The following is a 57671-nucleotide window of genomic DNA, read 5'->3' on the forward strand; positions in this document are numbered from 1 at the left end:
GAACACAAGTCAGCCGGAGAGTGGGAGCCGACCGCATACGGTAATTACGCCTGAACTATTCATGATGGTTCGCCTGCGTTTCTGTTCATACGATTGACGACGGGATGTTGAATTTTTCAGGAGCAACTAATTAATCGACCGTTGGATCAGCATCAACCTCATGCCCCTTTCAATGCCAAGTCAACTGACTTCTGCCTGACTCAATGTACATTGTTTCTGGTATTTATCTTTCATTTGCTGAGGCGTTGAATTGATGCACTTAAAAGATCCACACATAGGGGCCGTATCGCGCAAACCAGTCTTCGATCGAATTATCCCTGACTGCAGACAGAACTACACGACAGGTACGGTCACAGGCGTACCCAGGCGAGCGAATAGGTTGAGCAAAGCCAAACGAACATGCAGTTCCAGCACCCGACACTCGAAGCAGCTTTCTATCAGCAGTTCTCCCAACTGCTCGAGGCAGCGCATCGTGGTCTCGATCAAGCTGCGCCGGTGCCCGCCACGCCAGCACTTCCAAAACCCCCGCCACGCAGCCACCACCGTGGTGCGAACCTGGACGCTCCGGTTGTTAAGCCCCCAGGCATATACGTTCTTGCGCGTCGGAATCAGCGCCATCGCACCGCACTGGGCGATGGCCGCGTAACAAGCTCACGTGTCGTAGGCATCGCCCGCGCCGACGCTGGCAATCGCCCCCTCCGGAGGAAGCGGCTTGAGCAATGCGAGCAGCATGGGCGCGTCGCGTATGGAGTTGTAGTTGAATTCGAACGCGAGTATTTTCGTAGACTATCGGCCTCGGACGAGGGTTTGAGAAAAAATTCAAACGCCTCACACATTACTGAATATCTGAATCACTTCTGCGAGTTCTCACGATGTCAAAAATTCCTAGCTTATGGTTTCGTGTACTCATGGGATTGGCGTCAATATCGTTCGCATCCGCTATGTCAGCCCTGATGATCAGCATACTTATCAATAAAATTAATTTGTCAATATATTTTGGACTATTAATAATAGTCACAATCATACAAGGGGCAAGTGCAATGCTATTGATTCCAATATGCATTTACTTTGTCATTAAACTTAAGAGTGGGCGATTTAGCACATTCGGTTCATTCTGGATCGCCTCCGTCCTTCCGATGATCATAATTTTATGGTCCACAGAACTCAAAGGCGACCTCCACATGCCGCAAAAATATCTTTTCAGCATGATATTTGGCGCACTAATTGCGGCGGCCCTTCAATGTCAACTGTATTTTAGGCAAAGATACTACGGAGCCAAGGAAATTGACTAACAGGAAATTGCAACTTATAGGGGTAACCTTCTTTCTGTGCACCTGCACAATCTTCACAAGTGCATTTGCGGAAGCAAGTTGTAAGACAGAGATTGTCTTCTCCGCTTTCGGTGCCTTTCAAGAGGTGCAACCAGATACATTCGAATTTCGCCCCACCAATATCATAAGGTGGAGTGAACGCTTCTACGGATGGATCATAAAGATGAAAGGCGAAGATAAGCCAATTCAAATTTCTGAGCGCCTATTCCATTCCGCAAATATGGAGAAAGATTCACCCTGGTCAGAGATAAAGCAACAAAATCCTACAAGACAAGAAACTCCGCTAATTGGAATTCTGACCGAGCGCCGACAGATGGATATCGACGACAGCCCCGGAAATTACAAACTAGAAGTCGAACTAAACAACTGCGCAATCGTTACATTTAACTATTCGATCATTAAATAGAAGCAGCAAACAAAAGGAGACAAAACACCCACAAAGCAGCTAATCGCACACACCCATCTCCTGCGCCGAGAATTGGTAGCAGTATATAGTTTTCTCTTTGAGGATAAAAATGGGAACAATCATGAATGGTGGCAAAATCGTAATCGGCAACAACGCTGGTTCGAATATAACCATCGATACTTCGAATAGGTCAGTTACATTCAACAACGCGGGCAGTGCAAGCGTCACATATGACCTTTCAAAAAGTATGACGACGGGCTCATTTAATCTTGGTGTGGTGAACTACACCTTAAATTCGAGCGGTACCGGAACGATGAGTTTTAGTGCCGGTCTTGCCAGTGGAAATATCGCGTTCAATACGAGCGGTACGATTACAGCAGGGCAGATTGCCTATGGCGAGCCCGTAGCAGGTGGATACACCGGAGCAAAGTTCTCCTTCAGTCGCCAAAGCGATGGAACTTATATAGGTAACGGGGGCGCAGGCGTCAGTTGGCCCTCATGGATGGGCTCCGTCGGTACAAATCTGAATGGCAAGACCTGGCAAACTACGGGGAACTTTAATTTGAGTGTCACGGATCCCTGCACATTACTAGGGGGAGCGGCAGGAAACGCCTGTAAAGCCTTGTCAGACGCCGCGCAGAACGGAGGAGTCGCACCTGCAGAGGCCAAACAAATGAAAGAGCTGGAAGTATTTGCTCCGTCGAATGAGAATAGCGTTATTGATGATGCAACATTTGCCGCTGCTTCGAACATTACGGAGTCGGTCAACACCAGTCCATACGTAAGTTTCTCGGGAATGAGCAGTTATGGATATTATGACGAAGGATATATGTGTGCCGTGTAATTTTCTAAATTGATTCACCAGCACCCACAATATAAAAGGAGGGTGCTATTTGGAAGTAGATCAAGCTGTGAAAAATGCAGGCATAAATCCAAATCTGGACTGGGGGCTTCTCTCAATTGTCCACGTCGCGCGCCACCACGAAATATCAACAGACATTACCACACTGCGCCAGAGCACGCCGCATAACGGAGGGCGCTTCTCAAAAGAGGAGCTAACGCTCGCCGCTCGCTCAGTTGGTTTAAAAGCAAAGATTGTTCGACTGACCAAGTCGCGCTTAGCCGACTTACCTTTGCCGGCACTTGTAATAGCAAATGACGGCATGCATCAAATACTTGTAAGCCGGCACAACGAACTTACGACTTTAGCCCCACCGTATACCGCAAGCGGCCGAGTCTCTGAGCCAGACTTACTAAGGATAAGCAGCGGTCATGCCATCATATTCAGCTCCCAAGCGTCGCTCATCGGTGAAGCGAAAAAATTCGACATAACCTGGTTTATACCGTCTATTGTTAAATATAGACGCATACTGTCGGAGGTGTTGGTCACATCTTTTGTACTGCAACTCTTTGGACTGGTATCCCCCATGATGATGCAGGTCATCATGGACAAAGTCTTAGTGAATCACGCGGCAAATACGCTGAAAATCATCTCAATCGCATTGCTGGTTTCGGCTATTTTCGAAGTACTTTTGACTGGCTTCAGAAACTATCTTTTCACACATACGACGAATCGCATAGACGTAGAACTGGGCTCCAAGTTATTTAAGCACTTAGTAGAACTTCCAGTGCGGTATTTTTCTACTCGACGCGTCGGAGATACCGTTGCTCGCGTGAAAGAACTAGAGTCAATCAGAAATTTTCTGACAGGACAAGCACTGACAGCAACAATTGATATTGTATTTTCTGTAGTATTCCTGGCGGTGATGTGTAGTTATTCTACAAAACTCACGCTTGTGGTTCTGCTATCGATGCCCGTCTACTTGATCATATCGCTCGGAATAATTCCGATATTACGAACAAGGCTCCAGCAAAAATTTTTCGCTGGAGCGAATCAGCAAGCCTTTCTTGTTGAAACGGTGTCCGGTGCCGAGACAGTAAAGTCGATGGCGATGGAGCCTCAGTTTCAATATCGATGGAATAAATTGCTTGCGCAGTATGTTAATACTAGCTTTCGCGTGGCGAACTTTGCAAATCTTGGTCAACAATCCATTCAGCTTGTCGGCAAGATTTCAGCTGTTCTTATATTGTACATTGGCGCATCTGAAATTTTTGAGGCAAGGCTGACCATTGGGCAGTTGGTTGCATTTAATATGCTATCGCAGTATATAACCATGCCAATATTACGATTAGCAGGCCTTTGGCAAGAATTCCAGCAAGTAGGAATTTCAATAGACAGGATGGCTGATCTTCTAAACACAAAGACCGAACGACACAAGAGCACCCATACAGCGCCAATGCAAAGTGGGGCCGTGAGCTTTGTGAATGTTTCCTTTAGGTACTCTGATGACAGACCAAACGTTTTGAGCGATATAAGCCTAGAGATTCCAACAGCGACAGTCTTGGGCATCGTCGGCAAGTCCGGATCGGGGAAGAGCACGTTGACAAAGATTCTGCAAAAGTTTTACCGCCCCGATTCCGGAAAAGTATTTGTCGATGGCACAGATCTCTCGTTGATAGATCCAGGGTGGCTTCGATCAAATGTAGGAGTTGTTCTCCAGGAGAATAAATTATTCAACTGCTCGATTCGAGAGAATATAGCAATCGCAAACGTGGGAATGGAGTTCGAGCGAATTGTTAAGGCCTCATCGCTTGCAGGGGCACATGAATTTATTAAAGATTTGCCTGAAGGATACGAAACAATATTGGCCGAAAATGGGGCCAATCTATCGGGCGGACAAAGACAGCGTATCGCAATCGCTAGAGCGCTTGTTAGCGACCCAAAGCTTCTAATATTTGATGAGGCAACAAGTGCGCTCGACTTCGAATCCGAAAGCATTATTCATGCAAATATGGAAGCCATTTCTCAAGGGCGAACCGTAATAATCATTGCGCACCGCTTATCAGCCGTTAGAAATTGCGACAACATAATAGTCCTTGACGAGGGAAGGATAATTGACCAGGGGAATCACGATGAAATGATTCTACGACCCGGGAAATACAGGGATATGCGAGAACATCAAGTCTCTTACTAAGAAATCAATCATGGGATTACTGTTTCGATGTTCAATTTTTGTCGAGCGCATCAAAGATATTGTCAGTCTATCGCGCCGAAATATTGCTGAAACAAATAAGCTCGATTCATCTACAGATCTTGACTTCCTTCCAGCCCACCTAGCGCTACTAGAGCGTCCGGCCAACCCGGCCGCGCGTATATTGGCATCACTAATTGCAGCTATAGCTATTTGCGCAGTATTGGCCAGTTTTTTAGGAAAATTAGACGTTATTGCAATTTGCAACGGAAAACTAGTTCCCACTGGACGAACCAAAGAGATTCAATCTGCGACGTCTGGAGTTATCCGTGCGATCAACGTGGTTGAAGGTCAATATGTTAAAGCAGATGATGTTCTCGTTTTTCTAAATGACTCGAATGTATCGGCGGACACAATTCGTATTCAAGAGAATTTACTAAATTCCCAACTGGCAGTATTTCGAGCAAATGCGATGCTCTCGATGATGTCCGGGGGCAAGATAGTATTAGATAGGATGCGCTTTCCGAGCAATGTATCAGAGGATGAATACAAAGCAACGTTACAACTTATTAGGAATCAATACCAAGAATATATTTCAAAACTTCAATCGCTCAAGAATGATTCGGACGTTAAAAGGCATGAACTCAAGACGCTAATAGTCCAAGAAGAGAAACTTCAGCAAACAATTCCGCTGCTAGAGACGCAGTTTCTAATCGTGCAGGACATGCAACTAAAGCAATATGCCAGCACCCTTGAAATGTTAGACAAGAAACAGAATTTCATTTCCGCAAGAAGTGAGCTGGAGGTAATAAGGAGTCGCGAAGGTGAACTTCAAGATGCGCTAAAGAAAACAGACATCGAGGCCGAGCAACTGCAATTCCAGCTTCGAAAAGAGCTCTATGACAGCTTGTCTAAGGCGCAGCACGACGAGATAGCGATAAAAGCTGAGCTAAGTAAATTGGCAATTCGAAAGTCACAAACCGAGATCAAAGCACCAATTTCTGGAATGGTACAACAGATATCCGCGAATACTATTGGCGGAACACTGTATGCTGGACAAGTGGTAATGCGAATAGTACCCAACGAATCTTTGGAAGCCGAAGTATTCGTGGAAAATAAGGATGTTGGTTTTCTTAACGTTGGCCAACAAGCCAAAGTCAAGTTGGAACCCTACCCATTTACGAGATATGGGTATTTGACAGGAATAGTGAAATCTATCTCCGCAGACAGCGTTGCCGACAAGAAGAATGGGCGTGGATTTCTAGTACGCATCCCACTCAATCAAACCAACATTCAGTATCGCGGAACAGCATTGAAGCTAAGTGCTGGCATGAACGTGACGGCTGAAATATTAACTGGCAAGCGCACCGTTGCATCATATTTCTTAGATCCGCTTTCCGACGGAGTGGGAGCTAGCTTTGGAGAAAGATAGGCATTTGCATCCATATCGCCGCTCATACACGAAGTGGATACACCTCCTGGCCGGCATTTTGGTCTTGGCATTTGCTACTACTTCATCTGCCCAATCCCGAGACAACGAGCTGCGCCGGGTGCAGGAAAGATCGCAAGTTGGTGTCGATTGTGACGTTGAGACTGGAGGCTCAATAGATCTATTTAAGGCCCTTCGCCTTAGCTTGTGTCGCAATGGTGTCTTAGCCGGCAAGAAGGCCGCAATTGACTCAGCGTTGAGCGAACTAGAGTTGTCCAAGGCTGAGGCCTATCCAATCCTCAAAGCATCGGCGCAGTACAACGATGGCAAGCGATGGACGGAAATTTCCGACATCCCGGAGTTCAGCAATATTCATAAAACGAACGGACCTGGCATGTCCGTCAATCTTTCCTGGACGGCATACGATTTCGGTCATCAAAAGGCCGGACAGAAAGCAGCGGCCGCGAAATTAGATGGTAGCCGTTTCGACTATCAGTCCGCATTGCTATCAAATTTCAAAAAGCTTTCCGGCGACTATTTTAAGCTATACAGCGAGATTCTCGCGACAGATTATTTGCGCGAACTCGTTTCCCTTGCTGAAAGTACGTTGAAGATGGCCACATCTCGTTCGAAGGCGGGCACAGCTACTTTAGTCGAAAAAATTGCCGCCGAGGCCGGATTAATTCGTGCAAAAAGTACATTCGACTCAGCGAATCTTAGTGTCCGATTTTCTCGCAGTAGATTAGCGTCAAGTCTTGGAATAGGCGCAGATTTCAAGCTAGCTACAAATCTTCAAAGTCTCCTTTCCGAAGGGGATATCGATAGATTTCTCTTGCAATTTGGCCCGGAAAATGAAGTATATCGTCACCCGGACTACCTAAGCGCAAAAAGCGCAACTGAGGCTGCGAGAGCGCGATATGAACAAATTCGCTCCGAAGCATATCCCACCGTGGCCGTTAACTCTGCGTTGAATTATAACGGACAGCCGATAACTTCAAATCCGGGCTCTCCCCCGCTCTCTGGGAAAATATACGAATGGAGCGTCCAACTACAAATATCAGTTCCTATATTTGACAGAGGTGAGAATGCGCGGCTGTCGAAGGCCCTCGCGGAGTTGAACAAGGCGATGGCGGCCGAGGACGAAGTCAAACAGGCTCTGATAGAAGCCGCTGTTTCCGCCGCCGAAGACCTTAGAGAGGCCGCTCATGAGAAGAGTGTTAGCTCGCAAATGCTTGAGCAAATGAAGAAATCACTCGAAGCGGCAGAAGAGCGGTATCGCAACGGCCTTGGCAGTGTAAGCGAGTTCAATACCGCCCAAGATGCCTATATATCGGCAGCGCGTCAGATGGTTAACAGTCAAGCAAACTTGCCTGATAAGTATATGAAATACTGTTTGCAAATTGGATATCTGCCGGCGGATCTCTAGCACCTTAACGAATAAAAACAGCAAATGAAAGAGCTAATTACGGCAAGGCGGCTATTTGATGAGTTCAACTTCGGCCTGAACGTCAACTTTGCGGATTCAATGCTGGGCTGCTTTTTTGAAATTCATTGTGATAATACAAATTGGAACTCAATCGCTCTTCAACCATATCTATCACTTATCGAAGCTCTACTGAGTCGCGACGATCTGCAAGTTTTCTTCGATAAATTCGGTCGCCGGGCGGGCCATGCGATTTGTTCCGAACTAGATGATGCTGCTCACAACGACATTTTGGAAAATCGGAGATTTCCAGTCACTCCGGAATCATTCAGGCGCCCCGGAAAGCTATGGTGCCTTGATTTTCAGGCAAATCACGGCCTGTTTCTAGAAATAATTGCGAATTCTATTCAAATATTTGCAAACTCGGCGACGGAAGTTCGCTACATAAGAGACAAAGGTCGGCTTAACTCTGTAAGGTCTTACAATAAAAATAAGTTAATCCTGTTAAAAAGAAAAGTTGAGCGCCGCACAAGTTTGCTACCGCCAATTGATTTATTTCGAGACGCTCATCCATTTCAAAAAGAGATTGAGAGTAAATTCCTCACATACACATTCTCTGGGCGACTTTTGAAATTCTTATCCCAGAATAAATTTCATTCAATTCTAAGCATAGCCACCATTAGTGAACGAATCAAATATTCAATTGCGCTTGGTCAATTTAAAATTTATTTAAATGAACAAAACGAAATAGTTGGCTATTTGAGTTGGATGTGGGGAGATAAAACTACTGATGAGGCGAATAATTTTCGTCGACCCACGCATTTGCATGACTGGAACGACGGCCGTACCTTTTTCGTGGCCGATGTTGTAAGCAGATTGGAATGGCAGCATCAAGTTTTTGATGATCTGGCTCACAATTTATTTCCGGAAATCAATGAGATCGGCTTTCTTCCCCTAGAAGGGTCAAATACTTGGCAAGTTTATTCAAGAGACCGAGAGCAAGATCTAAGGGAGATAAACAGGTTTATCCAGGTCGTCGAAAACTGGTAGATGGATCCTTGACATGAATCCAATAGACGGGATGTTAAGTTCTGAGCTTTCGAGTGAATTTTTTTCCGAAAGCATGGGGCACTTAGCAGTAAGACTCACTCACCTTCCGAACGCTCGCGTGCTGTGGATCAATCCACGGTATTCAAAAATAGATCCCACACCAGCTTCACGGTTGGCACCGAATGAGTATGTCGACCACATAAAGGAAACGTGTGCGAAAAGAATTTTCCATGCATTTTCCGAAAATATTGCAAGCCGCTCTAGTGTCGGAATCGCGGACAGGTACGGCGGATCAGGAATTGGAAACAATGGCGGCAGTGGTCGAGCATGCGTTATTGACGGCTACTCAATTAAGGGCATTGGTCGTACGCCACTGGTTGGAAATTCTAAAAGCACAACGCACATTTCTGGTGATTTTTTCCTTGAAGAATGCATTCGCGAAACAATCTTCGGGGAGCTAGTCGATGCGGAGTTCCCCTATGGAGCAATTCCAACGCTGGCAATTTTGGACACGGGCCAAGTCGAATTTTGGGATGCTGGTCGCCGCCGTGTTTTCGAACGCAGATCGCTGATGGTTCGGCCAAGCTTCTTGCGACCCGCGCACTTTATGCGAGCCCCAATGTTCCTGAGCATGAATCCATGCGAGGGGTCACTAGACTCTCAACGCGTAAAACTAATGCTCAAGAAGCTGAGCTTATTAAACGGGCCTGAAGCCGGTCTGGGCTTGGTTCGAAGTTTGGCAAATCGCTGGGCGAAGCAACTGGCCTATGCATATATTCACAGAATTAGTCTTGGAGGGCCGAGTCCATCTAATATCTCAATTTCTGGGCAAATGGTCGACTTTGGAGGCGCCTCGGCACTACGAAGTTTAGCCCAAATATGCACGCAATTGGATATTCCCGCCACGGGCCAGGAAATATTTAGAATGCTTCAAGAAGTGCGTGTGCTTGTTACTTTCGTTTGCAAGAACACGAGCAACTCAAAGGGCGAAAGCGGCATTTCTGAAGAAATATTCAAAGAGGCTCATGGCAATTATTTTCACACCATCTCTATTGAATTGCTTCGTCTATGCGGACTAACAGGACATCAGGCTGAGAAGGCGCTGGCATCCCAAAATAGCAACTCGATTGCACGTTCGATAAATATTCTAATATCGCATTACAGAACCGAACATGTTGCAATGTTTGGGGGAGAGGTAGGAAAACTGTCGTTCGATCTGATCAGAATCTGGGACGAAACACCTCCATGGCATTTGAGCCCGCTCAAAGCTGACATTCTGAAAATGGGGCAACTATTTCCAGCGAGTATTGACTATCCATTGATTTGGAAGCAACGTTGTCGTTGGCGCTGCAAAGACAGAGCACGACTTGACAGAGATTCATTGAGATGGCGTATTTATGACAGCCTTGAAGATCTGTATCAAAAGGACATGCTCAACCAAGACGGCGTGACTTCGTTAATTCAGAATGAGGTTCTTGCGGCGCGCGTAGATAGCAAGATTGATTTTGATGCGCAGTCGATCGTCGGGTTTAGGATTAGCGATGGAGATAGTTTCGTTCAACTGGTGAACATGTATACCGACAGCCAGACGGAAGTGCTAGAGCGCCATTCAAAGTCTTACATCACAGTCGCAAATCCGCTCGATTAGCTACAAGCATGCGAGAGCGCTGCACTGGAAGATTGACCAGCTTCGCCGGCAATTCGAACAGTTGAGAGCAGTCGAGAAATACCAGTATCGCAAGACGAGGATATAGGGGAATCGAGTTGTCAAAGCTATTTTTTTTGACTGAGAGGAAAGCCGCTGTAAGAGGAGAGGCGGCCGTCATGTATCAAGTCGAGCGTCGCTTGCAGTCAGGGCATCCCCGCCGAGATGTCGTCAAGTCCAACTCTGATTTTTATTATACAAATTTTTCTGTATAAATGTGATTGAACAAAATAACCCGATTAGCGCATCTGAAAATCCAGTTTGTGGCGCCTACGACTAGCCCGTCCTACTTTCTGTAAATTTACCATATTCGTCGAAAATTCACTGTCTCGCGCAGCTCATTTGCCGTCTCTTGCACATCTGACAAAACTGCTGAATATTTGACAACACACAAAACTGGAGCACACATTGATTCGCCCCGATGTTGTTAGAAAATATCGCTTTAGAGCAATATGTTACCTTTCATGCACAATGGTACTTTGGATTACGGCATTCACACTAGCAATCAAATTCACCCCAGCGAATAGTCTGGTTGTCACTTCAATTGCCGCGTTATGTTTGTTGGTTACTGGTTTTAACTACGCAGGTGCTTTTACCACCCTCTGTGCGGCCACCTTATTCAGAAACGAGGCTACACGATTCAATCTTGAGGCTGACATTTCTAGTCCGCGAAAGACAATTGTTGTAATTCCCTGCCTGCTTTCTTCAAACCGCGTGATTGATTCGCTACTTCAGTCGCTTCTAGATCACTACAACTCCTCTAAATCCGATGTAGCGGCGTTCATATTGCTGGCTGACTTCGCTGATGCTAAAAGGATGGATGAGGGAATTTTGAATTTGGATGCCGCCCTCTTAGAGCGAGCTATGCATGGCATTGACAAGCTGAATCAAGAATATTGCAATGTTTTTGGTATTTTGGTTAGACAGCGGATCTGGGCGCCGGCCGAATCTGCATGGATGGGTCGTGAACGAAAAAGAGGGAAGCTAGAGGCGCTCAATAAATTCCTGGTCGACTCGGCAGAATGCGAATTTGACATTGTCAAATGCGATCTGACACTCCTTGCAAACGTCGACTATGTTCTTACACTTGATGCAGATACGGTCCTCCCTGAAGGCGTCGCCAAGGGGCTCATATCAACCGCTGCGCTGCCCTCAAACTCTGAGTACACCATCATTCAACCAGGTGTAAGAAGGTGCCTTAATGAGCCAAAAAGTGTTTACCAGTGGCTAACAACATCGCCATTCCCTCCATTGAGCATATTGCAAGGAATCTTTGGTCACAGTAAGTTTGTTGGAAAGGGGCTCTACAAGGTTCGCGACTTCAATGCGCGGACGGAAAATGTTTTTCCGAGCAACTGGATACTTAGTCATGACGTATTGGAGAGCATTCATGTGCGCGTTTTGACAATCGACGAATCATGCATACTCGAATCCAATCCGGAATCTTTTGAGGAAGCGTGCGTGCGCCTGCACAGATGGTATCGAGGTGATTGGCAGAATATTCCGTGGAGTCTACCTTCGAGCATTCGCTATTCAATAAGAGAATTCAAATCACTTAGAAGATTTCGTGTGGGATTCGTTGGCGCATGGACGATTTTTGACTTGATAATGCGATCTATTCATGCTCCGTTCTTAATGATCCTCATATGGATTTCTTGCCTGTGTAAAGGGGGCAAGACATTCCTTTTGATCGTCTTGGCGCTGGAATTTTTGCTCGCTTTCATCACTTTTTTATCAAAATACTTGCGCGGCGAAGAGGAAGCTTGGCATAGCAGAACATTTTGCGTACTTTTGGGGGCTACTTTTTTTCTGATGGCCCTCCCGGCTCACGTTGTGATGGCTGTCGATGCCGCAACGCGTTCGTTTTGGCGAATGTTTATAAGTGGACGTTTTCGGTTGCAGTGGAAGGCAATGGCTGAATTTAAGATTGAGAAATCCACCCAGAGGTATCATTTTTGGACATTTACTCCTGCCCTGATTTTTGGATTAGCATTAACTCTTGCATCTCTATTTAAGCACTTTATTCCGGGCGCACTCATTGGAGTTTTATGGCTGATTTTTCCATTCTTGACCTCGCTTCTGGAAAAAATCAGAGTTGCTCCGCACTTGCAGGGCAACTACCCTAGAAAATATTGATCCGATAGTATGCGCAAACACGCATCTTTTAATAGCTCGTCGTTTTTCTGCCGTATCAGAGCTTGATACGGACGACTGTAGCGCTCAACCGTCAAGGATAAGGGAGCTTGGTAGAAATGGCGAAATTGATGCTACTCGTCGCGTTCAAGAAAAATTCCCTCAACAGGGTGAACGACGATTGGGTAAGTCGCCACTTTACGAACGCCGGGTACCGCTAGGGGTCTGAAGTGCTCAAAGGCTCCTCAGGCGTCTTCAAGCGCCCGCGACATGCCGCGGACGGTCGGCCGAGCTAATAATCGCTTAAGTTCTAGCGAGCGAGTGCGAGAGCTGGCACGACGGGCACAGCGAATACAGGTGCGGCAAGGCCCTCGAAGCCCGGACGGAGCACCGCTCGCAGTGAGCCCGCGGACGTTGTAGCTGGTTCGCACGGCACAGCGTGCGACGGTATCGCCTGTGACACCCTGCGGCCAGTAGCCAGTCGAACGTGCCGTGATGCGGCAATCAGTTTTCGCTCGCCAAGGAGATGTCAGCAGCATCTAGCGATCTACGCCAACCACCCAAGGGCAAACCCTCCCCCGCTTTCACCATCCACGAAAGCTGCTTGGCAAACACCGTCATTCCGCCGCGGCGGCCCGACTTCCAGAATGGCCGCACAGAACGGACATTACGGAGACAAGACCATGGCCATCTCGATATCCGCCGGCAGTGCCGGCGCTGCTGCTGCATCCGCCGACGAACAGAGCGTCGTCCGCAAGGTCGCCTGGCGGATCATGCCGCTGATCATGGTGTGCTACCTGTTTGCGTTCTTCGACCGCATCAACATCAGCTTCGCCAAGTTCGCGCTGCAGAGCGACCTGCACCTCAGCGATACCGCCTACGGCCTCGGCGCTGGCCTGTTCTCGCTGGGCTACGTGCTGCTGGAAGTGCCGTCGAACATGATGCTCTACAAGGTCGGCGCGCGGCGCTGGATCACGCGGATCATGGTGTCCTGGGGCATCGCCACGGCGCTGATGGTGTTCGTCAACACCGACTGGCAGTTCTACTTGCTGCGCTTCATCATCGGCGCGATGGAAGCGGGTTTCGCGCCGGGCGTGCTGTACTACCTGACGCTGTGGTTCCCCGCTGCGCACCGCGGGCGCATCACCTCGATGCTGTTCCTCGCCTCGGCCTTCGCCGGCCTGTTCGGCGCGCCGACGGCGGGCCTGGTGCTCAAGCACATGGACGGCCTGATGGGCATGGCCGGCTGGCACTGGCTGTTCCTGGTCGGCGGCCTGCCCTGTATCGCGCTGGGTGGCCTGGTATACGGCCTGCTGAAGGACCGCATCCAGGATGCGCAGTGGCTGACGCCGGCGGAGCAGCAGTTGCTGTCCAGCCGCATCGCCGAGCAAAACCGCCACATCGGCAACCACTCGCTGCTGGGCGCGCTGAAGTCGCCGGGCTTCCTGATGCTGGGCCTGATCTACTTCCTGATCCAGATCGCTTCCTACGGCCTGAACTTCTGGGCGCCGCACCTGATCCGCGCCTCCGGCGCCACCGACCCGACAGTGATCGGCCTGCTGACCGCCGTGCCCTATCTGTGCGGCGCGATCACGATGGTCGTCGTCGGTCGCATGTCGGACGCCAGCGGCCAGCGCAGCCGCTTCGTCGCGGCGCTGATCGGGCTGGCCGCGGTGGGCTTCGTCGTCGCCGGCGTGTTCGACAAGAGCACGGTGATGGTGGTGCTGGCGCTGGCCGTGATGGGTACCGGCGTGGTCGCCTCGATCCCCGCCTTCTGGGCGCTGCCGCCCAAGCTGGTGACCGGCGCCGCGGCGGCCGGTGGCATCGCGCTGATCAACACGCTGGGTCAGTTGGGCGGCATCGTCAGCCCGGTGATGGTGGGCCGCATCAAGGATCTGAGCGGCAGCACGACGCCTGCGCTCTACGTGATCGCCGCGCTGAGCCTGCTGTGCGCCGCTATCCTGATGTGGGCCCTGCCCGCCGGCCTGAAGCATCGCGAAACCCGTTGATTCCGGAGAGACACACACCATGAGCAGTACCACGCCCGCCGCGCTGCAAGGCCTGCGCGTGATCGAGATGGGCCAGCTGATCGCCGGCCCCTTCGCCGGCAAGACGCTGGCCGAGTTCGGCGCCGAGGTGATCAAGATCGAGGCCCCCGGCGCCGGCGACCCGCTGCGCAACTGGCGGCTGATCCAGGACGGCACCTCCGTCTGGTGGCAGGTGCAGTCGCGCAACAAGCGCTCGATCGCGCTGGACCTGCGCCACCCCGAGGGCCAGGACATCGCCCGCAAGCTGATTCAGGAAGCGGACGTGCTGATCGAGAACTTCCGCCCCGGCACGCTGGAAGGCTGGGGCATGGACTACGAGACGCTGTCGGCCCTCAATCCCGGCCTGATCATGCTGCGCATCTCCGGCTACGGCCAGACCGGTCCCTACCGCGACCTGCCCGGCTTCGGCGCGATCGGCGAGGCCATGGGTGGCCTGCGCCAGCTCACCGGCGAGCCCGGCCGCGTGCCGGTGCGCTGCGGCATCTCGATCGGCGACACGCTGGCCGCGCTGCACGGCACGATCGGCATCCTGACGGCGCTGTACCACCGCAAGGTCAACGGCGGCCGGGGCCAGGTGATCGACGTGGCGCTGAACGAGGCGGTGCTCAACGTAATGGAGAGCCTGATCCCCGAGTACAGCGCCTTCGGTGCGGTACGCGAGGCGGCCGGCAGCGCACTGCCGGGCATCGCGCCGTCGAACGCCTACCGCTGCACCGACGGCTTCGTGCTGATCGCCGGCAACGGCGACAGCATCTTCAAGCGCCTGATGCAGACGATCGGCCGGGAAGACCTGGGCAACGATCCCGCGCTGGCCGACAACGCCGGCCGCGTGGCCCGCGTCGCCGAGATCGATGCGGCCATCGAGGCCTGGACCCTGGAGCAGCCGGTCGAGCGGGTGCTCGCGCGGCTGGGCGAGGCCCGCGTGCCGGCCGGCAAGGTCTACACCGCCAAGGACATCGCCGAGGACCCGCACTACCGCGCCCGCGACATGATCCTCAAGCAGCAGACCCGCGACGGCCACGAGCTCGAAGTGCCCGGCATCGTGCCCAAGCTGATGGGCACGCCGGGCGGCATCCGCTCCTCCGCGCCGGGCCTGGGCGACGACACCGATGCGGTGCTGGCCGAGGCTGGTTTCTCGGCGCTGGAAATCGCGGCGCTGCGCGCCAGCAAGGTGGTGGCATGAGCAACGGCACCGTGAGCCTTTGGAACGGCGAAGGCCGCCGCATCCACATCCAGGAAGTCGGCACCCGCGACGGGCTGCAGGCCGAGGAGGCCTTCGTGCCGACCGAGGACAAGATCGCGCTGGTCGATGCGCTGTCGGCCACGGGCCTGGCGAAGATCGAGGTCACCTCCTTCGTGTCGCCGAAGGCGATCCCCGCGCTGCGCGACGGCGAGCAGGTGATGCGCGAGATCACCCGCGTGCCGGGCGTCGTCTACAGCGCGCTGGTGCCCAATATCCGCGGCGCCGAGCGCGCGATCGATGCCAACACCGACGAGTTCAACCTCGTGATGTCGGCCAGCGAGAGCCACAACCTGTCCAACCTGCGGATGACGCGGGCGCAGTCGTTCGCGGCGCTGTCCGAGGTGAGCGCGCTCGCGCGGCAGGCCGGCGCGGCGGTGAACGTTTCGCTGTCCTGCGTGTTCGGTTGCCCGATGGAAGGCGACGTGCCGGAGGCGACCGTGCTCGACTGGTGCGCCCGCTACATCGAGGAACTGGGCGCCGGCGGCGTCACGCTATGCGACACCACCGGCATGGCCTTCCCCACACAGGTCGCCGCGCTGACACGCGCCTTCCGCGCGCGCTGGCCGCAGACGGAGCTGACCCTGCACTTCCACAACACCCGCGGCCTGGGCCTGGCCAATGTGATGGCCGCCATCGATGCCGGGGCCGACCGCTTCGACGCCTCGCTGGGCGGCATCGGCGGCTGCCCCTACGCGCCGGGCGCCAGCGGCAATGTCTGCACCGAGGAGATCGTCCACGCGCTGGCGCTGATGGGCTACGACTGCGGCGTGGACCTGGAGCGGCTCGTGAGCGCGGCGAAGCGACTGCCGCCGCTGCTCGGCCACGACATCCCGAGCCAGATCGTCAAGGCCGGCCGCCGGCTGGACCTGCATCCGCGGCCGGCCGACTTCGAGGCGATCCGCGAACGCGCGCTGGGACGGGCCTGAGCCTGACTTACCAGCTGACCTCACGCTCCGGCGTGGCGCTGATCTTGTGGATGCTCAGGTCCGCGCCGTCGAACTCCTCTTCCTGGCTCAGGCGCAGGCCGAGCGTGCGCTTGAGCAGGCCGTAGACAACGAAGCCGCTGGCCAGTGCCCAGAGCACGCCGGCCAAGGTGCCGATCAACTGGGCCGAGAAGCTGACGCCGCCCAGGCCGCCCAGCGCCTTGGTGCCGAAGATGCCGGCGGCTATGCCGCCCCAGGTGCCGCACAGGCCGTGCAGCGGCCAGACGCCCAGCACGTCGTCGATCTTCCAGCGGTTCTGCGTCAGCGTGAACATGAAGACGAAGATCGCCGCGGCGATGCCGCCCACCACCAGCGCGCCGATCGGGTGCATCAGGTCGGAGCCCGCGCACACGGCCACCAGGCCGGCCAGCGGCCCGTTGTGGACGAAGCCCGGATCGTTGCGGCCGGCCACCAGCGCCACCAAGGTGCCGCCGACCATGGCCATCAGCGAGTTGACGGCCACCAGGCCCGAGATCTTCTCCAGCGACTGCGCGCTCATCACGTTAAAGCCGAACCAGCCCACGCAGAGCACCCAGGCCCCCAGCGCCAGGAAGGGAATGCTCGACGGTGGATGGGCCGACATGCCGCCGTCCTTGCGATAGCGGTTGGCACGGGCGCCGAGCAGGAACACGGCCGGCAGCGCGATCCAGCCGCCGACCGCATGGACCACCACGCTGCCGGCGAAATCGTGGAACTCCGCGCCGGTCCTCGCGGCCAGCCAGTCCTGCAAGCCGAAGTGCCGGTTCCAGGCGATGCCTTCGAAGAACGGATACACGAAACCCACGATCACGGCGGTGGCCAACAGCTGCGGCCAGAACTTGGCGCGCTCGGCGATGCCGCCCGAGATGATGGCCGGGATCGCCGCGGCGAAGGTCAGCAGGAAGAAGAAGCGCACCAGTTCGTAGCCGCCCTTCTGCGCCAGCTGGTCGGCACCGACCATGAAGTGCGTGCCGTAGGCGACCGCATAGCCCACGATGAAGTACGCCACCGTCGACACGGAGAAGTCCACCAGGATCTTGACCAGTGCATTGACCTGGTTCTTGCGACGGACCGTGCCCAGCTCAAGAAAGGCGAAGCCCGCGTGCATGGCGAGCACCATCATGGCGCCCAGCAGAATGAACAGGACGTCTGCGCCCTGCTTCAGTGCATCAAAACCCATTACGACCCCAAAAATTGCTTAAGTTGGTGCATGACAAGACCCCAACAGGGGTCGCACCAAGTTACAGCAACATGTGGGCCAAATTGGGGCTCCAGGTGGATGGATGCACTCGATCGGTGATTTCGCCCTGCGGGCTCAGGGCGTGTGCTCGTGCGGCGGGCCCATGCTGCGCGCGCAGAACTGCTCGACGTTGGCGAGCGCCGTGTCGCAGTAGACGTTGATCCGCTCCCGGCTGTGGGCCCCCTCGTCGGCGAAGGCTTTCATCTGGCGATGGAAGTCCTGCCTGTAGGCGGCCGAGGCCCGGATCTCCGCGGCCAGCTTGGTGTCGACCTTGCCGCAGGCGCGCACCGGATCGAGGCGGCGCTGGAATTCGCTGCGGCGGCCCGGCTCGTTCTTCGAGCAGATCGCCACATCGGTGTCGAAGCTGGCGAAGCCGTGGGCGGTCGGCGTGTAGTTGACGGCTTGTACCGCTCCCGCGGCCGATAAAAGCGCTACGGCGAAGAGGACAACCCTCACGCGAGCCGACGCAGGGTGTCGTCCGAGGCCGAGCGCTTCACTTGCAGCTTCATGAACACCAGCTCCTCCGTCGACGACGAAGGCACCGGCACGAAGCCGAGCTTGGCGTACATCCGGACCGCATCGGTGTTGTCGCGGTAGGCCCGCAGGGTCACGGTGCCGGCGCCGGTGTCCTTGACCGCGGCCGCCACCAGCAACTGGCCGAGCTGCTTGCCGAGGCCCGTGCCGCGCAGCTTCGGCGAGACAATGATGCGGCCCAGGTGCACCTGCCCCGGCGTGGCCTCCCAGTACTGGCCGAAACCGCAGGCGCCGCCGTAGTCCTTGTCGACCATCGTCATATTGACGGCGCCACTGCCCGGCACCGCCAGGTCCTGGGCCAGGCGCTCGCCCTTCAAGGGGAAATGCAGGCGGGGGCCAGCCCAGCGCTGGCAGGCGGTGGCGTCGGCCACCCAGGAGGCAATGAGCGGGTAATCGGCGGGCTCGGAAGGGCGAAGCGAGGCGGTCATGACGGTTCCTACTACGAATTCGTGAACTGTCGATGAATCTACTCCAGTGCGCGGGCCTTCCGGCAGCGGCACTGACCCTGAAGTGGGTGTAAGCAACACCCGCGAAATCGTGTCAGGCCAGGCCGGCCTTCTCCAGCGCGCTGAGGATGTCCGCCGCCTTGTCCTTCAACTGCTCTTCCTTGGCCAGCTTGGTCAGCGCCTTCAGCGAATCGGCCTTGTCGCCGCGCAGCATCGAGGCGATAGCCGTCTCGAGCAAGTCCTTGTCCTTGATGCCCAGCCTCTTGCTGTCCGCGCTGGCGTTCCTGGCTGCGATCTTCTTGATCTCGGGCTCGTTCTGCTGCTCGACCCAGGTCTTGAAGGACACGTCGTCGACGATCTTCGGCCGGATATTGGTCTTCAGCAGCGATTCGCACTCGTCGTCGATCTTGCCGACGGCCTTCTTCGCCTTGCTCTTGTCCTCGGCCTTGATCGCGTCGGCCAGTTCCTTCTGGAGCGAGGAGGCGATGTTGACGTCGTTGTCCTTGACGAACTTCGTGTACAGGTGCTCGGGGTCGCGATTCTTCTCGTTCAGGTAGCTGAACTGCTCTTTCGCCAGGCCCTTGGTCAGCGCCTTGTTGACGGCATTGAACAGGGTGTTGTCCTTCTTGATCTCGGCGAAGCTCATCTTGGACACTTCGGTCGCGTACACGGCCACGGTCTTGATCGGCATGTGGGTCCCCTTGTTGTGTCAGCCGATGCTAGCCGTTATGCCGTGCGCTGCCCATCGGGGTTGCGCACCGGTCCTCAGCTCAGCCCCGCCAACTGGCTCACCAACGCCGCATCCGCCACGCCGGTGGCCACCAGGCCTTGCGCGGTCTGGAAGTCCCGCACCAGCTGGCTGGAGGTCTTGCCGAACACGCCGTCGGCGACGACGGCCATGCCCTGGTCGGACAGGCCCAGCTGCAGCAGGCGCACGTCCAGGCCGCGGGCCATCGGGCTGACCAGCGCCAGCGAGCGCGTGCCCGGCTGCGGGCCGTCGTAGCAGCCGGCCGGCGTGGCCTGCAGGGCCGTCAGGTCGATCTCGTTGCCGCGCACGACGAAGGGCAGCGGCAGGCCCCACAGGTCCTGGGCAATCAGCCGCTCGAAGGCTTCCATCCGGTAGACCGTCTTGCGCAGCAGCGCATTGGCGTTCGTGGCCAGCCACTGCTTGCGCTGCGCCACATAGGCCGTCACCCACGCACGCTCGCCCGCCTGGGCGGGCTGGCCCTGGGCTGCAATCGTGAGGTCGCGGATGCGCGCCCAGGAGCCGTGCACCCAGCTGTCGTAGACGACGGCCGTGCCCAGCGCGGTGGTCAGCCCCAGCTTCTCCGCCGCGCGGGCGGCGGGCTGCCAGTAGGTCTCGTCGAAGAAGCTGTCCTGCGTGTCGCGCATCACCGGATCGTCGGCACAGGCGCGCAGCAGGTTCTGCAGCTTGGTTTCCGTGTCCAGCGCCAGGTCGCGCTGCTCCACGCGCGGCAGCCAGGGACTGAGCCGCGCGCCGAAGCGCGCGCCGGCATTGCCGCAGTACGCCGTCAGCAGCGTGTTGAGGTTGCCAGAGCCCAGCGTTGTCTGCGAACGGCCGTAGGTCAGGTGGCCGGTATCGCCGCTCAGCACCGTCACGCTGCCGTAGTCGCCGCGCACGCTGCCGGTCTCGAAGATGTTGACGATCGCCTGGGCGGCGCGGACCTGGGTGGGGGTGAGGCTCATGGAGTGGAATGTCGCGGCGATCATTCGCCGCGACATCCACAAGCTTGACTACCGGGCGAGCACGGGCGCCAGGGCCTGGCCCGAATGGCTGCCCGAGGCCACCACCTGCTCCGGCGTACCGGCCACGACGACACGGCCGCCGGCGGTGCCGCCTTCGGGGCCCAGGTCGATCACCCAGTCGGCCTCGGCGATCACGTCGAGGTCGTGCTCAATGACGACGACCGAGTGGCCGCCGGCCACCAGCCGGTGCAGCACGCGGATCAGGCGTTCGACGTCGGCCATGTGCAGGCCCACGGTCGGCTCGTCCAGCACGTAGAGCGTGTGAGGCGCCTTCTGGCCGCGGCGGGTCACGTCGTCGCGCACCTTGACCAGTTCGCTGACGAGCTTGATCCGCTGTGCCTCGCCGCCCGAGAGCGTGGGGCTCGGCTGGCCCAGGGTCAGGTAGCCCAGGCCCACGTCCTGCAGCAGCTTCAGCGGATGCGCGATCGAGGGCATCGAGGCGAAGAACTCGACGGCCTCGTCCACCTCCATCTGCAGCACGTCGCCGATGCTCTTGCCGCGCCAGGTGACGCCCAGGGTTTCCGGGTTGAAGCGCGCGCCGTGGCACTGGTCGCAAGGCACCTTGACGTCGGGCAGGAAGCTCATTTCGATCGTCCGCATGCCCTGCCCCTCGCAGGCCGGGCAGCGACCCTCGCCGGTGTTGAAGCTGAAGCGGTTGGACGCGTAGCCGCGCGCCTTGGCCTCCAGCGTCTCGGCGAACAGCTTGCGGATCGCGTCCCAGAAGCCGATGTAGGTGGCCGGGCAGGAACGCGGCGTCTTGCCGATCGGCGTCTGGTCGACCTCCAGCACGCGGTCCACCTGCTCGTGGCCCTCGATGCCGGCGCAGCCGATCCAGCGCGAGGGCGCCTTGCGCAGCGGCACGGCCACCGCCATGTTCGCCAGCAGCACGTCGCGCGCCAGGGTGCTCTTGCCGGAGCCGGAAACGCCGGTGACGGCGACGAGCCGGTGCAGCGGCACGTCGATCGTCACGTGCTGCAGGTTGTGCAGAGTCGCGTCGCTGACGCGCAGCTTCGGCGCGTCGCGCAACATCTCGCGGCGCTCCTGCAGCGGGTGGACCAGCGGCTTGGCCAGGAAGCGGCCGGTAACCGATGCGGCCACGGCGGCAAGCTCGGCCGCCGTGCCCTGCGCGACCACCGCGCCACCGCGCTTGCCGGCGCCGGGACCGATGTCGATGATGTGGTCGGCACGGCGGATCGTGTCCTCGTCATGCTCGACGACGACCAGCGTGTTGCCCTTGTCGCCCAAGGTGCCGAGCGCCTTCAAGAGGATCTGGTTGTCGCGCGGATGCAGGCCGATCGTCGGCTCGTCCAGCACGTAGCAGACGCCCTGCAGATTGCTGCCCAGCTGCGCCGCCAGGCGGATGCGCTGCGCCTCGCCGCCGGACAGCGTGGGCGCCGCTCGGTCCAGCGTCAGGTAGCCGAGGCCCACTTCCTCGAGGAATTCAAGTCGGCCCTGGATCTCGGTGACGACGTCGCGGGCGATGTCGGCGTCGCGCCCGACGAGGTCCAGCGCGTCGACCCACTCGCGCGCCTGCTTGACGCTCCAGCCGGCTACGGTGCTGATCGCCTGCGCCTCGAAGGTCACGGCGCAGGCGGCGGGGTTCAGCCGCGCGCCGTGGCATGCGGGACAGGGCTGGTCCGCCAGGCCCTCGATCTCGGCCTCCTCGGCCGGGAAGCTCTGTTCGCGGCCCTTGTTGTCCTTCTCGGTGACGGAATCGTCCAACGCCTTGCGCTGCTCGCGGGTCAGCGCCAGGCCCGTGCCGACGCAGTGCGTGCACCAGCCGTGCTTGGAGTTGTACGAGAACATGCGCGGATCCAGCTCCGGGTAGCTGGTGCCGCAGGTCGGGCAGGCGCGCTTGGTCGAGAAGACCTTGGTGCTGCCGATGCCAGCGGTCGAGCGGCCGGCGCTGATGGCGGCCTGCAGCTCGTCCAGCGGCGACAGCAGGTGCAACACACCCTTGCCCAGGTCCAGGGCCTTGGCGAGCAGCTCGCGCAGCTCGGTCTCGTTCTCCGGCTGGATCATCAGGTCGCCGACCGGCAGCTCCAGCGTGTGCTCCTTGAAGCGGTCCAGCCGCGGCCAGGGCGTCGTCGGCAGGAACTCGCCATCCACGCGCAGGTGCGTGTGGCCGCGCGCCTTGGCCCACTTGGCGAGGTCGGTGTAGAGGCCCTTGCGGTTGACGACCAGCGGTGCGAGCAGGCCGACGTGCTTGCCGCGGTAGTCGCGCAGCAGCTGCGCGGCGATCGACTCGACGCTCTGCGGCCGCACCGGCGTGCCGTCGTTGACGCAGTGCTGCACGCCCAGCTTCACGTAGAGCAGGCGCAGGAAGTGCCAGACCTCGGTGGTCGTCGCCACCGTGCTCTTGCGGCCGCCGCGCGACAGGCGCTGCTCGATGGCCACCGTCGGCGGGATGCCCCACACCGCGTCGACCTCGGGCCGGCCCGCCGGCTGCACGATCGAACGCGCATACGCATTCAGCGATTCGAGATAGCGGCGCTGGCCCTCGTTGAACAGGATGTCGAAGGCCAGCGTGCTCTTGCCGGAGCCGGAGACGCCGGTGATCACGTTGAACTTGCCGCGCGGGATCGCCACGTCCACCGACTTCAGGTTGTGCTCGCGTGCATTGACGATGCGGATCGCGTCGTCGTTCGCCTTGCGTCTGGCGCGGACGATGCTCTGCAGCGGCCGGCCCTCCTCCACCGCCAGCGCCGGCCGGTCCATGTGCAGCGCGTACTCGCGCAGCGCCTGGGCGGTGTGCGATGTCGGGTGCTTCGTCACCTCCTCGGGCGTGCCCTGGCAGACCAGTTCGCCGCCGTCCTCGCCGCCCTCCGGGCCGAGGTCGACCAGCCAGTCGGCGGCGCGGATCACGTCGAGGTTGTGCTCGATCAGGATCAGCGAATGCCCGGCTGAGAGCAGCTTTCGCATCGCCCGCATCAGCTTGGCGATGTCGTCGAAGTGCAGGCCTGTGGTCGGCTCGTCGAACAGGAACAGCGTGCCCTTCTTCGCCAGCGCCTGGCGGGGCTTGGATGCCGCTTCGGCCAGGAAGCCGGCCAGCTTCAGACGCTGCGCCTCGCCGCCCGACAAGGTCGGCACCGGCTGGCCCAGCTTGATGTATTCGAGGCCCACGTCGACGATGGGCTGCAGTTTGGCGACGACCTCGCGGTCGTTGGCAAACAGAGCAACGGCTTCGCTAACGGTCAATTCAAGCGCATCCGAAACGCTGATCTCCCGCGTGCCGCGGTGCAGCTTCACATCCAGCATCTCGGCGCGGAAGCGCTTGCCGTCGCAGTCCGGGCAGCGTAGGTAGACGTCGCTGAGGAACTGCATCTCCACGTGCTCGAAGCCCGAGCCGCCGCAGGTCGGGCAGCGGCCGTCACCGGCGTTGAAGCTGAACATGCCGGCCGTGTAGCTGCGCTCCTTGGCCATCGGCGTGTCGGCGAAGAGCTTGCGGATCTCGTCCCAGGCGCCGACGTAGGACGCCGGGTTCGAGCGCGCCGTCTTGCCGATCGGCGACTGGTCGACGAAGACCGCGTCGGCCAGCCAGTCGGCGCCGAGCAGGCGGTCGTGCACGCCGGGCGCCTCGGTCTGCTGGCCGAAATGGCGGGCCAGCGCGGGGTAGAGCACGTCCTGCATCAAGGTGCTCTTGCCCGAGCCGGAGACGCCGGTGACGACGACCATGCGCTGCAGCGGGAACTCGACCGAGACGTTCTTCAGGTTGTTCGCGCGCACGCCTTCCAGGATCAGCTTGGGCGTGCTGCCGTCGACCAGGCGCTTGAGCCCCATGCCCACGTGCTTGCGCGCGCCGAGGTAGGCGCCGGTCAAGGTGTCCGCCGCGCGGATCGACTCGGGCGTGCCGTCGAACACGATGGCGCCGCCCTTCTCGCCCGGGCCCGGGCCCATGTCGATCAGCCGGTCAGCGGCCAGCATCACGGCCGGATCGTGCTCGACGACGACCAGCGTGTTTCCGGCATCGCGCAGGCGGTGCATGGCCTGGACGATGCGGCCCATGTCGCGCGGGTGCAGGCCGATGCTGGGCTCGTCCAGCACGAACAGGGTGTTCACCAGCGAGGTGCCCAGCGCCGTCGTCAAGTTGATCCGCTGCACCTCGCCACCGCTGAGCGTGCGGCTCTGCCGGTCGAGCGTCAGGTAGCCGATGCCGACGTCGCAGAGGTACTTCAGCCGGTTGCGGATCTCGTCAAGCAGCAGCTTCAGCGCCTCGTCCAGCATCGTGCTGGGCAGCTGCAGCTCGTCCGCGAAGCGCCGCAGGCGGTGGATCGGCAGCTGCATCATGTCGTGCAAGCAGAGGCCGGGCAGCGCTTCGAGCTGATCGCGGCTCCAGCTCACGCCGGCGGGCATCACGCGCAATTCAGGCGGCAGGACCGAGTCGGCCAGCGCCTTGGAGCCGACGCGCCACAGCAGCGCCTCGGTCTTCAGCCGCGCGCCGTTGCAGGTCGGGCAGGTCGTGTAGCTGCGGTACTTGGACAGCAAGACGCGGATGTGCATCTTGTAGGCCTTGCTCTCCAGGTACTCGAAGAAACGCTTGACCCCGTACCACTGCTTGTTCCAGCTGCCGGTCCAGTTGGGCGAGCCGTTGATGACCCAGTCGCGCTGGGCCTGCGAGAGCTGACTCCAGGCGGTGTCGCGCGGAATGCCGGCGTCGCCTGCGTAGCGCAGCAGGTCGTCGAAGCTGTCCTTCCAGGCAGGCGTGGACAGGGTCTTGATCGCGCCGCCGCGCAAGGTCTTCTTCTCGTCGGGGATCACCAGACCCAGGTCCACGCCGATCACGCGGCCGAAGCCACGACAGGTGTCGCAGGCGCCCATGGCCGAGTTGAACGAGAACAGCGGCGGCTGCGGATCGGCATAGCGGATGTCGCTGTCCGGGCAGTGCAGGCCGGTGGAATAACGCCAGATCTCGGCGGCCTCACCCTCGGCGGGCACCACATGGACGGTGAGCCGCCCGCCGCCGCGCTTCAGGCTCAGCTCGATGGCCTCCATCGCGCGCTGCTTGTCGGCACCCTGCAGGCGGAAGCGGTCGGCCACGACGTCGAGCAGCTTGCGGCCGTTCGCCTCGCGCTCGGCCTGCACGCGGGTGAAGCCGCTGGCCGAGAGCCATTGCTCGACCTGCTCGGCACTCGTGTTCGCCGGCAGCTCGACCGGGAAGGTCAGCACCAGGCGCGGATCCTCCGCCTTCGTGCGCTCCATCAGCTCGGCGTAGATCGATTGCGCGCTGTCGTGACGCACCGGCTGTGCGGTCTGCCGGTCGAACAACTCGGCCGCGCGGGCGAACAGCAGCTTCAGGTGGTCGTTCAGTTCCGTCATCGTGCCGACCGTGGAGCGCGAGGTGCGCACCGGGTTGGTCTGGTCGATCGCGATCGCGGGCGGCACGCCGTCGACCTTGTCCACGGCCGGGCGGTCCATGCGGTCCAGGAACTGGCGCGCGTAGGCCGAGAAGGTCTCGACATAACGCCGTTGTCCCTCGGCATAGAGGGTGTCGAACACGAGGCTGGACTTGCCGGAACCGCTGGGGCCGGTGACCACCGTCAGCTCACCGGTATGGATGTCGAGATCCAGATTCTTCAGGTTGTGTTGACGGGCGCCGCGGATGCGGATGAGACCTTCGTTGGACGACGACATGCTGACTGCCTGCTGCAGAAACGGGACCGGACATTCTAGGAAGACCGGGGGCCAAGACTTGTCAGCAGGGAGGAGGTCCGAAAAAGGAGAAAATCGGGCGGATCGATGGGGCGAACGCGGCGCTTCGGGCCGACAGGCGGTCGTTGCGCGGGGTCCCGCCAGAGGCAACAATGCTCCGCATTCGAGCCGATCAACGGTATCGGGCCCGGCAATTGCCGGTAGTGCATACAGGGAGGCCGAAGTGCGCCGTCAGTGCGCACATACGCCTGGGACGCAACAGCGGCTGGTCCGCAGGCGAGGAAACGGATGGAACAAATCGTGGCCAACAGCGAAACAAGTCCGGCGCCGGCAATGAAACCTGCGGCGCAGGCGAAACCGGTGGTACTGCTCGTTGAGGACAACCACATCAACCAGGTTGTCGCCCTGGAATTCCTCGGCCTGATGGGCGTGCAGGCCCGGCTGGCCAAGAATGGCCTGGAGGCACTGGCCGCCTGCGCCGAATCGGTGCCGGACCTGGTGCTGATGGACATCCAGATGCCCGGCATGGACGGCCTCGAATGCACGCGCCGCCTGCGCGAGCAGCAGCGCGCCGGCACCCTGGCCCATTTCCCGATCCTGGCGCTGACCGCGCATGCGCTGGACAGCGACGTGGCCGCCAGCATGGCCGCCGGCATGGACGAGCACCTGACCAAGCCGCTCGATTTCTCGGCGCTGCGCACGCGGCTGGGCCGCTGGCTGACGCTGCCGTCGAGCTGATCAGGCCCAGGCGAGCAGCCAGGCCACGGCTCGGGGCCGCCATGCCAGCAGAAAGGCCGCCGCGCAGGACGCGGCCGAGATCGACATGATCCAGACCAGCACGGCCATCGACGCGTGGTCGGCGCGGCAGCAGAGCAACAGCGCGAACAACCAGGCCGCCGCGCCCAGCCCCCGCAACAAGGCGACCTGACGCGGGCTTGCCGCCGCATCACGGCCGCGCAGTTGCTGCCAGTGCGCGTCCAGCGAGGCCGCCAGCCAGATGGCACCGGCCAGGCTCGCCAGCAGCGCCGCCAAAATCATCAGGGACTCATGACGCATGGGCCTGCCCCGCGTTGGTGGCGCGCACATGCGCCTCGGCCACCGGCCGGCGTTGCCTAAGCCGGCGTGCCACGCCAGCGGCCAGCAGGCCGACGGCCAGCAGGGCCAGGTCGACGCTGGCGACGGGCCAATAGCGCTCGACGAAGAGCGTCTTGAGCAGATGGTCGCCCGTCGTGATCCCATTCAGCACCACGGCCGCGAAGGCCAGCGCCGCGACGGCGCAGCATTGCTCGAACCAGGCTGGTGAAGGCAGCCCCTGCCGCATCGGCCGGCTGCGCCAGGCGGCATGGGCGAAGCACAGCAGCCACGCGGTCCAGAACGTGCGCTTCTCCCAGTCGCCGCGCAGCGGCAGGTCTTCCGGCAGGAGCCGGTTCGCCACCAGGATCGCCAGCGCGGCGACCAGCATGCCGGTCACCGTCGTGACGGCCATCGCATCGGCCCAGCGCGCACCGGCGTGGCCCTGCGCCGCATGCTTGCGCTTGCGCTTCTCGACGAAGAACAGGAAGCCGGTGGCGATGCAGGCGCAGCCGGCCAGGCCGCCGAACAGGTAGAACCAGCGCAGCGCCCAGTGCTCGAACTGCTGCAGGTGCAGGCCCGTCAGGAACTCGTTGATCTTGGCCACCGCCGAGGGTTGCGGCTCCTCGTACAACACCCGGCCGGTCGTGCCCTCGAAGTGGATGGCCTGGCCCAGCAGCGCGACGCGGTCACTGCCGCCGCGGTAGATGCTCACGTAGCTGTTCCGGTCGCCGGGGTGGCTGATGTAGAGGTAGCCGACCTCGCCGGCCATGTCGTGCGCGGCCCAGCGGCGCTTCGCTTCGCTGACCATCGCGTCGACCGACGCCATCGGCGCCGGCACGCCCGCGGCCGTGTAGGGCAGGTGCTTCTCCTGCGCCTCAGCCATGGCGGCGGCGGTGGCCTGCGGCTTCAGCATCGATTCGGACACCGGCAGGTACATGGCGGCGAAGATCGTCAGGCCGGTCAGCGCGAAGAAGAAATGGAACGGCAGCGCGACGACGCCGGTCAGGTTGTGCAGGTCCAGCGTGCTGCGCTGGATGTGCTTCTTCGGCCGGAAGGTGAAGAACTCGCGGAACAGGTGCCGATGGATGACGACGCCGGACACCAGCGCCGCCAGCATCACCAGCGCCGCGAGGCCGACGATCCAGTAGCCGAGGTTCTTCCACGTGATGTGCAGGCCGATGTGCATCGGGTAGAAGAACTCGCTGCCGATCTTGAGCTGGTCGTCGCGCAGCAGCCGGCCGTTGCGCGGGTCGACGGTGACGTGGCCGTGGACATGGTCCTCCGGGTCGTCCGGATTGCCGGGCACGGCGTACTCGGCATAGAGGCCGACGACCGGGTCGCGGTGCGTCGTGTAGGCGCTCCAGTTGAGCGGCTTCAGGGTCTCGGGCAGCGGCGTCTTCACGCGCCCGCGTGCGGCTTCGAGCTCGTCGGCCTCAGGCGTCATGCGCGCGAAGATCGGCGCCAGCATGCGGTCGTAGGACGGCAGGGGCTGGGCGGCAAAGCGGGTGTCGGGAATCGCCCAGCGGTCGAATTCGCGGTCGAACACCGACAGCGAGCCGAAGAAGAAGATGACGATCAGCAAGTAGCCCAGCACCAGGCCGAACCAGGTGTGCAGCCAGCTCATCGCCAGGCGGAAGCTCGGGAACATGCGCAGGCCTCCCGAGTTCAGGCCGCTGCCGGGCCGGCCAGCCAACTGCCCACGGCGGTCATCAAGGCACCGCCGCCGATCAGCACCAGCCAGACGCGCCAGGCGCTGGCAGCGGCAAAGGTCCAGCAGAAGGCCACCAGGTAGACCAGGAAAGCCAGCAGGTACATCGCCGTCTGCGCGTCTTCATAAGGCACGCCGCCGCGCAGCAGCGCGCCGATGCCCAGCATGACCAGGCCCCAGACGAAGACCCAGCCGCCGACGAGGCTGGCGGCGATGCGAGAGGCAATCTGGAGCGGGCGGGGAATGGCGGTCATGGAGGTGGCGGTGATGCGATCAATTCGCATTATCACAACGTTTTGCCAAAACACAGAATAAGAATCGATCTCATTTGAGATAGAGTCGCATCCGCATTTGCCCTGATTACCCCCACGGATAAAGACAATGAAGCACCACTTCCTGATGACGGCCTGCGCGCTGGCGGCCTCGATCACGATCGGCGACATCGCCCAGGCCCAGGACACGACGAGCACCACGCTGGACTCGGTCGTCGTCACCGGCAAGCGCGCGAACCGCGTCTCCAAGGGTGCGACCGGGCTGACGATGGACGTCAAGGACACGCCGCAGTCGATCTCCAGCATCGACAAGGACGACATGACCAACTTCGGCCTGACCGGCAGCAATGAAGCGCTGTCGCTGGCCACCGGCATCAACGTCGAACAGTACGAGACCAACCGCGCCACCTTCGAATCGCGCGGCTTCGAGATCCAGCTGACGCAGATCGACGGCCTGGGCATGACCAATTCCTGGGGCACAGTCGTCGGCCGCGAGGACACCTTCCTGTTCGATCGCATCGAGGTGATCCGCGGCGCCAACGGCCTGCTGACCGGCGTGGGCAACGCCTCCGGCACGATCAACTACATCCGCAAACGCCCGACGAACACCGACGGCGGCGAGGTCGGCGTCAGCTTCGGCTCCTGGGGCGAGAAGCGCGCGCAGCTGGACTACAACAAGGTGCTGACCGAAGACGGCAGCTGGGCCGGCCGCCTCGTGGTGGCCAGCGAGGACAAGAACTCCTACATCCGCGACCTGCGTGATCGTCGCACCTCGATCTACGGCGTGGTCGACGGCCAGATCGGCAGCAACGGCGTGCTGACGGTGGGCCTCACCGCCGTCGACGCGCGCGAGAACTCGCCGATGTGGGGCTCGCTCACGCTGATGCGCGAGGACGGCCAGACCGAGTTCCCGGTCAGCTCGTCCACCTCGCAGAACTGGACCTACTGGAACGACAAGACCTACAACGCCTTCGTCGAATACACCCACCGCCTGAGCGAGGACTGGGAAGCCAAGGCGACCTACAACTTCCGCCACGGCAACGAGGCGACGAAGCTGTTCTACGCGTACACGGACTTCGCCACGCCGCCCAAGCCGCTGAACCTGGACAACACCGGCCTGTCCGGCTGGCCCTACCGCAGCATCGGCAGCACCGACGACCAGGTGTTCGACATCAACCTCAGCGGCCAGTTCGATGCCTTCGGCCGCAAGCACCGCCTGCTGGTGGGCCTGAGCCAGTCACGCGAGAAGACCGCGGTGGACGACTACGACGCCAGCGCCTCTATCGGCGGCGCGCTGCCGGCCTTCCCCTACGGCGGCGACGTCTACGCCGAACCGGAATGGGGTCCGCGCCAGCCCAGCACCCGCGGCTCGCAACGGCTGACCCGCTTCTACGCCGCGACCCACCTGACCCTCACCGATTCGCTGAAGGCCGTGGTCGGCGTGAACGCGGTCAAGCTGCAGCGCGAGGGGTCGTCGATCTACGGCGGTGCCGCCACCAACACCGACTACCCGGACACGAAGAAGACCAGCCCCTACTTCGGCCTCACCTACGACTTCACACCGGACGTGCTGGGCTACATCTCCTATTCGGACATCTTCCAGAACCAGGACCAGACCGACATCAAGGGCGCCTACCTGGCACCGGCCAAGGGCGTCAACACCGAGGCTGGCGTCAAGGCCGAATGGCTGGGCAAGACGCTGCTGACCACGGCTGCCGTCTTCAGCGCCGAGCAGCAGGGCCTGGCCACGCTGGCCGGCACGATCAACGTCCCGGCCAGCTCGCTGAACGGCCAGAGCTACTACGTGGGCAAGGACGTGCGCTCCAAGGGCATCGAGCTGGAAGCCACCGGACGCATCGGCCGCGACACGAAACTGACGGTCGGCTACACCCATCTGCAGCTGACCGGCCCGGACGGCAAGGACATCTACGAATGGGTGGCGCGCAACACCTTCAACTTCATGGCCGACACCCGGCTGGCGGCGCTGCCGGCGCTGCGCCTGGGACTGAGCGGCCGCTGGCAGTCGGAGGTGAGCCACGAAGGCACCGCCACGCAGCCGGCCTACCTGCTGGCGAACGCCTTCGCGTCCTATGAGCTGAACAAGGCCACCACGCTGCGCTTCAACGTCGACAACCTGACCGACAAGAAGTACATCCGCGGCCTGGCCTATGGCGCGCTCTACGGCGCACCGCGCAGCTACGGCATCTCGCTCGACTACAAGCTCTGAGCCCGCGAGAGATCAGCCCGCCTCGGCGACCCGGAACACCTTCACCATCTCGCCGAGCATCGCCGCCTGCTGCTTCAGTGACTCGGCGGCGGCGGCGGTCTGCTCGACCAGCGCGGCGTTCTGCTGGGTCATGCTGTCGAGGTTGGCCACCGCCTGATTGACCTGGGCGATGCCGTCGGACTGGCCGACGCTGGCCTCGCTGATCTCGTTCACCGTGCTGCTGACACGCTGCACCGCGCTGAGGATCTGCGTCATCGACTCGCCGCCGCGGCCGACCTGTTGCGAACCGGCATCGACCCGCTCCACCGATTCGCTGATCAGCGCCTTGATCTCGCGCGCCGCCTGGGCCGAGCGCTGCGCCAGGCTGCGCACCTCGGCCGCCACCACGGCGAAGCCGCGGCCCTGCTCGCCGGCGCGGGCCGCCTCCACGGCTGCGTTCAAGGCCAGGATATTGGTCTGGAAGGCGACGCCATCGATCACCGCGGTGATGTCCGAGATCTTGCGGCTCGATGCCGAGATGCCGTCCATCGTCGCGACCACTTCGCTCATCACCGCGGCACCGGCGCGCGCCTGGCCGGCGGCCGTGTCGGCGAGCGCGTTGGTCTGCTGCGCCGCCTCGGACGAATGGCGCACCTGCGCCACCAGTTCCTGCATCGACGCCGATGTCTGCTGCAGATTGGCAGCCGTCTGCTCGGTGCGGGCCGACAGGTCCTGGCTACCCAGGGCCACCTCGCCGGAGGCCACGCCGATCGATTCGGTCGCCTCGCGGATGCCGCGCACCAGCTCGGCCAGCCGCCGCTGCATCGCCTGCACCTCGGTCAGCACCAGGCCGATCTCGTCGGCGCTGCCGGCGTCGATCCGGCCGCGCAGGTCGCCGCTGGCCACCGCGTGCACTGCCTCGCGCATCGTGCCCAGGCGCTGCCGCAGGCCGCGCACGAAGACCTCGACCCCGACCAGCGCGGCGATGCCGGCCACCACCACAAGCACCAGGGTCAGTTGCGCATCGCGGTGCGCCACCGCGGCGACGTCGTCCACGTAGACGCCCGAGCCGATCACCCAGCCCCAGGGCTGGAAGCCCAGGACGAAGGAGCGCTTGGGCACCGGCTCGCTGGCGCCCGGCTTGGGCCAGAGGTAGTCCACGTAGCCGCTGCCGTTGGCCTTCACCGCCTGCACCATCTCGACGAACAGCGCCTTGCCGTTCGGGTCCTTGTTGCCGCTCAGGTCTTGGCCGGCCATCTCGGGCTTGATCGGGTGCATCACCATCACCGGGCGCATGTCGTTGATCCACACGTACTCGGTGCCCGAATAGCGGATCTTGCCGATGGCGGCGGCGGCCTGCTTCTTCGCCTCGTCCTCGCTGATCGCACCGGACTTGGCCTTGGCGAGAAAGTCCCGCGCGATGGCCTCGGCGCCCTTGACCTGGTCCACGGTCGTCTGCATCCGCACGCTCATCAGGCTGTCGGAGGCGCGTAGGCTCAGCAGCACGATCACCGCGACGAAGCCCAGCAGAACCAGGCCCACGGCCAGGCGCAGACGCGTGGCCAGCATCATCTTCGACGTCGACATCGGTCTCTCCTCCGTTGTGATCGCACACTAGCACCCGCGTAGAAGCCCGGCAATGCGGGTCGTGCCGCATCGTGATAATCCCGGCCCATGAACGACAAGCCCAACGCCAACCTTTTCTGCGCGCTGCGCGCCGCCTTTCCCGCCGACCTGGATGCCGTCGCCATCGAATGCGCGGACGGGCCCGAGGGACTGCGCTACAGCTGGCGCGACCTGGAGCGCGGCACCGCGATGATGGCCAACCTGCTCGGCTCGCTGGAGTTGTCACCGGGCTCGCGCATCGCCGTGCAGACAGAGAAGAGCGTCGAAGCGCTGATGCTTTATCTCGCCGTGCTGCGCGCGGGCTTCGTCTACCTGCCGCTGAACACCGCCTACCAGGCGAGCGAGCTGGAGTACTTCATCGGCAATGCCGAGCCTGCCGTCGTCGTCTGCGCGGGCCGCTGCTTCGGCTGGGTCAGCAAGATCGCCTTCCTGGCCGGCGTGCAGAACGTCTTCACGCTCAACGAGGACCGCAGCGGCACCTTGCTGGACCGCGCCGCGGCGATGAGCGACCAACACGAGCCGGCCCGCAAGAACGCCAACGAGCTAGCCGCCATCCTCTACACCAGTGGCACGACCGGCCGCAGCAAGGGCGCGATGCTGACGCACGGCAACCTGCTCAGCAACGCGCAGACGCTGAAGGCCTACTGGGACTGGCAGCCCGGCGACGTGCTGATCCACGCGCTGCCGATCTTCCATGTGCATGGCCTCTTCGTCGCCTCGCACGGTGCGCTGCTGAACGGCAGTCGGATGATCTGGTTCGCCAAGTTCGACCCACGCGCCGTGATAGCGCGCCTGCCCGACGCCACGATGTTCATGGGCGTGCCCACGCTCTACGTGCGCATGCTGGCCGAGGGTGCGCTCGACCGGAACGCCTGCCGCGGCATGCGCCTCTTCGTCAGCGGCTCGGCACCGCTGCTGATCGAGACCTTCCGCGACTGGCAGCAGCGCACCGGCCACACGATCCTGGAGCGCTACGGCATGAGCGAGACCGTGATGCTGACCTCCAATCCCTGCCGCCCCGAGGATGGCGATCGCATCGGGGGCACCGTCGGCTTCGCGCTGCCCGACGTCAGCGTGCGGGTCCATGGCGACGGAGGCCGGGCCTGCGCCGCCGACGAGATCGGCAACATCGAGGTGCGCGGCCCCAACGTCTTCGCCGGCTACTGGCGCATGCCCGAGAAGACCGCCGAGGAGTTCACCACCGACGGCTGGTTCAAGACCGGCGACGTCGGCCGCCGCGATGCGCGCGGCTACTTCACGATCGTCGGCCGCAGCAAGGACCTGATCATCACCGGCGGCTACAACGTCTACCCCGCGGAGGTGGAGGCCTACGTCAACGACATGGCCGGCGTGGCGGAGAGCGCCGTGATCGGCGTGCCGCATCCGGACTTCGGCGAAGCCGTCGTCGCCGTGATCGTGCCCAAGCCCGGAGCGCAGCTCGACGCCGCCGCGATCACTACCGCGCTGAAAGCCGGCATCGCCAACTTCAAGGTACCCAAGAAGGTATTCATCGCGGCCGAGCTGCCGCGCAACACGATGGGCAAGGTGCAGAAGAAGCTGCTGCGGGAGCAGCACCAGCGCCTGTTCGCCTGAGGCCGTTCAACGCCTGACCGTCGGCGCCGCCTGCTCGGTGCCCCTGAAGTCGTTCGCCCAATCTTTAGTAACCTATCAAATTTAAATTGACAGGTTACCAATGAAGAAATAACCTCTATCTCGTTCTTTGGGAGGTTATCTCCCGCATCAACCCAGGAGTGAGCATGAGCGCAACGACGAACAAGCGAGTGGATGTCGACGGCATCGAGGTCTTCTATCGGGAGGCGGGTCCGGCGGACGCGCCGGTGCTGCTGCTGTTGCACGGCTTCCCGAGCTCGAGCCATATGTTCCGGGACCTGATCCCGAAGCTGGCCGACAAGTACCGCGTGGTCGCGCCCGATCTGCCGGGCTTCGGCCAGTCCGCGATGCCGGCGCGGGAGAGCTTCGGCTACACCTTCGACCGGCTGGCCGAGGTGATTGGCCGCTTCACCGAAGTGCTGGGCCTGGCACGTTTCGCGGTGTACGTGTTCGACTACGGCTCGCCGGTGGGCCTGCGCCTGGCGACCCGGTTTCCGGAACGGGTCACCGCCATCGTTTCGCAGAACGGCAATGCCTACATCGAAGGCCTGAGCGAGGGCTGGGGGCCGATGCAGAAGTACTGGCGCGATCCCAGCGACGAGAACCGCGCCGGCGTGCGCCCGTTCCTCGCACCGGAGACGACGAAGTGGCAGTACACGCACGGCGTGGCGGACGCCTCGGCGGTGTCACCGGATGGTTACTCGCTGGACAACTTCTACCTGGCCCGCGAAGGCGCCGACGAGGTGCAGCTGGACCTGATGTTCGACTACGCCAGCAACATCGAGCTATACCCGAAGTTCCACGAATACTTCAGGAAGCACCAGCCGCCGCTGCTGGCCGTGTGGGGGCGTAACGATCCCTTCTTCCTGCCGGCCGGCGCGGAGGCGTTCAAGCGGGACATCGGCAACGCGGACGTGCGCTTCTTCGACACAGGCCACTTCGCGCTGGAGACGCATGCGGACGAGATCGCCGCGGCAATGCGCGAATTCCTCGCCAAGGTTCTTTGATCATGGCGAGCAAGATTTCGACCGCCGTCCTCGTCCACGGCGCCTGGGCGGACGGCTCCAGCTGGGGCAGCGTGATCGGCTCGCTGCGCGCGGCCGGCCTGAACGTCGTCGTACCGCAGCTCCCGCTCACTTCGCTCGCGGATGACGTCGCTGCGCTCGAGCGCACGCTCGAACGCGTGGACGGCCCCGTCGTACTGGTAGGGCACGCCTACGGCGGCGCGGTCATCGCGGAAGCCAGGAGCGACAAGGTGCAATCGCTGGCGTACGTGGCGGCGATCGCTCCGGATGAAGGTGAGACGGTCGCGCAGGTGTTCGGACGGGCACCACCGCATCCGCAGGCGCCGCCGCTCGCGCCCGATACCCACGGTCTCGTGTGGCTGCCGCTCGAGGCATTCGGCCGTGCCGTCGCGCCGAACGCATCGGATGAGCTGCAGGCGCAGTTGGCGGCGGTCCAACGGCCCATCGCATTGGCCTGCATCACGACACCGGTCGGACGCCCGCGCTGGAAGGACGTTCCGGCCTGGTATCTCGTCGCGGAGCAGGACCGGATGATCTTGAGGGACACACAGGAATTCATGGCCATGCGCATGGGGGCGACGATCGTCTCGCATCCGGTGGATCACGTGCCGAGCCTGACGGCGCCGGAACTCGTCACCTACACGATCCTGGCTGCGGTGCGGACCGCGGAAGGAGAGCTGGCATGCTGAAGTCGGTGGCAATCGTGACAGGCGCGAGCTCGGGCATCGGACGGGCCACGGCCGTCCGCCTGGCACGCGATTTCGGCGCCATCGTCCTGGTAGCCAAGGGCGCACATGATCTGGAGGGCGCTGCGGCGGAAGTCCGCGAGGCCGGCGCCGACGCGCTGGCGGTGCAGCAGGACCTGAGCCTGCCGGTCTCCGCGGATGCGGTCGTGAAGGCAACTCTCGACCGCTTCGGCCGCATCGACGCGCTGGTGAACGTTGCTGGCGCGGTGCCCGGCCTCGACCTGTTCGAGATGAGCGACGAGCAGTGGGACGCCGGCATGGCGCTCAAGTTCCACGGCGCCCGCCGGCTGACCTTGCGGGCCTGGGACGCGTTGAAGGCCTCACGCGGCTCGGTCGTGTTCGTGTCGGGCAATGCCGCGGAGCAGCCGAAGGCGGCACAGGCGGCCGTGGCGGCGATCAACGCCGCCATCGAGGCGCTGGCCAAGGCCTTCTCCGAGCGAGGTGTGGCGGACGGCGTTCAGGTCAACAGCGTCTCGCCCGGCGCCGTCATGACCGGGCGCCGACTCGGCATGCTGGAGAAGGCGGCCGGGGCTCGCGGCATCACGCTGGACGAGATGAAGGCGGCCTTCCTCAAGACGGCCGGCATCGCGCGCTTCGGCGAGGCTTCGGAGATCGCGGAACTGATGGCCTTCGCGGTATCGCCGGCGGCGCGCTGGATGACCGGCACGGTCCTGCGGATGGATGGCGGCGAGCTGAAGTCCGTCTGAACCGGGCTTGCCGTATCCTTTCAAGCCACCTGCCCTGCTGACGACCCCTTTCTCATGCCCGATACGCTCCCGCCGCCGATGTTCCTGGCCGACTCCCGCGGCCTGGATTTCCTGAACACGCTGGCGGTTCCCGTGGACACGGAAGTCGAGTGGCTTGCCAGCGGCGAGGACCTGCTGGCCTGGCTGCAGTCGGCAGGCCTGCTCTCGGCCGAAGCGGCCGACGAGGTCCGGAGTGTCGCGAAGCCCGGCGAACTGGATGACGCGGCGGCCAAGGCCAGGGGGCTGCGCGAATGGTTCCGCGGATTCGTCAGGCAGTACCGGGGCGAACCGCTGACACGCAAGGCGATCGCCGAGCTCGAGCCACTCAACGAGTTGCTAGCCCGCGACGAGGAGTTCAGCCAGATCGTGCCCTCGTCCGATGAAGCTTCGTTGCTGGCGTTCGTCCCCCGGCGCCGCTGGCGCTCGGCCGACAGCCTGCTCTTCCCGATCGCCAAGACGTTGGCGGAACTGCTGACAACAGCGGATTTCAGCAACGTCAAGCAGTGCGAGGGGCCGGGCTGCGTCCTGCACTTCCTCGACACCACACGGGACCGCCGCCGGCGCTGGTGCAGCATGGCCGTCTGCGGCAACCGGGCCAAGCAGGCAGCGCTGCGCCTTCGCCGCGCCGCAAACGCCGGAAGCTGATCAGTGACGACCGATCAAGACGCCGCCGCAAGCCTGAACGCCGCCTGCCCGCGTTGCGGCGGCGGCTTTCACTGCGGCGCGAAGGACTCGCACTGCGCCTGCTTCGACCTGAAGCTCGGCGAGGGCTTGCGCGCCGAATTGAAGGAGACCTACGGCGGCGCGGCCTGCCTGTGCATCGCCTGCCTGGTGGAACTCAAGCAGCGGGACGACGCCGCTGCGGCTCCCGCTCGTGCAGGAACTTCGTCAGCAGATCGCGCGGCGGCACCACCGAAACGTCCTTGAGCATCTGCCCCACATTGCCGCGGTGATAGGAACCGTGTGCCAGCACGTGGGCCAGGATTTCCTCCCGCGTCATCGTGCCCGCATCACCATCGGTGAAGGCGAAGGCGATGGGCTCCTGCAGGGCCGCCGCGCCGAGGCTGGCCGCATAGCCCTCGAACCACAGGTCCGTCTCGGCCACGGCGAAGTGAAGCTCGCCCAGCTCGGGTGTCTCCGGCGTGTTCGCCGCCGTGTAGCCGTGCGCCTCGCCCAGCAGGTGCGCACGGAAGATGCGATCGACGACGTAGATGTGGTTGAGCATGCGGACGGCTTTCTCCACCGTCTCGGGCTGCTCGGCTGCGGCCGTGGCCAGGCAGTCGAAGAGCGCTCGGTTGGCCCAGGACTTCTGGGCGAAAAGCGATTGGAGAAGAGTCTGCGACGAAGGGGCTTGCGACATGCTGGCCTCGGGAGCGGTTGGATTCAGCCGACGAGCATATCGGCCCCTGAATCGCCCGCTGAGCCGCACGGGAATGCCCGTGCCACCCTTTCGGGCGGGGGGCTCAGCGGCCAGCCACCAGCCGCTCGAGCTGGCCCGCGACCATCTCGGCCATGGTCTGCGCCACGGCCTGCGGGTCCAGCGAGGGCTCGTCGAACAGCAGTTCGTGGGCCGAGTAAAGCGCATCGATCGCCAGCCGCAAGGTCAGCCGTGCCTGCGCCGGATCGACGGCCGGATGCACCTCGAGGAAGGGCGCCAGCACCAGGTCCGTCATCAGGTCGCGCGAGCGCAGGCGCTGCGATTGCAGCGCGGGCACGGCCCGCTGCGCCCGCGTCACCCAGATGCCGGCGGGCATCTGCGCGGTCAACGTCTGCAGGCGCACGAACAGCGCGGCCATGCTGAGGGCGAACTCGGCCGGCGGCAGCGCCATCGTCTCGCGCACCGCCCAGGGCGCCAGCAGCTCGTTCTGCTGGCGCATCAGCCGCAGGCTCAGCTCGTGCAGGATCGCGTACTTGTTCGGGAAGTACTGGTACAGCGCCGGCGGCGAGATGCCCGCGCGCTGGCAGACCAGGTTGGTGGACAGGCGCTCGATGCCGACCTCGCCCAGCAGTTCCGCGCAGGCCGCCAGGATGCGTTCATAGGTCTCGACCGCGCGGGGCTGCAGCGGCGCCCGCTTGGGCTCGAGATCGGGACGGGCGGGCGGCCTGGCGGCGGGAATCGGATCGACGGCGGAACTCATGGCCGCAGTCTAGTTTGTCGCCGGCCAGCAAGATCCGGCCCCCATCGTCCAAACGATGACGCGCCGGGGACAAGGCCGGCGGGCTCAGGGGAAAACCCCCGTCGGCCTTGCGCCACGCTTCAGGCGCATTCACACGCATTCAGGCGTCGACGGTGTCCGCCTTCACCCGCATCAGGGCCAGCTGCAGCACCTTGGCATCGCTGCTGGCCCGGTGCCGCTCGATCTTCTGCTCGCGGCGCACGCGCGCGGCCACGTCGTGGAAGCGCGCGGCCTCGCTCTCGCTCAGCAGGCGGCGCAGGTCATCGAGATGAAAGCTGGGCTGCAGGTCCGCGCTGTCGAACAGGCGCGCGAGCCAGGGGTAATCGTGGCCCCAGCCGTCGCAGTAGACGGTCTGGCCGCGCAGCCGCGCGTTCATCTCGGCCGCCACCCATGCCGTCGGCTTGCCGTGGGCCAGCAGCGCGGCGCGGCTGATGCCGTGCAATGCCTCGGCCTGCGCATCCCAGTGCTGCCAGTCGGGCTCCGGGTGGATCAGGCTGCAGAACGAGCGGCCCTCGGGCTCGATGAAGCCGATCTCGATCGGATAGCTGCCGCGGCCGAAGCCGGAGGCTTCGACATCGATGATCGCGGGCAGCGGCTGCAGCATCGCTCAGCAGTTGTCGGACTTGAACTCGCGCAGCTCCTCGGCCAGCACGGTGTCGTTGCTGCTGTCCGCCATCTGCAGCAGTTCGTCGATGTTCGATGAATCGACGAACTCATGCCCGCGGCCGCAGCGGAGTTGATGGAAGATTTCTTCCACCGAGGGTTTGGCCTTGCTCTGTGCTTGCTCACTCATCGCATCTGCTCCTTGCTGTGAGGAAAAACCGAGCTGCGGCAATCCACATGCCCCTACGCGGCCTGCTCCTGCGCCACCAGCCGCTCCAGCACCCGCCGGGAGAAGGTGCCGCCGGCATCGATATTGAGCTTCATCAAGCGCCGCTCGGGCCAGGCTTCCAGATTCTGCTGCTGGCGCTCGAGCATTTGAAGGTCCTCGCCGAAGATCTTGCGCTGGCCCTCGCGGATGCTGTCGGTCAGCGCCGGATCCTCGGGCTTGAAGCGGCGCGCCATGCCCCAGAAGTACCAGATCGAGCGCTCGGTCTCCGGCGTGATGAAGTCGACGACGATGCTCGATGCCTTGACGGCCGGATCGGCTTCATGACCGCCCTGCCCCGCCAGCGCCACGCCGACCTCGATCATCACCTGGCTCGGCGGCGTGAAGCGGCAGATCTGCCAGCGGTCCACCGGCCGGTCGTCGGGCAGGCCCATGCCGCGCAGCGCCATCTGCCAGAACGGCGGCGCGGGGATGTCGAACATGCGACGCTCGGTGATCACCTCGTCGCCCTCGACCCGCGTCTGCGGCGCGACCTCGTCGATCTCCTTCTGCCCGATGCTGCCGGCGTGGACGTAGGTCTCGTGCGTCAGGTCCATCAGGTTGTCGATCATCAGCCGATAGTCGCAGTTGACGTGGTACATGCCGCCGCCATAGGCCCAGTCGGGGCGGCCGGCCCATTCCAGCTGAGGCAGTGCCGCCGGGTCGGCGTCTTCGATGCGGCCGGGCCAGACCCAGACGAAGCCGTGATGCTCCACCGCGGCATAGCGGCGGATGGCCGGGAATACGCTCGTTCGCTGGCCCGGCATGGCGACCACCGTGCCCTCACAGCCCATCCGCAGCCCGTGGTAGCCGCACTGCAAGGTGCCGTCGAAGACGCGGCCCAGCGACAGCGGCGCGCCGCGGTGCGGGCAGAAGTCCTCCAGCGCGGCCACTGCGCCATCGGCACCCCGGAAGAACACGATGGCCTCGTCGCAGATACGGCGGCCCAGCGGCTTGTCACCGGCCAGTTCGTCCGGTGTGCAGGCGACGTACCAGGCGTTCTTCGGGAACATGGGCCTCCGCTTCTAGGCGTGGTTCTTCAAGGGCACGGCCGGATCGCAGGCTGCTTCCGGCGCCGGGCTCTTGCCCGTCTCCAGCAGCTTGCGCGCGGCCATGTGGTCCAGCGGCGCGCTGACGCTCTCCACGCAGACCAGCCGCTCGCCGACGTAGTGCAGCAACGAGAAGGTGCCAGCGTTCGCGCCATCGCGGCGATAACGTTTTCCCTCAGCGGGGTCTGTGGGCATCAGGCCGGCCATCTGCAAGCGCATCGCGCCCTGCTCGGACCAGAACCAGGGCAGCGCCCGGTACGGCTCCTCGCGGCCTTGCAAGGTGGCCGCGGCGGTGCGGGCCTGGTCGTTGGCGTTCTGCACCGATTCCAGCCGCAGGCGGCGGCCGCTGTACGACTCGTCGAAGGCCACGCAGTCGCCGATGGCCAGGATGTCCGGATCGGACGTACGCATCAGCGCGTCGACGACGATGCCGTTCTCGCACAACAGGCCGGCCTCGCTCGCCAGCGTGTGCTCCGGCGCGGCGCCGATGCCCATCACCAGCAGTTCGACCGGCTCGCGCCGGCCGTTCACGGCCAGCGAGGCCAGGCGGTCGCCATCGAACTCGAATTCGCCGACGGCCACGCCCAGACGCAGATCAATGCCGCTGGCGCGGTGCGTCTGCAGCACGTGCTCGGCCAGCTCCGGCGAGACCGATCGCGCCAGCAGGCGCGGCGCCGATTCCAGCACTGTCACCGCCTTGCCGGCGGCACGCGCGCTGGCGGCGATCTCCAGCCCGATGAAGCCGCCGCCGAGGACGGTGACGTGCTGAGCGCTATGCAGGCGTTCGCGCAGGCGCTGCGCATCGGCCACCGAGCGCAGCGTGAAGACATTGGCCAGAGATGCGGGCAGATGCGGCAGGTGGCGCGCGCGGCTGCCGGTCGCCAGCACCAGCCGCCCGTAGCTCAGGGTCTGGCCGGACTGCAGCCGCACGTGGCGCTGCGCGCGGTCGATCGCCACGGCGGCGTCGCCGCCGTGCAGCGTGATGCCCTGATGTGCGTACCAATCCTCGGCGCGGTGCGGCTGCAGTTTCTCGTCGGGCGTCTTCAGAAAGGCCTTGGACAGCGGCGGCCGGTGGTAGGGCAGCACCGCTTCCTCGCAGACCAGATGCACCTGCGCGCCCAGCCCCGCCGCCGCCAGCGCGCCGCACAGCGCGGCACCCGCATGGCCGCCGCCGATGATCACGATCGGGCCGGCCGATGTCTCTGCGTTCATTCCTTCTCCTCGAGTTCTTGTGGCGAAAGCGGGAATTCTCGCCGCGCGGCTTCGCTCGCTCAGACTTGGCGCTCGGGCAGGCGCACGACGAGGCCCTGCAGCTCGGCCGTCAAGGGAATCTGGCAGGACAGCCGGCTGGTCGGTTCGCGCGGCACGGCCGTGCTGTCCAGCATGTCGAGTTCCAGCGCCGAGGGCGGCATCAGCCGGCCGGCCCAGGCCTCGTCGACGATCACGTGGCAGGTCGCGCACATCATCGAGCCGCCGCATTCGGCCACGATGCCGTCGACGCCGTAGCCGGTGGCCGCCTGCATCAGGCTGACGCCCTCGGGCGCCTCGAAGCCCTCGACCGTGCCGTCGAAATGGATGAAGGTGATGTCGGGCATGGTCGGGATTGTGGCCGAGGCACGTTCTAGGGGGTGCCACCTCATGCACACAGAAGGCTTGCGAACTTCGGCTAGATTGGCCGCCTCCATCCACCCGGGAAACTCACCCCATGCTTTCCATCATCGGCACCATCATCATCGGTTTCATCGTGGGTCTGCTGGCCCGGGCACTGAAGCCCGGCGACGACAAGCTCGGTTTCATCATGACGACGGTGCTGGGCATCGCCGGCGCCTTCCTCGCCAACTTCGTCGGCGGCCGGCTCGGCTGGTACGCCCCGGGCGAAGCCGCCGGCTGGATCGCCTCGATCGTCGGCGCGGTCGTGCTGCTGGTGATCTACGGCTGGGCCAAGGCCCGCGCCTGATCCGCACGTCGCCTCATCCACACTGGCCCACGTAGCCACAGGCGGTGCAGAAGTCGCAGCCGTCCTTGTGGATCATCGTGCTGTTGCCGCATTCCGGGCAGGGCCGGCCGGCCATCGGCGCCACCTCCAGCCCGGCCTTCGCCGCCCTCGCCTGCGGCGCCTGCTGCAGCAGGCCCATCTCGACCAGCGGCATGCCGGCCTCGTCGAGCACGCCCAGCATCGCGTAGCGGTGGATCACCAGCCGCGCGACATAGGCCACCGTTGAGGGCCAGACCTGCTGGCGGCCCGGCTTGCCTTGCTGGGCGGCCAGGCTCGGCACCGGCGCCATGAAATGGCCCAGCGGCTCGCCGACGTTCAGCAGCTTGCGCAGCTTCATGCCGATCCAGCCCGGGTCCATCACCCGCATGTCCAGCGAGAGCAGGCGCGCGAGCCCGTCGAACGCCTTCGGGTAGTTGCCCGAGAAGCCCATCGCGCAGGGCCGCGTCACCGTGCCGCCTTCGGGCGTGGGCAGGCTGACTTCCTTCAACGTCAAGGTGAACTGCTCGTTCGTCGCCGGGTTGTCCACGTCGACCGCCCAGGCGAGCGTGCCGCTGGTGCCGGTGCGCGGCTCCTCGCGGCTGAACATGGCGTCGAGCACCGGCGTCGGGCCCTGGGCCTCCTGCAGCGCGCCGAGCTGCTCGCAGCGCCAGCGGATCACCGCGGCCGTGGCGGCGACGACACCGGGGAACAGGCGCTTGTCGCCGTTCGGCGGCATGGGCATCTCGAAGGCGCGCTCCTCCGCCACCGTGGCCAACGCATCGAGCTTGAGCCGTAGCCACGCGGCATCGTTGGTACGCAGGTCCATCGACAGGGTCTTGGCCAGGGCCGAGAGCCCGCGCGGCTGCTCGGCGCCGTTGACCCAGACCTCGAAGGGCAAGGTGCGGCCGAACAGGCCCGCGTCCGGTCCCTCGGCCGGCAGTTCGCCGATGAACAGCGCGAAGTCGCCGTGCGGGTGCTGGATCATGTAGCTCCAGGCAGGGTTGCCGCCGGGCATCTCCGGGCGGCTGGGCCAGCGCAGCGAGGCCAGCACGGCATTGGGCAGGCGGTCGACGCGCAGGCGCTGGTTGGCGCCTTCGTCCGCCACCGGGCGCAGCGGCTCCGGCGCCTTCACCGGCTCCACGCTGAGCACCGATCCCAGCACGGCGTTGGGCCGGTAGGTCGCCAGGCCCTTCAGCTTCCCCTTCCAGGCCTGCACGTACAGGTCCTTGAAATCGGCATAGGGGTAGTCGGCCGGCACGTTGACCGTCTTCGAGATCGAGGTGTCGACGAAGGGCGCAACGGCGGACACCATCAGCGCGTGGTCGGAAGCACTGAGTTCCAGCGCGGTGACGAAGGCCTCGGGCAGCGGCGCGTCGACACCGAACATGTGGCGGAACAGGCGCCAGGCATGGTCCTCGACCGCGTACTCCTTGAAGCCACCACCCTCCAGCATCGAAACGCGCTTCTTGCGCGTGTAGCTCCAGCTGAAGGCCGGCTCGATGCCGTTGCTGGCGTTGTCGGCGAAAGCCAGGCTGATCGTGCCGGTGGGTGCGATCGACAGCAGGTGCGAGTTGCGTAGACCTTGCGCGCGGATTCGGTCCTTGACCGCCTTCGGCAGCCGCGTGGCGAAGCTGCCGCCCGAGAGATACAGCTCTGCGTTGAACAGCGGGAAGCCGCCCTTCTCCGCCGCCAAGTCGCTTGAAGCGAGATAGGCCGCATCGCGCATCAGCTCGGAGATCCGCCGCGCCGTCTCGCGCGCCGCTTCGCTGTCGTAGCGCTGGTTCAGCATCACCAGCGCATCACCCAGGCCCGTGAAGCCCAGGCCCACGCGACGCTTGTTGCGCGCCTCCGCCGCCTGCGCGGGCAAGGGCCAGGGCGTGACGTCGAGCACGTTGTCGAGCATGCGGATCGCCACGGTGACGACCTCGGCGAAGCCCTTCTCGTCGAAGCTCGCCTCGGCGCTGAACGGTGCGCTCACGTAACGCGTTAGGTCGATGGATCCGAGACAGCAGCAGCCGTAGGGCGGAAGTGGCTGTTCGGCGCAGGGATTCGTACTCGCGATCGACTCGCAGTAGTGCAGGTTGTTGTCCGCATTGATCCGGTCCAGGAACAGCACGCCGGGTTCGGCATGGTCGTAAGTGGACTTCATGATCTGGTCCCACAGCGAGCGGGCCGGCAGGCTGCGGTAGACCCAGAGCCCGTCGGGGCGCTGCCAGGCGCCTGCTTCCTTCTGCGTGGCACCGGGCTCGGCGCGGTGGACCAGTTCGACCGTGCGATCGGCCAGCACGGCTTCCATGAAGGCGTCGGTGACGCCCACGGAGACGTTGAAGTTGGCGAGGTCGCCCTCGTCCTTGGCGTGGATGAATTCCTCGATGTCCGGATGGTCGCAGCGCAGCACGCCCATCTGTGCACCGCGGCGGCTGCCGGCGCTTTCCACCGTCTCGCAGGAGCGGTCGAACACGCGCATGTAGCTGACCGGGCCGGAGGCGCTACTGCGCGTGGAGCCGACCCAGGCGCCGCGCGGGCGGATGCGCGAGAAGTCGTAGCCCACGCCGCCGCCGCGCCGCATCGTCTCGGCGGCCTCGGTCAGCGCGGTGTAGATGCCGGGGTGACCGTCCTCGACGGTGGCGATCGAGTCGCCGACCGGCTGTACGAAGCAGTTGATCAAGGTGGCCGACAGTTCGGTGCCGGCGGCCGAGAGGATGCGGCCCGCGGGCACGAAGCCGCGCCGCTGCGCATCCAGAAACTTCGCGGCCCATTCGGCGCGACGCTCGGGTGCTTCAGCCGCCGCCAAGGCACGAGCCACGCGCTGACGCACGTCCTCAAGCGTCTGCTCATCGCCCTTGGCGTACTTCTCCAGCAGGACCTCGGAGCTGATCGCCTGCGCGGGCAGCGAGTCCGCGTCGTGACGCGCGCCACGGGTGTCGCCGGACTCCGGCATCAGCGTCGCTTGGCTCGGCGGAAGCATGTGGATATCTCCAGTAGTCGAACGCCCGACTCTGCCCTGTCACGGGCCCGCTGACAAGCGGTTTGGAGATGGAAAAACGTTCAGGGCGCCAGCACGAGGATCGATGCCGCTGCCATGCTCAGCAGGGCGACGGTGATCACCACGCCACCGCCCTGCGGCCCGCGGTGCCGGGCATGCCGGGCCTCAGGGCGGCTCAGGTGCAGGCAGTCCTGCAATTGGTGGACGGACCGGTTGAGATGCGCAAGCAATTTCATCACCGCCTCCGAAGCTGTTCACGACAGTGTCTGCAGGCATTGTTGCGCGCGTGCTTCCACCGTTCAGTAACAGGGTTACTCCTGCGTCCGTCCTAGAACGGATTGACCGACTTCTCGCGCCGGTAGTGCAGGTAGCCCACGCTCGCGCCGGCGCGCAGGCCCACGCCCAGGCGGATCGGCGCCAGCGTGATGCCGTTGCGGCGCTGGTAGTTGATGCCGGCCCCGCCGACGTAGTAGAGGCTGCCGTCCACCCCGGGGAAGCGCTGGTAGATGGCCGAGGCCTTGGGCAGGTGGTAGACCAGCGTGAACACCTTGGAAGCATTGCCGCCGGCGTCGAAGCCGATCGAAGGGCCGGCCCAGTAGACCTTGGCGCCTCTCGCACTGCCCTTCATCAGCAGTTCGCCCTCGCCGTAGCGCAGGCCCACCGTCAGCGCGCCGCTGGCTTCCTGGCCCTTGATGTAGGCATTCGGGCGCCCCTGTTCCTGGAAGGCCTTGGCGATGACCTTGGCCAGACCTTCGGTGGTGTCGCCGAAGAATTCGGTGGCCGCCTTGAGGACCGAGTCCTCGTCGTAGGTCTTGTCGTCCTCCTTGTCGTCGGCGGCGAGTGCGAGGGCCGGCAGGCCGGCGCCAGCGGCCAGGGCGGCCAGGCGTGCGATCGTCGCGCGACGTTCGATCAGATCGACGGTGAGCTTGTCTTGCATGGCGGATGTACTCCTTCTTCTTGCGATGGCCGCAGCTTAGCGCCCGGGAGCCGGCTGCGCGGAATCCCGGAGCGCGGATCAACAATTGGTGACAATCACACCCGACAGCCCGCAGCGGGCGCGCACCACCGGTGCGCCTAACGCCTAAACTCCACGGTGCCATGAGTTCACACAACGACCTGCCCAACCTCGCGATCGCGCTGGAGTACGCCGATCTGGCGGCCGCGCTGTACCTGGCCGGCGGCAGCGACCACGCGGCCCGCCTGCTGGCCGCCGGGGCCGAGCAGTTGCTGGGTGACTTGGCCAGGCTGCTGGGCCAGCACGTGGAGAGCGACGAGGTGCAGACCCTGCTGGCCCGCATCGCGCTGAGCTACCAGGCGCCGCCGATGGCGCCGCGCGGCCACGCGCAGGCGCGCAACAGCCAGTTCGCCTTGCAGCGCACCAGCGAAATGGCCGGCCTGCGCGAGGACGAGGCCCGCAGCGACACCGCGGCCTACCTGCGCGCCGCCTGGTACCTACTGGAATCGATGGGGCTGGAAGCGGTGATCCCTACGCGTCTGGTGCAGGCGGTGGAGACCAGCACCATCGTCGCGCCCTTGGACATATGATCGGCCGGGCTGTTTCCGGGAGGCCGCCATCGACGACAAAAACACCGAACGCCGCCACTTCAATCGCGTCGCCTTCGACGCCGCGGCGGAACTGATCAGCGCGCAGGCGCAGCTGCAGGTCCAGGTGCTGGACCTGTCGCTGAAAGGCGCGCTGCTGAAGCTGCACTCGGCCGAGGCCGCAGGACTGCAGACCGGCTCACCCTGCCTGCTGAAGATCCACCTCGCGGGGCTGGAGCAGGCGATCGCGATGGCCGGCGAGATCGGTCATGTGCAGGGCGAGCATGCCGGCCTGGTATGCCGCAGCATCGACCTGGAGAGCATCACGCACCTGCGGCGCCTGATCGAGATGAACCTCGGCGACGCCGCGCTGCTCGACCGGGACCTGCGGGCGCTGATCAGCCACTGAACTAGGCCAGCCCCTGGATAAAGCGGCGCAGCACCGGGAACGCCGCCTCGGGATCGTCCCGCCACGCCCCGTGCCCGACACCCGGGAAGCCGACGAACTGCGACCACTGCGGCGGCAGCGCCGCGGCGATCTCGCGCGCATCCTCGATCGGGCAGACCGGATCCTGCTCGCCGGCCAGCACCAGCACCGGGCATTCGGCGCGCGCCAGGCCGGGCAGCAGGTCCAGGCGCTTCTTCTCGCCGCCGCAGAAGTGGAACAGGATGTCCTTGCGCAACAGCGTGCGCTCGCCGGCCTGCGGATCCAGCGGCGGCCGAGTGTTGTAGAGCTGGCGGCAGCCGGCCCAGTAGTCCTGCCAGGTGGCATCGTTCGGCGTGGTCCAGAAGGCATCCGCCAGCGCCCTCGCCTCGGGGCCACCCAGCTTCTCGAACATCGCCAGCTTGCGCTCCAGCCGGCCGTGGTGCGAACTGCTGGACACGATCACGCCGCGCGCGTGGCCCGGATGCCGCGCGATGTAGTGCTGCGCTACGAAGCCGCCGAAGGACTGGCCCAGCACGATCGGCTTCTCGATGCCCAGCGCCGCGCACAGGCGGACGATGTCGTCGGCCCAGACGTCCAGCGTCCACTCCTCGCGCGGGCGGTCGTCGCTGCGGCCATGGGCGCGGTGGTCGTAGTAGACGATCTGCGCCAGGTCGGCCAGCGCCGAAAAGCCGGGCTTGTAGGCCGAATGGTCGAAGCCCGGGCCGCCGTGCATGCAGATCAAGGTCGGCTTCTCGCGCAGCGCCGGTCCGTCCGGCACCAGCCCCGGCCCCTCCACGTCCACGAACAGGCGCACGCCCTGGCCGATGTCGATACGCATTCCAGATCCTCCTTGACGATCCCGGCAGTATGAACCGGCTGAACTGAGGTCCAGCCCCGCCGCTTTCGTCCGGGCAGCGCCGGCTTCGTCGCACGCGCCCCCGCGCCGGGCCGCCCAGGCACACAATCGGCGCCATGGACACATCGGTCGCTCCGACGAACTCGCCCCGAGAGGCTTTCCTGCGGGTCTTCAACCTGCGGATGATCGCGGCCGTCTACTATTTCTGCCTGCTGCATGCGCTGTCGCGCGAGCTGGCCTGGTACGCCTACGAGCCGATGCCCTGGAGCGACTGGCTGTACTCGCTCGTGCAGTTCACGCGCCAGTCACTGATCACCGGGCTGATGATCCTGCTGATGATCGGCTGCGCCGAGGCGCTGCTGGCAGGCCGCCGCTGGAGCGACGGCAAGGCGCTGGCGCTGCAGGGCGCGGCGGTGGCCACAGGCGCTTCGGGTGGCGCGGTGCTGCGCCACCTGGCCGTCAACTACGGCGACCCGACAGCCCATTTCATGTGGGACTGGTTCTACTCCACCGCGGGCCTCTGGACCTTGCTGGGCTGCATGGCCTATGCGCTGCTGCGCGTCGTGCGCGCCGAGCACGCGGCGGCCGACCGGCTGCGCCAGGCCGCGCGCGAGCGCGAGGCGCTGGAGGCGCAGCAGATGGAGGCGCAGGTCTCCGCGCTGAACGCGCAGATCGAGCCGCACTTCCTGTTCAACACGCTCGCCAACGTCAAGCGCCTGTACGCGACCACACCGGACCGCGGCCGCGACATGCTGGTCAGCCTGATCGCCTACCTGCGCGCCGCCCTCCCCAGCATGCGCTGCACCGATTCGACGCTCGGGCAGGAGCTGGACCTCGTGCGCAACTACCTGACGATCCTGCAGATGCGCATGGGCGAGCGCCTGTCCTTCGACATCGAGGCCGAGGCCGGCCTGCTCGGCGCACGCCTGCCGCCGATGGTGCTGCCGACGCTGGTCGAGAACGCGATCAAGCACGGCCTGTCCCCGCTGCCCGAGGGCGGCCGCATCGAGATCCATGCACACGCCAGCGGCGCCGGCGACGAGATCGCCGTCGAGGTGCGCGACAACGGCCAGGGCTTCGCCGGCAGCGGCGGCTCCGGCGTGGGCCTGGCGAACACCCGCGCCCGGCTCGGCGCGCTGTTCGGCAGCCGCGCGGCGCTGGAGCTGGAAGCGGCACAGCCGCGCGGCGTGGTCGCGCGCGTGCGCATGCCGCTGGTGCCGAGCGCCGCATGACGACAGTGCCCGCCACGCCCGCCGACGCCGCACCCGACACGTCGCCGCTCGCCCATCTGTTCGCCGCCTGGCGTTCGGTGCGCCGGCGCGAGCTGGCGGTGTTCGCACTGGCCGGCGCGCTGATCGGCCTGATCGACCTGGGCTCGCTGCTGGAGGTCGGCCTCGAGGAAACGCTGCTGCCGGTGCTCACGCGGATGGTGATGCCGGTCGTCGCCACCCTGCTGCTGCTGGCGGTCTGGCTGCCGGCCGACCGCAGCTCGCCGACGAACCCGCGCCGCACGCTCTGGCTGGTGCTGGCCGCGCTGGCCGGGGCGCTGCTGTCCAACGTGGCGCTGACACCGCTGGTGCACCTGCTGCCCTGGCCCACCGTTGGCGAGATCATGCGGATGAAGAAGGGCCTGCCGCCCGTCGACGACATGAGCCCGACCACGCTGCTGGGCGGCATCCTCGGCGACTTCATGCCGATGGCGATGATGCTGGCCGTGCTGGAGCAGCTCGGCCGGCGCCGCCGCGCCGAGGAATCGGTGCAGCGCATGCTGCAGGAGCACGGCCGGCTGCGCCGCCAGGCGATGGCCTCGCGGCTGGCGGCGCTGCAGGCCCAGGTGGAACCGCAGCTGCTGTTCGACGCGCTGGTCGACATCGAGCAGGCCTACGCGCGCAGCGACGAGGCCGCGCCGGCGCGGATGGAGCAGTTGATCCGACACCTGCGCGTCGCGCTGCCGCGGCTGCGCGAGCCCGGTACGCGGCTGGATGCCGAGGCAGAACTGCTGGAGAGCTATCTGGCCGTGCTGCAGGGGCTCGGCCATCCGCCGCTGGACTTCCGCATCGAGCTGCCGGAGGCGCTGCGCGGCGCATCGGTGCCGCCGATGATCCTGCTGCCGCTGCTGCAGCGTGCGCTGAAGCTGGCCGTGACGGCACCGACACGTTGCACGCTGTCGGCCTCCGACAATCTGCGCGTGACGCTGAGCTTCGACCGCCCCGGCCTGGGCAAGCTCGGTGAAAGCGACGCCGAGATGGACGCGCTGGCCGAGCGCCTGCGCGTGCTCTCTTCCGGCGCCGCGCGGCTGCGCTGCGAGGCCACGCCCGAAGGCGGCACGCGCTTCATCCTGGAGCTGAGCTGAACGATGAGAAGCCTGTCCGCCCCCACTGCCGTCGTCGCCGAGGACGAAGAAACCCTGCGCCACGAACTGGTCGAGAAGCTCGGCGAGCTGTGGCCGGAACTCGCCATCGTCGGCGAGGCGGCTGACGGCGTGCAGGCCCTGCGGATGGTCGACGTGCATCAGCCCGACGTGCTCTTCCTCGACATCCAGATGCCCGGTGCCACCGGCATCGAGGTAGCGCGCCAAGTGGGCGCGCGCAGCCACGTCGTGTTCGTGACCGCCTACGACCAGTACGCCGTCGCCGCGTTCGACCACGGCGCGGTCGACTACGTGCTCAAGCCGCTGTCGGCAGCGCGGCTGTTCACCGCGATCGGCCGCCTGCGCCAGCGCCTGTCGGCACCGCCGGCCGAGTACGCGCAGGACGTCCATGAGGCGCTCGACCAACTGAGCCCGCGCCCCAGCGGCGGCCCAGCCCGCGCCTACCTGCGCTGGATCAATGCCTCGGTCGGCCAGACCTTGAGGCTGATCACCGTGGACGAGGTGCTGTACTTCCAGTCCGACAACAAATACACCCGCGTCGCCACGCGCGAAGGCGAGGCGCTGATCCGCAAACCGCTGAAGGAGCTGGTCGAGGAGCTCGACCCGAACCAGTTCTGGCAGATCCACCGCTCCACCCTGGTCAACGCCAGCGCCGTCGAGGCGGTGACGCGCGACTTCCGCGGCCGCATGCAGCTGAAGCTGAAGGCGCGCGGCGAGGCGCTGCTGGTGGCCGAGAGCTACACGCATCTGTTCCGGCAGATGTGACCTCCGAGGTCAAGCTGTCGCCCGCTTGACGCCAGCCGCCGCCGCGGCGCTCCACAATCGGCCGAGAACCACATCGGAGACAGCACGATGGAGACGCTCAAGCACTACCGCATCTGCCCGCTCTGCGAGGCGTGCTGCGGCCTCGAGATCCGCACGCAGGGCGAAAAGGTCGTGTCGATCCGCGGCGCCGAGCAGGACGTCTTCAGCCGCGGCTACATCTGCCCCAAGGGCGTCTCGCTGAAGGACCTGCACGAAGACCCGGACCGGCTGCGCAAGCCCTTGATCAAGCGCGATGGCGAATTCGTCGAAGCGAGCTGGGACGAAGCCTTCGCCGAGATCGAGCGCCGGCTGGTGCCGATCCGCGAGCGCCACGGCGCCGATGCGCTGGCGCTGGTGATCGGCAACCCCAGCGCGCACAAGATCGGGCTGCTGGCCTACGTGCCGCGGCTGGTGAAGGCGCTGGGCACGCGCAACTTCTTCTCCGCCTCGACCTTGGACCAGATGCCCAAGCAGCTGTCCAGTGGCCTGATGTTCGGCCACTGGCTGTCGATCCCGGTGCCGGACATCGAGCGCTGCGACTTCCTGCTGATGCTGGGCGCCAACCCGATGGTCAGCAACGGCAGCCTCTGGACCGTGCCCGACTACCGCGGCAAGGCCAAGGCCATGCGCGAGCGCGGCGGACGCATCGTCGTCGTCGACCCGCGCCGCACCGAGACCGCCGCGCAAGCCGACGAACACCTCGCGATCCGCCCGGGCGGAGACGCCTTCCTATTGCTGGGCCTCGTGCACACGCTGTTCGACGAGGGCCTGGCAAAACCCGGGCGACTCGAGGAATGGACGAAGGGCATCGCCGAACTGCGCGAGGCGGTGCGCCCGTTCGCGCCCGAGCGCACGGCCGCCGCCTGCGGCATCGATGCCGCGACGCAGCGCCGGCTGGCGCGTGAGCTTGCCGCAGCCGAGCACGCCTGCGTCTACGGGCGGCTCGGCACCTGCACGCAGCGCTTCGGCACCTTGAACAGCTGGCTGGTCGATGTGCTGAACATCCTCACCGGCCAGCTCGATGCGCCGGGCGGCGCGATGTTCCCCAAGGCCGCCGCCTTCGCCGCCAACACGGCCGGTACGTCCGGCAGCGGCCGCGGCGTGAAGACGGCACGGCATGCGAGCCGCGTCAGCGGCGCGCCGGAGGTCTTCGGCGAGCTGCCGATCACCTTGCTGGCCGAGGAGATCGAGACGGCCGGCGAAGGCCAGGTGAAGGCGCTGATTGCCATCGCGGCGAACCCGGTGCTGTCCGCGCCGAACGGCCCGCGCATCGGCCGCGCGCTGGACGGCCTGGACTTCATGCTGAGCCTGGACATCTACCTGAACGAGACCAGCCGCCACGCCGACGTGATCCTGCCGGGCCTGTCGCCGCTGGAAGACCTGCACTTCGACGTCGCCTTCCCGCAACTCTCTTACCGCAATCACGCGCGCTTCAGCGCGCCGGTGTTCGAGCGGCCGGCTGGCATGCCCGAAGAATGGCAGACGCTGCTGCGCCTGGCCGCGTTGTTCGACCCTGCGGCCACATCGTCGATGCCGGGCCCCGAGGCGCTGATCGACCAGGCGCTGCGCAACGGCCCCTACGGCCTGACGCTGGAGCAGGTGAAGGCGGCCGACGGCGGTGTCGACCTCGGCGCACTGCAGCCTCGTATCCCCGAACTGCTGCGCACACCCAGCGGACGGATCGAGCTGGCACCGACGCCGCTACTGGCCGAGCTGCCAGCGGTCGAACAGGCGCTGGCCGAAGCGACCGACAACGGCCTGCTGCTGATCGGCCGCCGCGACGTGCGCTCCGGCAACAGCTGGATGCACAACCTGCCGGTGCTCGCCAAGGGCCCGGAGCGCTGCACGCTGCTGATGCATCCGCAGGACGCCGAGCGCCTGGGCCTCAGCAATGGCGCCACCGCCCGGCTGACGGCCGGCGGCACCGAACTGCTGGCCCCGGTGGAGTTGACCCGGGACCTGCGACCCGGCGTCGTCAGCCTGCCGCACGGCTGGGGCCACGACCTGCCCGGTGCCCGCCTGGGCCGCGCCGCGGAGCGCCCCGGCATCAACATGAACGCGTTGCTGGACGACCGACTGCGCGATCCGTTGTCTGGCAATGCGGTGCTGAGTGGCGTCGCCGTTGCGGTAGAGGCCGCCTGAGTGCGGTAACCGTGCTATATTCGCCGGCCAAGAATCACAAGAGACCGCTTGGTCCTCAACCTGCAGCCCCCGTACCTGTCCATCTGGCGCGCGGCTCGCTTCAGTTTCAACTCCCTGATTGATCTTGAGTGTTTCTGCCCTCGTGCGCCGATGTACGGACGCGAGGTTCTTCATCATTTTTTGTTTTTCCAGAAGGTACTCATCATCATGACGACCATGCAAACCGGCACCGTGAAGTGGTTCGACGACGGCAAGGGCTTCGGCTTCATCACGCCGGCCGACGGCTCCAAGGATCTGTTCGCCCACCACAGCGAAATCAAGAACAACGGCGGCTTCCGCACGCTGGCCGAAGGCGCCAACGTGGAATTCGAAGTGAAGCAAGGCCCGAAGGGTCTGCAAGCTTCGAACATCCGCCAGCTGTAATCGCGGCGTTCGACCCAAGCAAAAGGGCACCCCTCGGGGTGCCCTTTCTTCATAGTGAGTAGGATCAGCTGCTGAGCAGGCCGCCGCCCAGCACCTTGTAGAGCTGCACGCTGTTCAGCAGACCGGCCAGGCGCACCTGCACGAGCTGCTGTTGCGCCGCGAAGGCGTTGCGCTGCGCGTCCTGCAGTTCCAGGCTGCTCGACGCGCCGTTGCGGTAGCGCAGCTCCACGAGACGCTGCGTCTCGGTGCTGGCGCGTGCCAGGCGTTCCTGCGCGGCGATCTGGTCACCGTAGGTGGCGCGGCCGGCCAATGCGTCGGCGACTTCGCGGAACGCCGTCTGCACGGCCTTCTCGTACTGCGCCACGGCGATGCCCTGGGCCGCCTTGGCCGATTCGACATTGGCCTTGGTGCGGCCGGCGTCGAAGATCGGCGCCAGCGCGTTGATGCCCCAGGTCCAGGCGGTGCCGTCGAACAGGTTCTTCAGCGCCGTGCTGGCGAAGCCATAGCTGCCGGTGAGCTGGATGCTCGGGAAGTAGGCCGCGCGGGCGGCGCCCACATTGGCCTCGGCCGCGGCGAGCTGCTGCTCGGCCTGCAGCACGTCGGGCCGCAGGACCAGCACTTCCGAAGGCACGCCGGCCGGCAGGTCGGCGAGCTTCCAATCCGACAAGACCTGACCCTTGGGCAGTTGTGGCGACAGTGGCTGTCCGACCAGCAAGGTCAGCGCGTTCAGGTCCTGCTGGCGCTGGCGCTCGGCCTGGGCGGCAGCGGCGCGGGCCTGGGCCGCGGCGGACTCGGCCGTGTTCATGTCCAGCGAGGAGGCCGCGCCGGCATCGAACTTCAGCTTGGTGAGCTTGAGGGAATCCTCGCGCGAGGTGAGCGTGTCCCAGCTCAGCTTCAGCAGTTCCTCGTCGGCCTGCAGCGCCAGGTAGCTCGACGCGACGCCGGCCACCAGCGTGATCTGCGCGGCGCGCTGTCCCTCGGCCGAGGCCAGGTAACGGGCCGTGGCGGCATCGCTCTGGTTCTTGACCTTGCTGAACAGGTCGACCTCGTAGCCCGACACCGTCACGCCCGCCTCGTAGGTGCGCAGGACGGTGCCGCCGGTGGGCGTGGCGCTGCCGATGAAGCCGCCCGACACGGTCGGGAAGCGGCTGGCGTCGGCCACGCGGGCCAGCGCCCGCGCCTGTTCGACGTTTAGCACCGCGACGCGCAGGTCGCGGTTGTTCTGCAGCGCCAGCGCGATCAGTTCCTGCAGGCGGGCATCGGCTGCGTAGAAGCTCTTCCAGCCGAGCTCGGCGGCGGTGGCGCCGCTGGCCGCAGCCGGCGCGGGCCACTGCGAGGCCACCGGCGCGTCCGGGCGCTTGTGGTCAGGCGCGAGGTTGACGCAGCCCGCCAGCGCCAGGGCCGAGACGATGAGTGCTAACTTCAATTTCATACTGGTTCCCCCGCGCCCGGCGAGGCAGGTTTGTCGTCGAGTTCGTGGGCGGCCAGCTTGCGCTGCCGCTCGCTGCCCTTGAACAGGCGGCGCACGACCAGGAAGAAGATCGGCACGAACAGCACGGCCAGGATCGTCGCGGAGATCATCCCGGACAGCACGCCGGTACCGATCGCGCGCTGGCTGGCCGAGCCGGCACCGCTGGCGAAGAACAGCGGCGTCACGCCCAGGATGAAGGCCAGCGAGGTCATGATGATCGGGCGGAAGCGCAGGTGCGCCGCTTCCAGCACCGAGTCGATCAGGCTCTTGCCCGAGGCCTGCAGGTCCTTCGCGAACTCGATGATCAGGATCGCGTTCTTCGCCGACAAGCCCATGATCGTGATCAGGCCGACCTTGAAGTACACGTCGTTGGGCATGCCGCGCAGCGTCGCGCCCATCACCGAACCCAGGATGCCCAGCGGCACGACCAGCAGCACGGCGAACGGGATCGACCAGCTCTCGTACAGCGCCGACAGGCACAGGAACACCGCCAGCAGCGAGAAAGCCAGCAGGATCGTCGCCTGCGCGCCGGACAGCTTTTCCTCGCGGGAGAGGCCGGTCCACTCGCAGCCGATGCCTTGCGGCAGCTTCTTGCACAGCTGTTCGATCTCGTCCATCGCTTCACCGGTGGAGCGGCCTGCCACGGCGTCACCGGCCAGGCGCATCGCCGGATAGCCGTTGTAGCGCGTGGCCTGCATCTGGCCGGTGACCCAACGGGTCGTCGCGAACGAGCCGATCGGCACCGGCTGGCCCTGCGCGTTCGGCACGTTCAGCGCCAGCAGGTCGGACGGCTGCATCCGCGCGATCTGGTCGGCCTGAACGACGACGCGTTGCATGCGGCCCTGGTTCGGGAAGTCGTTGACGTAGGCCGAGCCGACCGCCGTGCCGAGCACGTTCGCGATCGAGTCGAAGCCGACGCCTTGAGCATTCGCCTTGTCGCGGTCGATGTCGATCTGCAGCTGCGGCGCGTCTTCCAGGCCGTCCGGCCGCATGCCGGTGATGACCTTGCTCTGCTGCGCCATGCCCAGCATCTGGTTGCGCGCGTTCAGAAGCGCCTCGTGGCCGAGGCCGCCGCGGTCCTGCAGGCGCAGCGCGAAGCCGGTGGCGGTACCCAGCTCAGGGATCGGCGGCGGCGACAGCGGGTAGATGAACGCGTCACGCACGCCCA

General features: G+C 63.6%; 51 protein-coding genes (1 of these 51 cut by a window edge). 27 read left to right on the plus strand and 24 right to left on the minus strand.

Going from position 1 to position 57671, the window contains the following annotated elements; translation table 11 throughout:
• Positions 1-333: 333 nt before the first annotated feature.
• Positions 334-618, minus strand: coding sequence for a hypothetical protein (locus SNE35_RS05750; RefSeq protein WP_320421907.1), 285 nt, complete (start codon positions 616-618; stop codon positions 334-336).
• Positions 619-1494: 876 nt separating this feature from the next.
• Between SNE35_RS05750 and SNE35_RS05755 the strand changes: the two genes are divergently transcribed.
• From SNE35_RS05755 to SNE35_RS05805, 11 genes are all read left to right on the plus strand, one after another.
• A complete protein-coding gene (locus SNE35_RS05755) occupies positions 1495-1737 on the plus strand; it encodes a hypothetical protein (RefSeq protein ID WP_320421908.1) in 243 nt (80 codons plus the stop codon).
• A 109-nt stretch (positions 1738-1846) separates the two neighbouring features.
• The gene (locus tag SNE35_RS05760; protein ID WP_320421909.1) at positions 1847-2581 is read left to right on the plus strand and encodes a hypothetical protein; all 735 of its coding nucleotides are present in this window, start codon (positions 1847-1849) and stop codon (positions 2579-2581) included.
• A gap of 49 nt (positions 2582-2630) precedes the next feature.
• Complete coding sequence (locus SNE35_RS05765) at positions 2631-4772, plus strand: type I secretion system permease/ATPase (protein ID WP_320421910.1); 2142 nt, start codon at positions 2631-2633, stop codon at positions 4770-4772.
• Positions 4773-4782: 10 nt separating this feature from the next.
• A complete protein-coding gene (locus SNE35_RS05770) occupies positions 4783-6201 on the plus strand; it encodes an HlyD family type I secretion periplasmic adaptor subunit (protein WP_320421911.1) in 1419 nt (472 codons plus the stop codon).
• A 64-nt stretch (positions 6202-6265) separates the two neighbouring features.
• Positions 6266-7624, plus strand: coding sequence for a TolC family protein (locus SNE35_RS05775; protein WP_320421912.1), 1359 nt, complete (start codon positions 6266-6268; stop codon positions 7622-7624).
• Between the two features lie 24 nt (positions 7625-7648).
• A complete protein-coding gene (locus tag SNE35_RS05780; RefSeq protein WP_320421913.1) occupies positions 7649-8671 on the plus strand; it encodes a toxin-activating lysine-acyltransferase in 1023 nt (340 codons plus the stop codon).
• Between the two features lie 13 nt (positions 8672-8684).
• Positions 8685-10319 carry a hypothetical protein gene (locus SNE35_RS05785; protein ID WP_320421914.1) on the plus strand — a complete coding sequence of 545 codons (1635 nt, stop codon included), beginning with the start codon at positions 8685-8687 and terminating at the stop codon, positions 10317-10319.
• A 465-nt stretch (positions 10320-10784) separates the two neighbouring features.
• Positions 10785-12512: a hypothetical protein gene (locus SNE35_RS05790; protein WP_320421915.1), complete on the plus strand. Its 1728-nt coding sequence runs from the start codon at positions 10785-10787 to the stop codon at positions 12510-12512.
• 680 nt (positions 12513-13192) lie between these two features.
• The gene (locus tag SNE35_RS05795) at positions 13193-14518 is read left to right on the plus strand and encodes an MFS transporter (RefSeq protein ID WP_320421916.1); all 1326 of its coding nucleotides are present in this window, start codon (positions 13193-13195) and stop codon (positions 14516-14518) included.
• A gap of 19 nt (positions 14519-14537) precedes the next feature.
• Entirely contained in the window at positions 14538-15740 is a 1203-nt protein-coding gene (locus SNE35_RS05800) for a CaiB/BaiF CoA transferase family protein (RefSeq protein WP_320421917.1), read from the plus strand.
• The gene (locus SNE35_RS05805; protein WP_320421918.1) at positions 15737-16726 is read left to right on the plus strand and encodes a hydroxymethylglutaryl-CoA lyase; all 990 of its coding nucleotides are present in this window, start codon (positions 15737-15739) and stop codon (positions 16724-16726) included. Before SNE35_RS05800 ends, SNE35_RS05805 begins: the two co-directional genes overlap by 4 nt.
• Positions 16727-16733: 7 nt before the next feature.
• Here the strand turns inward: SNE35_RS05805 and SNE35_RS05810 are convergent, their stop codons facing one another.
• The 6 genes from SNE35_RS05810 to uvrA all read right to left on the minus strand — a co-directional run bounded on the left by SNE35_RS05810 (position 16734) and on the right by uvrA (position 26380).
• On the minus strand, positions 16734-17942 hold the full coding sequence (locus SNE35_RS05810; RefSeq protein WP_320421919.1) for an ammonium transporter: 1209 nt from the start codon (positions 17940-17942) through the stop codon (positions 16734-16736).
• Between the two features lie 135 nt (positions 17943-18077).
• Positions 18078-18458: a hypothetical protein gene (locus tag SNE35_RS05815; protein ID WP_320421920.1), complete on the minus strand. Its 381-nt coding sequence runs from the start codon at positions 18456-18458 to the stop codon at positions 18078-18080.
• On the minus strand, positions 18455-18964 hold the full coding sequence (locus tag SNE35_RS05820; RefSeq protein ID WP_320421921.1) for a GNAT family N-acetyltransferase: 510 nt from the start codon (positions 18962-18964) through the stop codon (positions 18455-18457). The genes SNE35_RS05815 and SNE35_RS05820 overlap by 4 nt, the downstream gene beginning before the upstream one ends.
• A 112-nt stretch (positions 18965-19076) precedes the next feature.
• On the minus strand, positions 19077-19673 hold the full coding sequence (locus SNE35_RS05825) for a hypothetical protein (protein WP_320421922.1): 597 nt from the start codon (positions 19671-19673) through the stop codon (positions 19077-19079).
• Positions 19674-19747: 74 nt separating this feature from the next.
• Positions 19748-20689: a peptidoglycan-binding protein gene (locus tag SNE35_RS05830; protein ID WP_320421923.1), complete on the minus strand. Its 942-nt coding sequence runs from the start codon at positions 20687-20689 to the stop codon at positions 19748-19750.
• Between the two features lie 48 nt (positions 20690-20737).
• Complete coding sequence (uvrA, locus tag SNE35_RS05835) at positions 20738-26380, minus strand: excinuclease ABC subunit UvrA (RefSeq protein WP_320421924.1); 5643 nt, start codon at positions 26378-26380, stop codon at positions 20738-20740.
• Between the two features lie 318 nt (positions 26381-26698).
• On the opposite strand from uvrA, the gene SNE35_RS05840 reads away from it, so the two are divergent.
• On the plus strand, positions 26699-27136 hold the full coding sequence (locus tag SNE35_RS05840; protein ID WP_320421925.1) for a response regulator: 438 nt from the start codon (positions 26699-26701) through the stop codon (positions 27134-27136).
• Here SNE35_RS05840 and SNE35_RS05845 read toward each other — a convergent pair whose 3' ends face one another.
• From SNE35_RS05845 to SNE35_RS05855, 3 genes are read right to left on the minus strand one after another with little or no spacing between them, the layout of a single operon-like run.
• Positions 27137-27436 (minus strand): DUF3325 family protein, encoded by a 300-nt coding sequence (locus SNE35_RS05845; RefSeq protein ID WP_320421926.1) that lies wholly within the window; start codon positions 27434-27436, stop codon positions 27137-27139.
• Positions 27437-27443: 7 nt separating this feature from the next.
• Complete coding sequence (locus SNE35_RS05850) at positions 27444-29120, minus strand: PepSY-associated TM helix domain-containing protein (protein WP_320421927.1); 1677 nt, start codon at positions 29118-29120, stop codon at positions 27444-27446.
• Between the two features lie 17 nt (positions 29121-29137).
• The gene (locus SNE35_RS05855; protein ID WP_320421928.1) at positions 29138-29434 is read right to left on the minus strand and encodes an iron uptake protein; all 297 of its coding nucleotides are present in this window, start codon (positions 29432-29434) and stop codon (positions 29138-29140) included.
• A gap of 127 nt (positions 29435-29561) precedes the next feature.
• Here SNE35_RS05855 and SNE35_RS05860 point away from each other — a divergent pair, with 127 nt between their 5' ends.
• Positions 29562-31679, plus strand: a complete 2118-nt coding sequence (locus SNE35_RS05860; protein WP_320421929.1) for a TonB-dependent siderophore receptor — start codon at positions 29562-29564, stop codon at positions 31677-31679.
• A 12-nt stretch (positions 31680-31691) separates the two neighbouring features.
• On the opposite strand, the gene SNE35_RS05865 is transcribed toward SNE35_RS05860, so the two are convergent.
• Positions 31692-33245 (minus strand): methyl-accepting chemotaxis protein, encoded by a 1554-nt coding sequence (locus SNE35_RS05865; protein ID WP_320421930.1) that lies wholly within the window; start codon positions 33243-33245, stop codon positions 31692-31694.
• Positions 33246-33332: 87 nt separating this feature from the next.
• Between SNE35_RS05865 and SNE35_RS05870 the strand changes: the two genes are divergently transcribed.
• The 6 genes from SNE35_RS05870 (at position 33333) to SNE35_RS05895 (ending at position 38339) form a co-directional block, all read left to right on the plus strand.
• Positions 33333-34877, plus strand: coding sequence for a malonate--CoA ligase (locus SNE35_RS05870; protein ID WP_320421931.1), 1545 nt, complete (start codon positions 33333-33335; stop codon positions 34875-34877).
• A 164-nt stretch (positions 34878-35041) separates the two neighbouring features.
• The gene (locus SNE35_RS05875) at positions 35042-35902 is read left to right on the plus strand and encodes an alpha/beta fold hydrolase (protein WP_320421932.1); all 861 of its coding nucleotides are present in this window, start codon (positions 35042-35044) and stop codon (positions 35900-35902) included.
• Positions 35903-35904: 2 nt separating this feature from the next.
• Complete coding sequence (locus tag SNE35_RS05880; RefSeq protein WP_320421933.1) at positions 35905-36609, plus strand: alpha/beta fold hydrolase; 705 nt, start codon at positions 35905-35907, stop codon at positions 36607-36609.
• The gene (locus SNE35_RS05885; RefSeq protein ID WP_320421934.1) at positions 36603-37373 is read left to right on the plus strand and encodes an SDR family NAD(P)-dependent oxidoreductase; all 771 of its coding nucleotides are present in this window, start codon (positions 36603-36605) and stop codon (positions 37371-37373) included. Before SNE35_RS05880 ends, SNE35_RS05885 begins: the two co-directional genes overlap by 7 nt.
• A gap of 54 nt (positions 37374-37427) precedes the next feature.
• Entirely contained in the window at positions 37428-38057 is a 630-nt protein-coding gene (locus SNE35_RS05890; protein ID WP_320421935.1) for a CGNR zinc finger domain-containing protein, read from the plus strand.
• Between the two features lie 3 nt (positions 38058-38060).
• The gene (locus tag SNE35_RS05895; RefSeq protein ID WP_320421936.1) at positions 38061-38339 is read left to right on the plus strand and encodes a cysteine-rich CWC family protein; all 279 of its coding nucleotides are present in this window, start codon (positions 38061-38063) and stop codon (positions 38337-38339) included.
• On the opposite strand, the gene SNE35_RS05900 is transcribed toward SNE35_RS05895, so the two are convergent.
• The 7 genes from SNE35_RS05900 to SNE35_RS05930 form a co-directional block, all read right to left on the minus strand.
• On the minus strand, positions 38251-38772 hold the full coding sequence (locus SNE35_RS05900) for a DinB family protein (protein WP_320421937.1): 522 nt from the start codon (positions 38770-38772) through the stop codon (positions 38251-38253). The genes SNE35_RS05895 and SNE35_RS05900 overlap by 89 nt on opposite strands.
• A gap of 103 nt (positions 38773-38875) precedes the next feature.
• The gene (locus tag SNE35_RS05905; RefSeq protein ID WP_320421938.1) at positions 38876-39550 is read right to left on the minus strand and encodes a TetR/AcrR family transcriptional regulator; all 675 of its coding nucleotides are present in this window, start codon (positions 39548-39550) and stop codon (positions 38876-38878) included.
• Positions 39551-39689: 139 nt separating this feature from the next.
• Positions 39690-40193 (minus strand): 3'-5' exonuclease, encoded by a 504-nt coding sequence (locus SNE35_RS05910; protein ID WP_320421939.1) that lies wholly within the window; start codon positions 40191-40193, stop codon positions 39690-39692.
• Between the two features lie 3 nt (positions 40194-40196).
• Positions 40197-40382 (minus strand): hypothetical protein, encoded by a 186-nt coding sequence (locus SNE35_RS05915; RefSeq protein ID WP_320421940.1) that lies wholly within the window; start codon positions 40380-40382, stop codon positions 40197-40199.
• A gap of 53 nt (positions 40383-40435) precedes the next feature.
• A complete protein-coding gene (locus SNE35_RS05920) occupies positions 40436-41470 on the minus strand; it encodes an aromatic ring-hydroxylating dioxygenase subunit alpha (RefSeq protein WP_320421941.1) in 1035 nt (344 codons plus the stop codon).
• A 12-nt stretch (positions 41471-41482) separates the two neighbouring features.
• Positions 41483-42718, minus strand: coding sequence for an NAD(P)/FAD-dependent oxidoreductase (locus SNE35_RS05925; RefSeq protein ID WP_320421942.1), 1236 nt, complete (start codon positions 42716-42718; stop codon positions 41483-41485).
• Positions 42719-42777: 59 nt separating this feature from the next.
• Positions 42778-43101: a 2Fe-2S iron-sulfur cluster-binding protein gene (locus SNE35_RS05930; RefSeq protein WP_320421943.1), complete on the minus strand. Its 324-nt coding sequence runs from the start codon at positions 43099-43101 to the stop codon at positions 42778-42780.
• A gap of 110 nt (positions 43102-43211) precedes the next feature.
• Between SNE35_RS05930 and SNE35_RS05935 the strand changes: the two genes are divergently transcribed.
• Complete coding sequence (locus tag SNE35_RS05935; RefSeq protein WP_320421944.1) at positions 43212-43463, plus strand: GlsB/YeaQ/YmgE family stress response membrane protein; 252 nt, start codon at positions 43212-43214, stop codon at positions 43461-43463.
• A 13-nt stretch (positions 43464-43476) separates the two neighbouring features.
• Here SNE35_RS05935 and SNE35_RS05940 read toward each other — a convergent pair whose 3' ends face one another.
• The 3 genes from SNE35_RS05940 to SNE35_RS05950 form a co-directional block, all read right to left on the minus strand.
• Positions 43477-46422: an adenosylcobalamin-dependent ribonucleoside-diphosphate reductase gene (locus SNE35_RS05940; RefSeq protein ID WP_320422363.1), complete on the minus strand. Its 2946-nt coding sequence runs from the start codon at positions 46420-46422 to the stop codon at positions 43477-43479.
• 107 nt (positions 46423-46529) lie between these two features.
• A complete protein-coding gene (locus SNE35_RS05945; protein ID WP_320421945.1) occupies positions 46530-46703 on the minus strand; it encodes a hypothetical protein in 174 nt (57 codons plus the stop codon).
• A gap of 92 nt (positions 46704-46795) precedes the next feature.
• Positions 46796-47404, minus strand: coding sequence for a DUF1134 domain-containing protein (locus SNE35_RS05950; RefSeq protein WP_320421946.1), 609 nt, complete (start codon positions 47402-47404; stop codon positions 46796-46798).
• Between the two features lie 161 nt (positions 47405-47565).
• Between SNE35_RS05950 and SNE35_RS05955 the strand changes: the two genes are divergently transcribed.
• Complete coding sequence (locus tag SNE35_RS05955; protein WP_320421947.1) at positions 47566-48012, plus strand: hypothetical protein; 447 nt, start codon at positions 47566-47568, stop codon at positions 48010-48012.
• A 28-nt stretch (positions 48013-48040) separates the two neighbouring features.
• The gene (locus SNE35_RS05960; RefSeq protein ID WP_320422364.1) at positions 48041-48418 is read left to right on the plus strand and encodes a PilZ domain-containing protein; all 378 of its coding nucleotides are present in this window, start codon (positions 48041-48043) and stop codon (positions 48416-48418) included.
• A 1-nt stretch (position 48419) separates the two neighbouring features.
• On the opposite strand, the gene SNE35_RS05965 is transcribed toward SNE35_RS05960, so the two are convergent.
• Positions 48420-49274 (minus strand): alpha/beta fold hydrolase, encoded by an 855-nt coding sequence (locus SNE35_RS05965; RefSeq protein WP_320421948.1) that lies wholly within the window; start codon positions 49272-49274, stop codon positions 48420-48422.
• A 134-nt stretch (positions 49275-49408) separates the two neighbouring features.
• On the opposite strand from SNE35_RS05965, the gene SNE35_RS05970 reads away from it, so the two are divergent.
• From SNE35_RS05970 to SNE35_RS05990, 5 genes are all read left to right on the plus strand, one after another.
• The gene (locus tag SNE35_RS05970; RefSeq protein ID WP_320421949.1) at positions 49409-50524 is read left to right on the plus strand and encodes a sensor histidine kinase; all 1116 of its coding nucleotides are present in this window, start codon (positions 49409-49411) and stop codon (positions 50522-50524) included.
• The gene (locus SNE35_RS05975; protein WP_320421950.1) at positions 50521-51645 is read left to right on the plus strand and encodes a histidine kinase; all 1125 of its coding nucleotides are present in this window, start codon (positions 50521-50523) and stop codon (positions 51643-51645) included. Before SNE35_RS05970 ends, SNE35_RS05975 begins: the two co-directional genes overlap by 4 nt.
• 3 nt (positions 51646-51648) lie before the next feature.
• Positions 51649-52428 (plus strand): LytR/AlgR family response regulator transcription factor, encoded by a 780-nt coding sequence (locus tag SNE35_RS05980; protein ID WP_320421951.1) that lies wholly within the window; start codon positions 51649-51651, stop codon positions 52426-52428.
• An 87-nt stretch (positions 52429-52515) separates the two neighbouring features.
• Positions 52516-54609 (plus strand): molybdopterin-dependent oxidoreductase, encoded by a 2094-nt coding sequence (locus SNE35_RS05985; protein WP_320421952.1) that lies wholly within the window; start codon positions 52516-52518, stop codon positions 54607-54609.
• A gap of 216 nt (positions 54610-54825) precedes the next feature.
• Positions 54826-55032: a cold-shock protein gene (locus SNE35_RS05990; RefSeq protein WP_320422365.1), complete on the plus strand. Its 207-nt coding sequence runs from the start codon at positions 54826-54828 to the stop codon at positions 55030-55032.
• A 64-nt stretch (positions 55033-55096) separates the two neighbouring features.
• Here the strand turns inward: SNE35_RS05990 and SNE35_RS05995 are convergent, their stop codons facing one another.
• Both SNE35_RS05995 and SNE35_RS06000 read right to left on the minus strand, forming a co-directional pair.
• A complete protein-coding gene (locus SNE35_RS05995) occupies positions 55097-56464 on the minus strand; it encodes an efflux transporter outer membrane subunit (protein WP_320421953.1) in 1368 nt (455 codons plus the stop codon).
• Positions 56461-57671: the end of an efflux RND transporter permease subunit gene (locus tag SNE35_RS06000; RefSeq protein ID WP_320421954.1), read on the minus strand. Its footprint extends 1957 nt past the window's final position; only the last 1211 of its 3168 coding nucleotides appear in the window; its start codon lies off the right edge, out of view; it ends in the stop codon at positions 56461-56463. The genes SNE35_RS05995 and SNE35_RS06000 overlap by 4 nt, the downstream gene beginning before the upstream one ends.

The organism is Roseateles agri, assembly GCF_034043675.1.
Classification (GTDB): domain Bacteria; phylum Pseudomonadota; class Gammaproteobacteria; order Burkholderiales; family Burkholderiaceae_C; genus KK5.

What these genes read in the sequence shown, in the direction of transcription:
- SNE35_RS05785 (WP_320421914.1), top strand. Translation starts at nt 8,685, where the DNA reads ATGAATCCAATAGACGGGATGTTAAGTTCTGAGCTTTCGAGTGAATTT.
- SNE35_RS05855 (WP_320421928.1), bottom strand. Translation starts at nt 29,434, where the DNA reads ATGACCGCCATTCCCCGCCCGCTCCAGATTGCCTCTCGCATCGCCGCC.
- SNE35_RS05825 (WP_320421922.1), bottom strand. Translation starts at nt 19,673, where the DNA reads ATGCCGATCAAGACCGTGGCCGTGTACGCGACCGAAGTGTCCAAGATG.
- SNE35_RS05795 (WP_320421916.1), top strand. Translation starts at nt 13,193, where the DNA reads ATGGCCATCTCGATATCCGCCGGCAGTGCCGGCGCTGCTGCTGCATCC.
- SNE35_RS05805 (WP_320421918.1), top strand. Translation starts at nt 15,737, where the DNA reads ATGAGCAACGGCACCGTGAGCCTTTGGAACGGCGAAGGCCGCCGCATC.
- SNE35_RS05955 (WP_320421947.1), top strand. Translation starts at nt 47,566, where the DNA reads ATGAGTTCACACAACGACCTGCCCAACCTCGCGATCGCGCTGGAGTAC.
- SNE35_RS05980 (WP_320421951.1), top strand. Translation starts at nt 51,649, where the DNA reads ATGAGAAGCCTGTCCGCCCCCACTGCCGTCGTCGCCGAGGACGAAGAA.
- SNE35_RS05890 (WP_320421935.1), top strand. Translation starts at nt 37,428, where the DNA reads ATGCCCGATACGCTCCCGCCGCCGATGTTCCTGGCCGACTCCCGCGGC.
- SNE35_RS05935 (WP_320421944.1), top strand. Translation starts at nt 43,212, where the DNA reads ATGCTTTCCATCATCGGCACCATCATCATCGGTTTCATCGTGGGTCTG.
- SNE35_RS05945 (WP_320421945.1), bottom strand. Translation starts at nt 46,703, where the DNA reads ATGAAATTGCTTGCGCATCTCAACCGGTCCGTCCACCAATTGCAGGAC.
- SNE35_RS05880 (WP_320421933.1), top strand. Translation starts at nt 35,905, where the DNA reads ATGGCGAGCAAGATTTCGACCGCCGTCCTCGTCCACGGCGCCTGGGCG.
- SNE35_RS05865 (WP_320421930.1), bottom strand. Translation starts at nt 33,245, where the DNA reads ATGTCGACGTCGAAGATGATGCTGGCCACGCGTCTGCGCCTGGCCGTG.
- SNE35_RS05800 (WP_320421917.1), top strand. Translation starts at nt 14,538, where the DNA reads ATGAGCAGTACCACGCCCGCCGCGCTGCAAGGCCTGCGCGTGATCGAG.
- SNE35_RS05830 (WP_320421923.1), bottom strand. Translation starts at nt 20,689, where the DNA reads ATGAGCCTCACCCCCACCCAGGTCCGCGCCGCCCAGGCGATCGTCAAC.
- SNE35_RS05885 (WP_320421934.1), top strand. Translation starts at nt 36,603, where the DNA reads ATGCTGAAGTCGGTGGCAATCGTGACAGGCGCGAGCTCGGGCATCGGA.
- SNE35_RS05920 (WP_320421941.1), bottom strand. Translation starts at nt 41,470, where the DNA reads ATGTTCCCGAAGAACGCCTGGTACGTCGCCTGCACACCGGACGAACTG.
- SNE35_RS05870 (WP_320421931.1), top strand. Translation starts at nt 33,333, where the DNA reads ATGAACGACAAGCCCAACGCCAACCTTTTCTGCGCGCTGCGCGCCGCC.
- SNE35_RS05845 (WP_320421926.1), bottom strand. Translation starts at nt 27,436, where the DNA reads ATGATTTTGGCGGCGCTGCTGGCGAGCCTGGCCGGTGCCATCTGGCTG.
- SNE35_RS05905 (WP_320421938.1), bottom strand. Translation starts at nt 39,550, where the DNA reads ATGAGTTCCGCCGTCGATCCGATTCCCGCCGCCAGGCCGCCCGCCCGT.
- SNE35_RS05755 (WP_320421908.1), top strand. Translation starts at nt 1,495, where the DNA reads ATGAAAGGCGAAGATAAGCCAATTCAAATTTCTGAGCGCCTATTCCAT.
- SNE35_RS05930 (WP_320421943.1), bottom strand. Translation starts at nt 43,101, where the DNA reads ATGCCCGACATCACCTTCATCCATTTCGACGGCACGGTCGAGGGCTTC.
- SNE35_RS05970 (WP_320421949.1), top strand. Translation starts at nt 49,409, where the DNA reads ATGGACACATCGGTCGCTCCGACGAACTCGCCCCGAGAGGCTTTCCTG.
- SNE35_RS05950 (WP_320421946.1), bottom strand. Translation starts at nt 47,404, where the DNA reads ATGCAAGACAAGCTCACCGTCGATCTGATCGAACGTCGCGCGACGATC.
- SNE35_RS05975 (WP_320421950.1), top strand. Translation starts at nt 50,521, where the DNA reads ATGACGACAGTGCCCGCCACGCCCGCCGACGCCGCACCCGACACGTCG.
- SNE35_RS05780 (WP_320421913.1), top strand. Translation starts at nt 7,649, where the DNA reads ATGAAAGAGCTAATTACGGCAAGGCGGCTATTTGATGAGTTCAACTTC.
- SNE35_RS05990 (WP_320422365.1), top strand. Translation starts at nt 54,826, where the DNA reads ATGCAAACCGGCACCGTGAAGTGGTTCGACGACGGCAAGGGCTTCGGC.
- SNE35_RS05810 (WP_320421919.1), bottom strand. Translation starts at nt 17,942, where the DNA reads ATGGGTTTTGATGCACTGAAGCAGGGCGCAGACGTCCTGTTCATTCTG.
- SNE35_RS05985 (WP_320421952.1), top strand. Translation starts at nt 52,516, where the DNA reads ATGGAGACGCTCAAGCACTACCGCATCTGCCCGCTCTGCGAGGCGTGC.
- SNE35_RS05770 (WP_320421911.1), top strand. Translation starts at nt 4,783, where the DNA reads ATGGGATTACTGTTTCGATGTTCAATTTTTGTCGAGCGCATCAAAGAT.
- SNE35_RS05750 (WP_320421907.1), bottom strand. Translation starts at nt 618, where the DNA reads ATGGCGCTGATTCCGACGCGCAAGAACGTATATGCCTGGGGGCTTAAC.
- SNE35_RS05900 (WP_320421937.1), bottom strand. Translation starts at nt 38,772, where the DNA reads ATGTCGCAAGCCCCTTCGTCGCAGACTCTTCTCCAATCGCTTTTCGCC.
- SNE35_RS05965 (WP_320421948.1), bottom strand. Translation starts at nt 49,274, where the DNA reads ATGCGTATCGACATCGGCCAGGGCGTGCGCCTGTTCGTGGACGTGGAG.
- SNE35_RS05940 (WP_320422363.1), bottom strand. Translation starts at nt 46,422, where the DNA reads ATGCCGGAGTCCGGCGACACCCGTGGCGCGCGTCACGACGCGGACTCG.
- SNE35_RS05760 (WP_320421909.1), top strand. Translation starts at nt 1,847, where the DNA reads ATGGGAACAATCATGAATGGTGGCAAAATCGTAATCGGCAACAACGCT.
- SNE35_RS05850 (WP_320421927.1), bottom strand. Translation starts at nt 29,120, where the DNA reads ATGTTCCCGAGCTTCCGCCTGGCGATGAGCTGGCTGCACACCTGGTTC.
- SNE35_RS05820 (WP_320421921.1), bottom strand. Translation starts at nt 18,964, where the DNA reads ATGACCGCCTCGCTTCGCCCTTCCGAGCCCGCCGATTACCCGCTCATT.
- SNE35_RS05925 (WP_320421942.1), bottom strand. Translation starts at nt 42,718, where the DNA reads ATGAACGCAGAGACATCGGCCGGCCCGATCGTGATCATCGGCGGCGGC.
- SNE35_RS05910 (WP_320421939.1), bottom strand. Translation starts at nt 40,193, where the DNA reads ATGCTGCAGCCGCTGCCCGCGATCATCGATGTCGAAGCCTCCGGCTTC.
- SNE35_RS05995 (WP_320421953.1), bottom strand. Translation starts at nt 56,464, where the DNA reads ATGAAATTGAAGTTAGCACTCATCGTCTCGGCCCTGGCGCTGGCGGGC.
- SNE35_RS05915 (WP_320421940.1), bottom strand. Translation starts at nt 40,382, where the DNA reads ATGAGTGAGCAAGCACAGAGCAAGGCCAAACCCTCGGTGGAAGAAATC.
- SNE35_RS05875 (WP_320421932.1), top strand. Translation starts at nt 35,042, where the DNA reads ATGAGCGCAACGACGAACAAGCGAGTGGATGTCGACGGCATCGAGGTC.
- SNE35_RS05860 (WP_320421929.1), top strand. Translation starts at nt 29,562, where the DNA reads ATGAAGCACCACTTCCTGATGACGGCCTGCGCGCTGGCGGCCTCGATC.
- uvrA (WP_320421924.1), bottom strand. Translation starts at nt 26,380, where the DNA reads ATGTCGTCGTCCAACGAAGGTCTCATCCGCATCCGCGGCGCCCGTCAA.